General features: G+C 48.0%; 51 protein-coding genes (2 of these 51 cut by a window edge). 3 read left to right on the forward strand and 48 right to left on the reverse strand.

What is annotated here, in order from left to right; translation table 11 throughout:
• The 14 genes from A3GW_RS0100285 to A3GW_RS11165 form a co-directional block, all read right to left on the reverse strand.
• Window positions 1-7, reverse strand: the 5' portion of a protein-coding gene (locus A3GW_RS0100285) for an NAD(P)/FAD-dependent oxidoreductase (protein ID WP_018367316.1). The gene continues 1100 nt to the left of window position 1, outside the view; only the first 7 of its 1107 coding nucleotides appear in the window; the start codon lies at window positions 5-7; the stop codon falls past the left edge of the window.
• Window positions 8-209: 202 nt separating this feature from the next.
• Window positions 210-1004 (reverse strand): Nif3-like dinuclear metal center hexameric protein, encoded by a 795-nt coding sequence (locus A3GW_RS0100290; RefSeq protein WP_018367317.1) that lies wholly within the window; start codon window positions 1002-1004, stop codon window positions 210-212.
• Window positions 994-1677, reverse strand: coding sequence for a tRNA (adenine(22)-N(1))-methyltransferase (locus tag A3GW_RS0100295; RefSeq protein WP_018367318.1), 684 nt, complete (start codon window positions 1675-1677; stop codon window positions 994-996). The genes A3GW_RS0100290 and A3GW_RS0100295 overlap by 11 nt, the downstream gene beginning before the upstream one ends.
• A 69-nt stretch (window positions 1678-1746) precedes the next feature.
• On the reverse strand, window positions 1747-2442 hold the full coding sequence (locus A3GW_RS0100300; protein ID WP_018367319.1) for a DnaD domain-containing protein: 696 nt from the start codon (window positions 2440-2442) through the stop codon (window positions 1747-1749).
• 9 nt (window positions 2443-2451) lie between these two features.
• On the reverse strand, window positions 2452-3396 hold the full coding sequence (gene metA, locus A3GW_RS0100305) for a homoserine O-acetyltransferase MetA (RefSeq protein ID WP_018367320.1): 945 nt from the start codon (window positions 3394-3396) through the stop codon (window positions 2452-2454).
• A gap of 115 nt (window positions 3397-3511) precedes the next feature.
• Window positions 3512-4030, reverse strand: a complete 519-nt coding sequence (locus A3GW_RS0100310) for an adenine phosphoribosyltransferase (RefSeq protein ID WP_018367321.1) — start codon at window positions 4028-4030, stop codon at window positions 3512-3514.
• A 137-nt stretch (window positions 4031-4167) separates the two neighbouring features.
• On the reverse strand, window positions 4168-4782 hold the full coding sequence (locus A3GW_RS0100315; protein WP_018367322.1) for an HD domain-containing protein: 615 nt from the start codon (window positions 4780-4782) through the stop codon (window positions 4168-4170).
• Complete coding sequence (locus A3GW_RS0100320) at window positions 4775-5629, reverse strand: metallophosphoesterase family protein (protein ID WP_018367323.1); 855 nt, start codon at window positions 5627-5629, stop codon at window positions 4775-4777. Before A3GW_RS0100320 ends, A3GW_RS0100315 begins: the two co-directional genes overlap by 8 nt.
• Window positions 5630-7837, reverse strand: coding sequence for a single-stranded-DNA-specific exonuclease RecJ (gene recJ / locus A3GW_RS0100325; RefSeq protein WP_018367324.1), 2208 nt, complete (start codon window positions 7835-7837; stop codon window positions 5630-5632). It lies immediately after the preceding gene.
• 247 nt (window positions 7838-8084) lie between these two features.
• A complete protein-coding gene (locus A3GW_RS0100330; RefSeq protein ID WP_018367325.1) occupies window positions 8085-8849 on the reverse strand; it encodes an SDR family NAD(P)-dependent oxidoreductase in 765 nt (254 codons plus the stop codon).
• Complete coding sequence (rnz, locus tag A3GW_RS0100335) at window positions 8846-9778, reverse strand: ribonuclease Z (protein ID WP_018367326.1); 933 nt, start codon at window positions 9776-9778, stop codon at window positions 8846-8848. Before rnz ends, A3GW_RS0100330 begins: the two co-directional genes overlap by 4 nt.
• Window positions 9779-9780: 2 nt before the next feature.
• Window positions 9781-10422 carry a hypothetical protein gene (locus A3GW_RS0100340; RefSeq protein ID WP_018367327.1) on the reverse strand — a complete coding sequence of 214 codons (642 nt, stop codon included), beginning with the start codon at window positions 10420-10422 and terminating at the stop codon, window positions 9781-9783.
• Window positions 10412-11653 (reverse strand): GTPase HflX, encoded by a 1242-nt coding sequence (gene hflX, locus A3GW_RS0100345; RefSeq protein WP_018367328.1) that lies wholly within the window; start codon window positions 11651-11653, stop codon window positions 10412-10414. Before hflX ends, A3GW_RS0100340 begins: the two co-directional genes overlap by 11 nt.
• Before the next feature lie 229 nt (window positions 11654-11882).
• Window positions 11883-17318 (reverse strand): pneumococcal-type histidine triad protein, encoded by a 5436-nt coding sequence (locus A3GW_RS11165; protein WP_018367329.1) that lies wholly within the window; start codon window positions 17316-17318, stop codon window positions 11883-11885.
• A 138-nt stretch (window positions 17319-17456) separates the two neighbouring features.
• On the opposite strand from A3GW_RS11165, the gene A3GW_RS0100355 reads away from it, so the two are divergent.
• Genes A3GW_RS0100355 through A3GW_RS0100365 form a run of 3 tightly spaced genes read left to right on the forward strand, consistent with a single transcriptional unit; the run spans window position 17457 to window position 19249 of the window.
• Window positions 17457-18143: a phosphopantothenate--cysteine ligase gene (locus A3GW_RS0100355; RefSeq protein ID WP_018367330.1), complete on the forward strand. Its 687-nt coding sequence runs from the start codon at window positions 17457-17459 to the stop codon at window positions 18141-18143.
• Entirely contained in the window at window positions 18136-18696 is a 561-nt protein-coding gene (coaC, locus tag A3GW_RS0100360) for a phosphopantothenoylcysteine decarboxylase (RefSeq protein WP_018367331.1), read from the forward strand. The genes A3GW_RS0100355 and coaC overlap by 8 nt, the downstream gene beginning before the upstream one ends.
• Complete coding sequence (locus tag A3GW_RS0100365) at window positions 18674-19249, forward strand: ECF transporter S component (protein ID WP_018367332.1); 576 nt, start codon at window positions 18674-18676, stop codon at window positions 19247-19249. Before coaC ends, A3GW_RS0100365 begins: the two co-directional genes overlap by 23 nt.
• Before the next feature lie 44 nt (window positions 19250-19293).
• Here A3GW_RS0100365 and A3GW_RS0100370 read toward each other — a convergent pair whose 3' ends face one another.
• The 34 genes from A3GW_RS0100370 to nt5e form a co-directional block, all read right to left on the reverse strand.
• A complete protein-coding gene (locus A3GW_RS0100370) occupies window positions 19294-19701 on the reverse strand; it encodes a GNAT family N-acetyltransferase (RefSeq protein ID WP_026216519.1) in 408 nt (135 codons plus the stop codon).
• Between the two features lie 6 nt (window positions 19702-19707).
• The gene (locus A3GW_RS0100375) at window positions 19708-20727 is read right to left on the reverse strand and encodes a lipoate--protein ligase (protein WP_018367334.1); all 1020 of its coding nucleotides are present in this window, start codon (window positions 20725-20727) and stop codon (window positions 19708-19710) included.
• A gap of 42 nt (window positions 20728-20769) precedes the next feature.
• Window positions 20770-21645: an SIR2 family NAD-dependent protein deacylase gene (locus A3GW_RS0100380; protein WP_018367335.1), complete on the reverse strand. Its 876-nt coding sequence runs from the start codon at window positions 21643-21645 to the stop codon at window positions 20770-20772.
• A gap of 98 nt (window positions 21646-21743) precedes the next feature.
• On the reverse strand, window positions 21744-22523 hold the full coding sequence (locus A3GW_RS0100385; protein WP_026216520.1) for a protein-ADP-ribose hydrolase: 780 nt from the start codon (window positions 22521-22523) through the stop codon (window positions 21744-21746).
• A gap of 1 nt (window position 22524) precedes the next feature.
• A complete protein-coding gene (locus tag A3GW_RS0100390; protein ID WP_018367337.1) occupies window positions 22525-22857 on the reverse strand; it encodes a glycine cleavage system H family protein in 333 nt (110 codons plus the stop codon).
• A 15-nt stretch (window positions 22858-22872) separates the two neighbouring features.
• On the reverse strand, window positions 22873-23850 hold the full coding sequence (locus tag A3GW_RS0100395; RefSeq protein ID WP_018367338.1) for an MsnO8 family LLM class oxidoreductase: 978 nt from the start codon (window positions 23848-23850) through the stop codon (window positions 22873-22875).
• Window positions 23851-23852: 2 nt separating this feature from the next.
• The gene (locus tag A3GW_RS0100400; RefSeq protein WP_018367339.1) at window positions 23853-25046 is read right to left on the reverse strand and encodes an NADH-dependent flavin oxidoreductase; all 1194 of its coding nucleotides are present in this window, start codon (window positions 25044-25046) and stop codon (window positions 23853-23855) included.
• Window positions 25043-25864, reverse strand: coding sequence for a lipoate--protein ligase family protein (locus A3GW_RS0100405; protein ID WP_018367340.1), 822 nt, complete (start codon window positions 25862-25864; stop codon window positions 25043-25045). The genes A3GW_RS0100400 and A3GW_RS0100405 overlap by 4 nt, the downstream gene beginning before the upstream one ends.
• Before the next feature lie 199 nt (window positions 25865-26063).
• Window positions 26064-26759, reverse strand: coding sequence for a phosphoglycerate mutase (locus A3GW_RS0100410; RefSeq protein ID WP_018367341.1), 696 nt, complete (start codon window positions 26757-26759; stop codon window positions 26064-26066).
• A gap of 219 nt (window positions 26760-26978) precedes the next feature.
• Window positions 26979-27209, reverse strand: coding sequence for a YkuJ family protein (locus tag A3GW_RS0100415; protein ID WP_018367342.1), 231 nt, complete (start codon window positions 27207-27209; stop codon window positions 26979-26981).
• A gap of 238 nt (window positions 27210-27447) precedes the next feature.
• The gene (locus A3GW_RS0100420; protein ID WP_018367343.1) at window positions 27448-27840 is read right to left on the reverse strand and encodes a VOC family protein; all 393 of its coding nucleotides are present in this window, start codon (window positions 27838-27840) and stop codon (window positions 27448-27450) included.
• A 9-nt stretch (window positions 27841-27849) separates the two neighbouring features.
• Window positions 27850-28290, reverse strand: coding sequence for a VOC family protein (locus A3GW_RS0100425; RefSeq protein WP_018367344.1), 441 nt, complete (start codon window positions 28288-28290; stop codon window positions 27850-27852).
• Between the two features lie 431 nt (window positions 28291-28721).
• Window positions 28722-29318 carry a ribosome biogenesis GTP-binding protein YihA/YsxC gene (gene yihA, locus A3GW_RS0100435; protein ID WP_018367346.1) on the reverse strand — a complete coding sequence of 199 codons (597 nt, stop codon included), beginning with the start codon at window positions 29316-29318 and terminating at the stop codon, window positions 28722-28724.
• Between the two features lie 10 nt (window positions 29319-29328).
• Window positions 29329-30555, reverse strand: a complete 1227-nt coding sequence (clpX, locus tag A3GW_RS0100440; protein ID WP_018367347.1) for an ATP-dependent Clp protease ATP-binding subunit ClpX — start codon at window positions 30553-30555, stop codon at window positions 29329-29331.
• Window positions 30556-30570: 15 nt separating this feature from the next.
• Entirely contained in the window at window positions 30571-30744 is a 174-nt protein-coding gene (locus A3GW_RS11615; protein WP_018367348.1) for a hypothetical protein, read from the reverse strand.
• A gap of 3 nt (window positions 30745-30747) precedes the next feature.
• Window positions 30748-31257 (reverse strand): dihydrofolate reductase, encoded by a 510-nt coding sequence (locus A3GW_RS0100450; RefSeq protein ID WP_018367349.1) that lies wholly within the window; start codon window positions 31255-31257, stop codon window positions 30748-30750.
• 349 nt (window positions 31258-31606) lie between these two features.
• The gene (locus A3GW_RS0100460; RefSeq protein WP_018367351.1) at window positions 31607-32446 is read right to left on the reverse strand and encodes a thymidylate synthase; all 840 of its coding nucleotides are present in this window, start codon (window positions 32444-32446) and stop codon (window positions 31607-31609) included.
• Between the two features lie 3 nt (window positions 32447-32449).
• Window positions 32450-33010, reverse strand: coding sequence for a DapH/DapD/GlmU-related protein (locus A3GW_RS0100465; RefSeq protein WP_018367352.1), 561 nt, complete (start codon window positions 33008-33010; stop codon window positions 32450-32452).
• Between the two features lie 9 nt (window positions 33011-33019).
• Entirely contained in the window at window positions 33020-36559 is a 3540-nt protein-coding gene (gene smc, locus A3GW_RS0100470) for a chromosome segregation protein SMC (protein ID WP_026216522.1), read from the reverse strand.
• Window position 36560: 1 nt separating this feature from the next.
• Window positions 36561-37253, reverse strand: coding sequence for a ribonuclease III (rnc, locus tag A3GW_RS0100475; protein ID WP_018367354.1), 693 nt, complete (start codon window positions 37251-37253; stop codon window positions 36561-36563).
• A gap of 177 nt (window positions 37254-37430) precedes the next feature.
• Window positions 37431-38138: a DUF6261 family protein gene (locus tag A3GW_RS0100480; RefSeq protein ID WP_018367355.1), complete on the reverse strand. Its 708-nt coding sequence runs from the start codon at window positions 38136-38138 to the stop codon at window positions 37431-37433.
• Window positions 38139-38382: 244 nt separating this feature from the next.
• A complete protein-coding gene (locus A3GW_RS0100485; protein WP_018367356.1) occupies window positions 38383-39396 on the reverse strand; it encodes an LPXTG cell wall anchor domain-containing protein in 1014 nt (337 codons plus the stop codon).
• Between the two features lie 300 nt (window positions 39397-39696).
• Entirely contained in the window at window positions 39697-40497 is an 801-nt protein-coding gene (locus tag A3GW_RS0100490) for an MBL fold metallo-hydrolase (protein WP_040798247.1), read from the reverse strand.
• 5 nt (window positions 40498-40502) lie between these two features.
• Entirely contained in the window at window positions 40503-41852 is a 1350-nt protein-coding gene (gene vicK, locus A3GW_RS0100495; RefSeq protein WP_018367358.1) for a cell wall metabolism sensor histidine kinase VicK, read from the reverse strand.
• Window positions 41845-42555: a response regulator YycF gene (gene yycF / locus A3GW_RS0100500; protein ID WP_018367359.1), complete on the reverse strand. Its 711-nt coding sequence runs from the start codon at window positions 42553-42555 to the stop codon at window positions 41845-41847. The genes vicK and yycF overlap by 8 nt, the downstream gene beginning before the upstream one ends.
• Before the next feature lie 240 nt (window positions 42556-42795).
• On the reverse strand, window positions 42796-45207 hold the full coding sequence (locus A3GW_RS0100505) for a glycogen/starch/alpha-glucan phosphorylase (protein WP_018367360.1): 2412 nt from the start codon (window positions 45205-45207) through the stop codon (window positions 42796-42798).
• Between the two features lie 48 nt (window positions 45208-45255).
• On the reverse strand, window positions 45256-46683 hold the full coding sequence (gene glgA / locus A3GW_RS0100510) for a glycogen synthase GlgA (RefSeq protein ID WP_018367361.1): 1428 nt from the start codon (window positions 46681-46683) through the stop codon (window positions 45256-45258).
• Complete coding sequence (gene glgD / locus A3GW_RS0100515; protein WP_018367362.1) at window positions 46680-47813, reverse strand: glucose-1-phosphate adenylyltransferase subunit GlgD; 1134 nt, start codon at window positions 47811-47813, stop codon at window positions 46680-46682. The genes glgA and glgD overlap by 4 nt, the downstream gene beginning before the upstream one ends.
• Entirely contained in the window at window positions 47803-48942 is a 1140-nt protein-coding gene (locus A3GW_RS0100520) for a glucose-1-phosphate adenylyltransferase (RefSeq protein WP_018367363.1), read from the reverse strand. The genes glgD and A3GW_RS0100520 overlap by 11 nt, the downstream gene beginning before the upstream one ends.
• Window positions 48943-48970: 28 nt before the next feature.
• On the reverse strand, window positions 48971-50842 hold the full coding sequence (glgB, locus tag A3GW_RS0100525) for a 1,4-alpha-glucan branching protein GlgB (RefSeq protein ID WP_018367364.1): 1872 nt from the start codon (window positions 50840-50842) through the stop codon (window positions 48971-48973).
• A gap of 73 nt (window positions 50843-50915) precedes the next feature.
• Window positions 50916-53234 carry a type I pullulanase gene (gene pulA, locus A3GW_RS0100530; protein ID WP_018367365.1) on the reverse strand — a complete coding sequence of 773 codons (2319 nt, stop codon included), beginning with the start codon at window positions 53232-53234 and terminating at the stop codon, window positions 50916-50918.
• Window positions 53235-53255: 21 nt separating this feature from the next.
• On the reverse strand, window positions 53256-54278 hold the full coding sequence (locus A3GW_RS0100535; RefSeq protein ID WP_018367366.1) for a diacylglycerol kinase family lipid kinase: 1023 nt from the start codon (window positions 54276-54278) through the stop codon (window positions 53256-53258).
• An 11-nt stretch (window positions 54279-54289) separates the two neighbouring features.
• Window positions 54290-56248, reverse strand: coding sequence for an NAD-dependent DNA ligase LigA (gene ligA / locus A3GW_RS0100540; protein WP_018367367.1), 1959 nt, complete (start codon window positions 56246-56248; stop codon window positions 54290-54292).
• Between the two features lie 80 nt (window positions 56249-56328).
• Window positions 56329-57671 carry the 3' portion of a cell surface ecto-5'-nucleotidase Nt5e gene (gene nt5e / locus A3GW_RS0100545; protein ID WP_018367368.1) on the reverse strand. The gene runs 628 nt beyond the window's last position, so only the last 1343 of its 1971 coding nucleotides appear in the window; its start codon lies off the right edge, out of view; the stop codon is at window positions 56329-56331.

The following is a 57671-nucleotide window of genomic DNA, read 5'->3' on the forward strand; positions in this document are numbered from 1 at the left end:
CTTTCATCGTTTTCTCCTTTTCATGCGATTTCTATTTTATTATACCACAAGGGAGTGCGTTCGAACTCGACAAATAATAAAGAGTTCGTTGCCCATCTCAGAAAGACCTCGTCGGATCGTCCAAGCTGTGTCAATCGGAAGAAGTTACCACATCTTGGGCATCTACCGAACATTGCTAAAAAGACTAGGACCTCCGTCCCAGCCTCAGCTTATAAATGTCTAAATGGATTGGTAGAGACTGTTGATGGATAGACCTCCACCGACCAATCCAGCTCTGCTTTCCAGATCTCCAGTAGCGCTGTGACTTTCTGAACAAAGAGAACCTCGATATGGTGCCCTGGATCAATGGCCAAGAGCCCTTCTGTCAGCATCTCCTGAGCAGTATGGTAATAGATGTCTCCTGTAATATAGACATCCGCCTCCTTGGCAAGAGCCTCCTTGTAAAAGCTGCCGCCACTGCCGCCACAAATCGCTACTCGCTCGATGTAACGCTGCTTGTCGTGTGCATAGGTCACCAGTCGAACACTATCTAATGAAAAGACAGATTTGACCTTGAGTGCCAACTCCTCTAAGGTCACAGGTTCGATAACACCTACACGACCAATCCCCTGACCATCAGCTGTCTCATGCAGAACATCTGCCACTTGAATGCCCAGCATCTCACAAAACCAGTCATTGAGTCCACCATCTACAACATCAATATCGGTGTGGCTGACATAAACTGCTATGTCATGCTTGATTAACTTCAAATAAATTTGAGTCTGCAAATCATCTGCCACTAAGTGTTTCAAGGGCTTAAAAATCGGCGCATGCTTGACGATAATCAAGTCAATCTTCTTTTCAATCGCTTCAAGCACCGTCGTCTCTCGAATATCCAAAGCCACCATGACCCGCTGGATATCCTTGTCCAAAGTTCCTATTTGAAGACCTGAAACATCGCCCTCCATAGACAGACTAGGCGGACAAAAGATTTGGTAGCGAGCAATCACCTCACTAGCTTTCATGCAGTACCTCCTTGATCGCTTGGATTTTTTGGGAAATAGCAGAGCGGGTCTCCTCATGTTGGATGGGAATAGCTGCAAGTGCGTCTTCCAGTTTGGCACACTCTTGCTGCCACTTCTGCAGGAAAATAGGAGATTGGTCCTGCCGTAAAAAAGGACCAAACCGAATATCCAACTCAGACAACTCTTGCTGACCTGCCTCTGCTACGATGATTTCATAGCGTTTGCCATTTTCTTCCAGGATGTCTTCTGCGACGATAGCATAGCCATGTGCCGTCAACCAACGGCGGAGATCATCTTCACGATTATTTGGCTGGAGCACCAAGCGGCGGACAGCCGACAGCTCAGCCCTGCCCTTGTCTAAAATATCCGCAATCAAGCGCCCTCCCATCCCACAAATAGTGATGGTGTCAATCCTATCGCTGGGTTGCATAGCAGCCAAACCATCCGCTAGACGGACGATTATCCCATCCTCCAGTCCAGCTGAGCCAACCGTATCTACAGCAGACTGATATGGACCTGCAACCACTTCACCTGCGACTGCTGCCTCAATCTGCCCTGCAACAATCAAGGCGACAGGCAGGTAAGCATGGTCGCTGCCGACATCTAAAAGCCTTGCACCTTGCGGCACAAAGCTAGCAACTTGCTGCAAACGTTTTGAAAGTAATATCGTCATAGCTATCTTTCTAAACTGTTCTCTAATCAAGACTATTAAAGCATAACATGCCAATCAGTCTGTGACGAACTAATCCACCCAGAGGTTAGAGGCCAAACGGAAATCCTCATCAATCGCCACTTCTTCCACCTTGTGACGGTCACGCTCACGGCGGCGCTCCTCAATTTGCCTAACGGTCAAGATACCTTCTTTGCGCCAATTACGTAAAATGGCTTGGATATAATTCCAATTGGTCTTACCATTAAAGACCGCTTCTTTTAGTGCTTCTCTAATCAAAGCTGGATCGGTTTGAACTTCCTTAAGCAACTTGTCTAACTCTTCCAGTTCAAAAGGACTGAGCAAACGCCCCAGTTCTCGTTGAAAGTCCTCCACAAGTAACTTCAACTCCGACCCATCAAACAAAGGCAAGGCATCTACGGATTCAGAACCCTGTTGCTTTCCTTGATGTAATAGGGTATCTAATTTTTCAAAAGCTGGGCTGGTGTCAAAAATAGTCTCAATCTCCCCAGCAATATCAATGATTTTAATGACTAAAAGACCTGCCTCAGTCAAACGCTCAAAGGACCGATTAACATCTGCAACTGTCTTACCAATGGCCTGAGCAATCTGGCTAGGTAATAAATCTTGTAAATTGGTCGTGTTTTGCAAGTAACAAAATTGCCAAACCAGAAAATCCTCACTGTTATTAAACAAGTGATGGTAGTTAAACAGCAACTGGCTAGGTAGCACCACATGCCCTGACTGATAATAAGTGACAGCTGTCATCTCGCCCTCCTAAAGTTGTGCAGACTCCAAGAACTCTTCTTGCAACTGCTCCAAATGATAAGGCGTCTCCTGATAGACCCCATAGTTAATCCAATTACTGAAAAAAGTCGCCGCAGGCAGGTTCCAGCGCATGATCGGCGGCTGACTAGCATCATCATTCTGGTAGTAGTTTTTAGGCATAGCAGAGCTTTTACCAGATAAGATATCTCGGCGGTATTCCTTATCTAGGGTCTCACGATCATACTCCAAGTGCCCAAAGCTATAAACCTCTCTCAAGTCCGAACTCGCTAGGATGGATAAGCCGACATCAACCCCTTTAGCAAGAATCTGTAGAGGGGTCTGCTTGAGAACCTGCACCTCATCAACTTCGGTGTAGCGTGAGTGGGGCGCAAAAAACTCATCATCAAATCCACGCAGAAGCGGGCAACGCTTATCAGACACCACCTGCGAGAAAACGCCCGTCAACTTCTCAGCCATTTGCGATTTTTCAACACCATAACGGTAATAGAGCGCTGCCTGAGCCCCCCAACACAGATGTAGGGTCGAATAAACATGCGACTTTTGCCATTCAAAAATTTGGCATAATTCTTCCCAGTAGTCAACCTCCTCAAACGGCAAGGTCTCCACAGGAGCCCCAGTGATAATCATGCCATCATAAAACTTATTTTTAATATCTGTAAAGGTTTTATAAAAGGTTGACAAGTGGTCAAAACCAGTGTTTTTCGACTCATGACTAGCCATATAGAGAAAGTCAATCTCTAGCTGTAAAGGTGTGTTAGATAGAAGCCTTAATAATTGCGTTTCTGTAGCCTCTTTGGTTGGCATCAGGTTTACAATCAAGACTTTCAAAGGACGAATATCCTGACTAACAGCACGGTTGTCGTCCATGACAAAGATATTCTCCGCCCGAAGAATATCAACTGCTGGTAACTTTTTATCGAGTGTAATTGGCATAAGCCCCTCACTTTCTTTAGAAGATACTACTTCTAGTATACGGTGGGGAGCTCAATCTTTCAAATATCTATTTTTTAGAACGGGCTATAGTTTTTAGCTATACCCATAACCGAGCTTATCCCGGAAAATTCATCAAAATTTTCGTGTCGTAATTGCCGATGGCTTCACGACCACCAAGTCCGTCTAGCTCAATCAGAAAGGCACAGCCAGCAACCACTCCACCTAGTTTTTCAATCATTTCAATGGTCGCTTTCACCGTACCACCTGTCGCCAAGAGGTCATCAACGATCAACACGCGCTGACCTGGCTTGATGGCATCAGCGTGCATGGTCAGTGTGTCAAGACCATACTCTTTCTCATAATCCGCTGAGATGACCTCGCGCGGTAATTTACCAGGCTTGCGGACAGGTGCAAAACCGATACCCAACTCAAAAGCTACAGGACAGCCCACGATAAAGCCACGCGCTTCAGGACCAACAATCATGTCAATATTTTTGCTCACCGCATACTGAACGATCTCGCGAATAGCGTAACTGTAGGCATTGCCATCAGCCATCAAAGGACTAATGTCTCGGAAAGTAATCCCCTCTTTAGGGTAGTTTTCAATGCTAGCGATATAGTTTTCTAATTTCATCTTCTGACTTTCTAAAAAATGGTTTTACAAATAATTATAACACATTCTTTTCACTTTTTGGGAAATAAACTAACTTACTCCAATTCAATGCCCTTTTCACGCAGGTTATCCAGACAGTCAAAGAGATAGGCCTCTTTCTAACGCAAACCTGACCACTCAGCGTGAAACTGCTCCAGATAGGTCAGCATAAAGGTGTGGCGCTGCTCTGCCATTTTCCGACCGTAAGCCGTGGTCATCAGAGCCTTTAAGTGTAGTAATTTATCAGCAAAATGCTGGATAGCCGTCTCCTTATCGCCGTCTGGCTGATAAATCAGCCGACCCGTATGCCCCGAATACGCCATCGTTCTAGCGATACCGATAGCCCCTATGGCATCAAGGCGGTCTGCATCCTGCACCACCCGCCCTTCTAGGCTAGGGACTTGTTTGCCTTGTCTCTGACTGGTGAAAGACATGGTCTCAATGATGGCTAAAAGATGCCGCTGGTCACGCTCATCAACCTGCTGACGCTCCAGCCAGTCCGAAACTTTTGCCAAGCCAATCGCTAGACTGGCATTAAACTTGTGATCTGCGACATCATGAAGGAGCGCTGCCATCTGACAGATAAAGAGGTCAGCGCCTTCTTCCTGAGCGATGGTCACTGCCGTTCTTCTAACACGATCAATGTGCCACCAATCATGGCCGCTGCCTTCCGTCTCCGTCAGTCTTCTCACATGCTCTGCTGTCTCTTGGATAATGCGTTCCTTGTCAATCATCTTGTCGGCTAAAATAAGCACGAACCTCCTCTTCATAACCATAGCGGTCGTTGTACTGAGCTAGAAGCTCATTGTCATGGGTGTGCAGGACACCTGTCTCGAGCAGTTCTTGGTAAAGTTCTAAGTAGGGCAGACCTCGCTCCTTGGCGATGGCGTACTCTCTTTTGACATCATAGGCTACTTTGCGGAAATCCACACCAGCCAAACCTTGCCCATCAAAGGTCAGGAGCGCATACTGGGCACGCTGGTCTTGTCGCAAGGCTTCCCAGGTCCAGAAAGGCTGTCCTATGGAGCCTGGATTTAGGATGAGCTGACCGCTGGTTGCATAGCGCATGGTCTGGACATGAACATGCCCATAGATGGCAATAGCCACTGCCTGATCTGCACAAAGCCTATCAAACTCTTCCTGAGGCGATTGCCAATACAGCCCTCCACCATGATTTTTATCGGGAAAATTATGCGAGAGTTGAATGTTTAGACCTGACTTGGTCACCTGAGCCGTTGCGGTTTGCCCTTTGAGGTAGTCAAGACCTGCTGGCGATAGGGTCTCTAGCAGGTACTGGCCTTGTCTGTACAGCGCCAGATGCTCTGCTTGTTTAGCATAAACAATCCCAGAGGCTTTCCTCTCCTGCAAGGCTAGGATCACATCGTCCCAGTTGCCACGAATGGACACCGTCACAGGCACATCTTGTAAAAGCTCCAACAGTTCACCTCCTGCTGGTCCTGGCAAAAAGATATCACCCAAAAGCCAGTACTCCGTCGCCCCTTGAGCTTTGGCGTCTGCCAAGACAGCAGCCAAGGCTGTGCCATTGCCATGAATGTCTGATAAAACAGCAATCTTTTCCATTTAATCCTCTTTCCTCGTCAAGGTTTGGTAAATCTCCTCAGGCGTCCCTAGTGCCATCAACTCCTGATACTTGACGGTTGCTACCAACTCCTGATAGATTTGGCTGTCGGCAATCGGTCGTTTGTCAGCCGCCTTATTGACCGTCATCACACCGTCAGAGATGCTGACAAAGCCCAGTTCCTCGAAGATTTGAATCATCTTGACCAAAAGAATCTGGTCAATTTTAAGGAAATGGCTGAGCTCCTTGAGCTTGTAGCGGACATCAAACTCTGGATACTGGTAGATGGTCTTGTAGAGCTTGGCATACTGGTCACGTGTCCCATAACCAGACAGGTAATAAGGGATGTTGATGGTGTTTTTGAAATAAATGGCTTCAAAGATTTTCCCTTCAAACAGCCCTTGTAAGTCTGCCAAGGTATTTGGCAAATCAGCCACCACCACGACTGGGCCACTTGTCTCAGCCGTCAACAAAGGCACACCAGTTGGCAAGGGAGCTGTTTTAGCCCGCAGGTCAAAGAGCTGAACCCCGTCAACACGAGCATCTTCCAGCATGAGCTGGAGGATTGTCGCTCCGTTCCATCGGTTGACGGCTAGGGTAACCAAGAGCTCCAAGCCCTTGGCTTGTTGAAACTCCTGAGTCAGCTGCCCTTGGTTAAAAGCAACGACATCATAAGCCGTCTCACCCTCCTGCACCTTGATCTTGAGGTGGGCGCCCCCCTGTCCCATGGTTCTGGCTTGAGTCACCTTAACATCCTTGAGGAGAAAGACGGGCTTGCGGTTATCCATGCCAAAAGGCGCTAGTTTGCTTAGGCTTTTGATGGTATCAAGCGATAGCTCAGACAGAGTGAGCTGACCAGCCACAGGCAGGGTTGGTTTCTGATTAAGGTCAATAGCCTGCTCTGCCAGAACCTCAGACAAGACCGCCTTGAGTGCTGGCAACTGCTCCACCAGAAGGGTCATGCCAGCCGCTCCGCTATGTCCCCCAAAAGCCACAAAAAGCTCTGGATGAGGACTGAGGGCCGTAAAGAGGTCAAAGGCTTCTGGACTGCGTGCCGACCCCTTGGCTTGACCGTCCGTGATGCCGAGGACGATGACAGGCTGCCCCAGCGTTTCCAGCAGGCGCCCGGCCACAATGCCCAAAACGCCATGGTGCCAGCCCTCTTTGGCCAGCACCTGAACAGGACTCGTGGGGTCAACCATCTGGCTAGCCTCCTCATAAATCCGAGCGACTAGATTCTTTCGTTCCTCGTTTTTGGCCTCAACCATAAGGGCAAGCTGCTGGGCTTCCTCATCATCAAAACCTGTCAAGAGTTCAATAGCAGGGTTGGGGTCGTCCAGCCGCCCCAAGGCGTTAAGCTGGGGAGCAATAGTAAAACCAACGGTATCCTCAGTCAGACTTGCCGAATCAACATCAGCCAACCTGAGCAGCTCCTGTAACCCCAGTCGCTCAGTTTCCTTGAGTACCTGCAAACCAGCCCTGACCATGATGCGGTTTTCATCCGTCAAGCTAACCATATCAGCAATGGTTCCAATAGCTACCAAATCTAACATCTCTACAGGAACCGTCTCAAGCAGGGCTGTCGCTAATTTAAAGGCCACCCCACAACCAGCCAAATGCTTGAAGGGATAATCAGCGTCAGGGTGCTCAGGGTGGACAAGGGCGTAAGCCTCTGGCAGCTCTGCTGGTAAACTGTGGTGATCCGTCACCACCACATCAACGCCCTCCCCTTGCGCATAGGCAATGACCTCGTGCCCTGCAACGCCATTATCGACTGTCACAATCAGGGAAACCCCCTCCTGCTCAATAAAATACTTATAGACGCTAAGATTGGGGCCATAACCATCAGTAAAGCGGTTGGGCAGGTAAACCACCACCTCTGCCCCCAGCATCTCCAGCGCCTCCTTGACGATGGATGCTGAGGTCATACCGTCTGCATCGTAGTCGCCGTAAACGAGGATTTTTTCATTTTGTTCAATGGCAGAGCGGATACGCTCGACTGCCCTGTCCATATCGTGTAAGAGGTAGGGATCGTGCAAGTGGCTCAAATCCGCCTGCAAAAATGCTGTCAGATCTTCTACCGTCTCTACTCCCCTATTAAACAAGATCGTCGCCGCCAGCTTGTCTAGTCCCTCTTTTTTAGCAGCTTTCAAAAAGTCATCATCAGGCAATCGTTCATCAAGTTGCCAAGTGTATTTAGAAGAAATCATATCAGTCACTTTCTGGATCGTTATTCCTTTATTTTATCAAAAAACAAGCGAAAAACAAACTGCCTGACCTAGAGAAAGGCTCGTATGCATTGTCACGCTAATGACATAAAAACTACTGTTTACCAGATAAAAACGAACACGACAGCATCAGTAACTATTATAAAAACCTGCCAAGGCAGGTTTTCAATGATTTTCGCGAATTGTCATATCTTATCCAATCAGTTCCACTGGTATAGGTGAGAATGGCTTATTTATAGTTAAACACTTTTCGTGTTAACCAGTCGGACAGGGTGGGGAAGAGGGTATACCATTTATGAGCCAGGGCTAAAAGCCAAGGCAGGTTGAGTTCACGCTTATTTTTACCCAGTATGGCTACGATACGACTAGCCACTGCATCGGCAGACAGCGTGAAGCGGTCAACACTCTTGAGGTAGTCGCCCGATGGGTCTGCGGTCTCAAAAAATTTGGTGGCAATCGGTCCTGGGTTGACCGTGGTCACATAAACGCCCTTATCTGCCACTTCTAGCCGCAGAGCGTTCGAGTAGCCGATGACTGCAAACTTGGTCGCTGAATAAATACTGGTCTTGGCTGTCGCAATTAGCCCAGCCATGCTGGCGATATTGACGACATGCCCTGAACCCTGCTCTGCCATTTTCCCAGCAATCAGCCGCGAAAAATGAATAGTCGCCAAGGTATTGACCTCAAACATCTCCTCGATCTGCGCCACCTCGTAGGCGTCAAAAGCCTGAAACTCACCGAAACCAGCGTTGTTGATGAGGATGTCCACGCGCCCAAACTGAGCATAAATGCTATCGATGGTTTGGGCAATAGCCGAGCTGTCACGAATATCTAGTCCCAGACAGAGGGTTTTGGGGCGATCCCCATAGAGGGTCATGAGCCGCTCCCGACTACGTCCCAAGAGAACCAGTTGGTCAGCAGCTGGTAGCTGAGCCACCAAGGCCTGAGCCAAGCCACCACTAGCCCCTGTCATGACAATCACACGTCCTGTCATAAAACCTCTACCTCCTCTAAATCACGCACCACATGGGTCTCTGGAAAGAGCGACTGAGCGTCTTTTTCCAACTGCCGAACATCGCGAGCCAAAAAGCGAGCGGACACATGGTTGAGCAAGAGCCGTTTGGCAAAGGCTTGCTTGGCAACACTAGCAGCTTGCATATTGGTCGAGTGTCCATGTTTTTTGGCGATAGCCTCGTCTCCCTTGCCGTAGGTGGACTCGTGAACGAGAACATCCGCTCCCAACCCTAGACGAATGCTGGCGTCCGTCAAGCGTGTATCCCCTAAGATAGTCACTACCTTGCCCTTTCTAGGCTCGGAAATGTAGTTTTTAGCGATGATTTGCCTGCCATCAGGCAGAAGGATATCCTGACCATTTTTGACCTGACCAAAGAGCGGTCCAAAAGGCACACCAGCCGCCAAGAGACCTTCCGCATCCAGTGTTCCTTCTAAGTCCTTCTGGGTCACGCGATAACCGACACAGAACACTGTATGGTCAAGAGCTTCCGCATGGACAGTAAACTTGTCTGTCTCCAAAATCAAGCCCAAGGTGTTCTCGTCAAACTCATGAAAATGAATCCGATAAGGCAGACGAGTACCTGTCACACGCAGGCTAGTCAGGACCAGCTGCTTAATCCCCACAGGCCCATAGAGGTCAATATCCGTCTGCTCCTCGCTGGCCTGAAAGGCACGGCTGGATAGGAAACCTGGCAAGCCCAAGACATGATCCCCATGCAGATGGGTGATAAAGATCTTTTTTATTTTACGAGGACGAATGGTCGTCTCTAAAATCTGCTGCTGGGTGCCTTCCCCACAGTCAAACATCCAGACCTCATTGATTTCATCGAGGAGTTTGAGGACAAGACTGGACACATTGCGTCCCTTGGACGGCTGACCGGCACCCGTCCCTAAAAATTGAATTTCCATACTTAACTTTCTAACACATAGATAAGGGATTGCCTTTGGGTATAGCCAAAGACCTGTTTTCCTGACAATTGGCTGGCGACGTCCAGCAATTCTTGCCTGTTGTAACTAGACAGCTTGACGGTGCCATCTGTTAGTCGGTGACCCGTCGTCAGGAATGCGCCGTCGCAGGTGAGGGGCTCTGCCCCTTCTTCCTCCCATGACAAGGTATCGAGATAAATCCTATCACCCTCTCGGTAAACCACCAAATGGGGAAAGAGCTCTGCCAGCTCTAGTAGGGTCAGGTCTACCACCTCCCCCTCGTCCTCTGCAAAAACAGTCGCTAGCCCTTGGGCATTGACAAAGGCAAAACCAAAGGCACGTCCAGATAGGTTGAGACGGACAAAGGGCTTATCCTCTGCCGCAAAGCTGGGGTAAGGTTCAAAGAGGTCGAGCGCCGTACTCAGCTCCAACAGGTAATCGCAGGCAGCTTTGGGCGAGGTCTTCTGATAATGCTCAGCAAAATAAGCGTTGACCACACTAGGCGGTGGGGTGATGATTTTGAGTTGCTCAACTCTGCTCAGCCCCTGCAACTGGCGGGTCAGGTAGACCCTGTCCAAACTGGTGTAGCCACCGTAGGTCAAGGCTAGGTCAATCTCATTGGTCATAAAAAGCCTCCAATCGCCATCTGTTTTGAGGGCTGATGTAGCCCGTCACTGGCTGGTCACTGTCCCAGTCGTAGCTGTCTAGTAAGGCAACCTTACTCAGTTCATAGAGTTTGTAGCTTTCTTCTGGCTTAACCTGCACTGCAAAAGGCTCAAAAATCTGGTCAGTGATCGCCTCGATCATCAGCTGGCGCAGGTCACTGGCTGCGGTCTCCGACTGAGCTGACACGGTCACGTGCGGAAAAAGACTGGGGGCAAACTCAGTGACCTTGTCAATCTTGTTATAAACTGCTAGCCGAGGGATATCTGCCATATCCAGATCAGCCAAGATGTCCAAAACCACCTGCTCCTGCTCGGCGTGGTTGGGGTCACTGGCATCGATGACATGCAAGAGCAGGTCCACCTGTCGGCTCTCCTCCAAGGTCGACTTGAATGCCGCAACCAACTCCGTCGGCAGGTCTTGGATAAAACCAACCGTATCGGTCAAGGTCGCCTCAAAGCGGTCTTGGAGGTAAATTTTCTTGGTCGTCGCATCCAGCGTCGCAAAAAGCTCATCTGCTTCATACTGGCTCTTGTCCGTTAGAACATTCATAATGGTAGACTTGCCAGCATTGGTATAGCCAATAAGCCCAATTTTGAGAGCCTGAGAAGCGATACGCTTGTCCCGTACCGTGGAACGGTTCTTGGTGACCTGCTTGAGCTGACGCTCAATATCTGAAATCTGATGACGAATGGAACGACGATTGAGTTCCAGCTGGCTCTCCCCAGGACCACGACTACCGATGCCACCTGCTTGACGGCTAAGCATGATCCCTTGACCAACCAGGCGTGGCAGCATGTACTTGAGCTGGGCTAGATGCACCTGCAACTTGCCCTCGTGGCTCCGTGCCCGCATGGCAAAAATATCTAAAATCAGCTGCATACGATCGATGACCTTAACCCCCAGTTCCGTCTCCAGATTCGTATTCTGACGAGGGGTTAGGCGGTTATTAACAATAACACTGTCAATCTCCTCTGACTCGATGACTGCTTTTAGTTCTTCTAACTTACCAGAGCCGACAAAAGTCTTGCTGTTGTAGCGCTCCAGTTTCTGGGTGTAGCTCGCCACCACCTCCGCACCTGCTGTTTTGGCTAAGCTGGCCAGCTCTTCCATAGACATGGCAAAATGCTCACTAGTCTGTAACTCTACGCCAACCAAAATAGCTCGCTCAATCTTTTCTTGCGTCTCAATCATCTGCCCACCTCCTTGCATCATTTCCATTATACCATATTTTTGGGCTCTGCTATTTTCAAAGAATTCGTTAAAGATTGAACGGAGAGACAGAAATAGACAAAAACTACCTCTTATTCAGATGATAGCAATTTTACGTTACAAGGTGCTTTTAATGGCGAAAAAGACAAACACCAACCTGATGTTTGTCTCTAAGCGATGATGACCTTACATTCATCTTTTTGTTATTAGGCTAAGGTTCAAAATGAATCGATTCACGCTGTTTCTTTAGGGCTTCCCAACCAGCTAGAAATTCATCTAATTCGTCTTCGTCCCATTCGCTGTCGTCTTCATCATCGTCATCGTTGTCAACAACGTCAGATGTTCTCTCTTCAGACGGCTCAGCTGGGGAGTCTGTGGTTTGTGTCTCCTCAGCTTTATTTTCTTCAGGCTGAGGAGTTGATGGAGTTGTCGGCGTAGTAGGAGCAGCAGGTGTTTCATCTGAATTAGCTGGATTGCCTTCTCCAAAGGCGTCACGTTCTGCTTTCAGGCGGTTTAATTCTGCTAGCAGTTGTTCAAGCTCCTCAGCAGAAGCGCCATCAAAGATGTCCTCTTCGTCCTCCTCCTCATCGTCATCGTTGTCAACGACGTCTGCTGTGTTCTCCTCAGACGGTTCAGCTGGAGAGTCTGGGGTTGACGTTGGGTCAGCTTTATGTTCTTCGGGCTGAGTAGTTGGTGGGGCTGTCGGCGTAGTAGGAGCAGCAGGTGTTTCATCTGAATTAGCTGGACTCTTTTCTCCAAAGGCGTCGCGTTCTGCTTTCAGGCGGTTTAGTTCTGCTAGCAGTTGTTCAAGCTCCTCAGCAGAAGCACCATCAAAGATGTCCTCTTCGTCTTCCTCGTCATCGACATCATTGTCAACGGCGTCAGCTGTGTTCTCCTCAGACGCATCAGCTGGAGAGTCTGGGGTTGATGTCTCGTCAGCTTTATGCTCTTCAGGCTGAGTAGTTGATGGCGTAGGATTGTCTTTTTTCTCATCCTTAGGTGAATCAGGAGTTGGAGATGATGGTGAGGCTTCAGTTGAGTCAGCCGGTTTGTTAGTGCCGTCTTCAAGATGTTTAGCAGGCTGATCAAGGAATAACGGCAAGGCCTCAGTAAAGCCTTCTGACAATTCCTCGTCCGTCATAACTTTTGTTCGAATAAGGAAATCACGCAGATTATTGACATATGATGCCATGTCTTTACGGTTGAACACTGAGCCACTCGGAACATCCGCATCAGCTGTGTGAACTGGGGCTTTCTCTGCCGACAGAGCCGCTTTCAATTCTTCTTTCAAGGCAGAGGTTTCTCCCAGATTAGATTTGAACACGCGGGGAACATCATAGAGTTCTTTTACTTTCTCCTGAAGGCGTTGACGCAATTGTGGCGAAACCTTTTCATCGTCCATATGTCTCAAGAAAAAGTCCATATAAGCTAGTCGCGGACCTTGGTCACTAGGCGCCTTATCAACGCGTGCAATAGCTGACAAGTGATCTGCGACACGCTCTAAACCTGCCTTGTCTTTTGCGACAACTAGGGCTTTTAGTTTTTCAACTTCTTCCTCTTGACGTAAGCCAAAGCTACGTAAGGTTCTTGAACCTAATGTCTTGTACTGCTCAACCAGCTGTTCATAACGTGCGGTCAGCTCATCTTCAACCACTGGTGCTGCTTCTTTTGGTTTGTCTCCCTTGATATAACGGCTATCAAAATCCTGTAAAGCTGCCATATAAGCTTGCGTAGATGTTGTTGGCACTGCTAGGTCAACCTTGAAGTCATCCAAGGCTCGTGCAATACGTCGATAGTCTGCACTTGTTTCACCAAACTTGGACTTGGCATCTTCCAGCACACGGGCAATCTCGTCCGTCACCGGTGTTGCTGAAAACTCACCTGCTGAAAAGCTTGCCTTAATTTCAGGTAATTTATTGGCCATATAAGCCTCATAACCAGCCATTGGCGTTAAGATATTGAGGTAGTGGTCGTGATCTTTCCCTGGTAGAACAAAATATTTTTTATCCTTGATTTTCACTTGGCTGACTGGTACGCCCAAACGTTCAGCTGCAGCTTGTAACTCATTTTCAAAATCAAGTTCCAAATTATCCGTTTTAGCTGGAATGGTTAACAAATCCAGTGGTACAGAGTAGGGGTGAACGTGACCCGCATCATAAAGTGGGTCTAGCACGTCAGTATAGTAATCACGCTTCACATCGTAGTCTTGATGAGGATGAGGAATGGCAAAGACAACAAAGGAATCATGGAAATGAACAGGCGTCCCTTGGAGCAATCCATAAGCCTTACGGATATAAGCCGTTAATTCCCGCTTTTCCTCGTCCGTCAGAGGGGCTTTAGTTGGCGCTTCTTCTGTCACATGGACAATATGAGCATGGTCTTCATGAGGGTATTCAAAACCAACAACTTTGCCATCAGCGGTCACAGGGCGAATGCTCTCCACAGGTAGACCCAGTTGTTGGGCTAACTCTGCTCTTTGTTTTGCTTGCTTCTCAGACAAAACAGGAGACTCCGCTTGCACGTCAGGGGTTTCCTTAGGCAATAAGTGTGCCCATTTTGAACGAGCAATAGCCTCTTTCGGTAAAATATGAGTATGCCCCTTATGGTCCACCATCAAGCCCGCATCAGTCCAGCCTTCTATACCAGTGCCATCAAAGAGGAAACCGTCGCTAGTTGGATAATCAATACCAGCCACACCTTCTTTAGTTGGTGCTTCGGTTGTTGACACAGGTGTTTCTTTCTCTTCAGGAATAGGGGTTGGAGCAGGCGATGGTTTTGGACGACTTGGTTTAGGAGCAACAGCTGGTTTTTCTGGACGACTTGGCTTAGGAGCAACAGCTGGTTTTTCTTGCTCAGTTGGCTTATCTTGTTCAACCGATTTTTCCGAATCTGCTGGCTGATCATGGTCGCTGTGCCCGTCATCATAAGGCCTAGTGATGTCTAAATTACGCAATAAAACGAAGTGAATATGGTCATCGTGAGGATACATGAAGCCTGGACCATTCTTGGTCTCCAAAACGGTAATCTTATCCTCGCTGAGACCTGTTTCACGTGCTAGGTAGGCTCTTTTAGCAGCTACTTCGTCAGCTGGCTCTGTTAGCTCGTTAGGCGTGTTGTTTGATGTATTGCCACCTTCTGCTGCTGGGAAATACTGGGCAATGCCTTGTGGGATATTTTGGCTGTTTGGCGTCAATTCTTCAGCAGGAATATGATTATCATTAACTTCGATAAAGGTAATGGTTTTATTTGGTTGGCTGACCACTAATGTATTCAGATGATTATGACCAGCATTCAAACTTGTCAATGCGCTAAAGTTCTGGATACCTTCCAAAGTCGTCAGCAAGTTATTGCTAATGTTAAGGTTATCTAGGCTAGCTTGACTAGCAGGTAAATGCAAGCTGGTCACTTGGTTATCCGACACATTTAACGTGCGGAGTTGGGTTGCTTTTTCAAGTCCTGATAAATCAGAAATCGCATTATTTCCTACAGACAAGCTAACCAGCGATGGCAATCCTGAAACAAAGTTCAGATTAGTCAACTCGTTGTGCTCTGCTGTTAATTCTTCCAGATTTGGCGCCTGAAGCGTAGACAAATCAAGACCTTTGTTGTGGGATACAAAGACACGTTGCAATTCAGACTTGTTAGACAAAACAGACAAATCTTTCAACTGATTGTGTTCCACACTCAGCACTTTAAGATGGTTAGCTTGGGATAAGGCAGACAAATCAGTTAATCGATTGTAGTCCAGATTCACAAACTCAAGGTTGGGCAAATCAGCTAGCGCACTGATGTCTGTGAGATCGTTCCCTGCAAGTGCCAGTGTTTTTAACTGTGGGTAATCTTTGAGAAAAGCTAATGAGGTTAAGCCATTTTGTGACGCATCAAGTCCCTCTAATTGAGGCAACTCTTTTAAGAAGCTATAGTCTGTAATCCCTGTCTTAGTTAAGAAAAGATTTTTTAACTTCTTGAACTGTAAAATTGGTCTCACATCATCAATCGGTGTAAACCCAACACCCAAGGTCTCAAGGTTGGGCATCAAGTCCAGACCAAAGCGTTTGAGAGGGTCTTGGCGTTGCCCGATGTTCAAACTAGTTACAGTTGCCAACCAGGCCTTCATCTTCTCAGGATCTGTTTCATCTGCTGGGAAAGGTGTTGGGGCATCAGCATGCAAGATATCTGCAATAATTTCCTCGTCAAAACCGATTGCCTTGAGGGTCTCACGACCGACAGCTTGGTGAGCATGAGGATCTGCATGAGGATCTTCAATCGGCTCCCCGATCACAACCTTATCAACAGCAATGGCATGATGATGGTTGTCGTGGGGATAGATAAACAATCGTCCTGTTGGACCATCTGTCACCTGAATCGCTTCTGGACGAAGACCAAGTTTCTCAGCCAGATACTGACGTTTGGCCTCCAACTCATCACGTTCAGATGGTTTTGGTTCAGACGGTTGTGATGGTGTTTCTGGTGTGCTTGGTTGTGATGGAAGAGATGGAGACGTTGGCACTTGAGGGTTCTCTGGCGCTGCTGGCTTCACCTGATTGCCATGACCGTCATCATAAGGTTTCGTGATGTCCAATTTAGACAAGAGGACAAAGTGAGTATGGTCATCATGAGGGTACATGAACCCTGGACCATCTGGCGTATTTAGTAGAACAATCTGATTTTCACTTAGCCCTGTTGCTTGAGCCAAATAGGCACGTTTTACCGCAACCTCATCCTGATGATGCTCATTCGGTTTTTGAGGAGACACTCTCGGTACTGTTGGTTGTTCAGATGGTCTAGGGGAACTTGGTTGACTTGGCTTATCTGATACAGATGGCATTGATGGGGCAATCGATGAGTTCCCCAAAAGGTAGGCCCATTTTGATCGAGCCAAATCTGATGTCAATAAAACATGCAGGTGCCCATCATGATTAACCAACAACCCTGCCTCTGTCCAGCCGTGAATGCCAGTTCCATCAAATAAGAACCCATCACTGGTTGGAAAGTCAATGCCTGCAATACCGCCTTGTTGGGATGGATTTGCCTGGTCAGACCTTCCTCCAGTAGACGGTGCTAGCGGGGTAGTCTGAACATGAGTCGTCGCTGCAGCCTGCTGTTGATTTGACAAGCTGGATTTCAAAATATAGTGGTAATGGTCTCCATGGCGAACAGTGTAGCCCAGAGCATCTTCTGCGACGATATCAGCTGGATTAAACTCATAATGATGATCTGCTGTAGTCTGCTGCTTATCTCCTTGCGGTTTTTGCTGAGTTGGAGCTGCTGTCACAACCGTACCTGCTGGAATCAGGTGGGCAAATTTGGTGCCTTGCAAATCAGCATAAAAGATAAAATGAGAATGCCCATTATGGTCAACGACGATACCATCTCTCGTATGCGACAGAATTTTCGATTGATCTGTCAGGATAAAGCCGTCACTGGTCGGCACTGTTACACCCGGGATATCTTTTTCTTTTTTGGTGTTTTTCTTATCGGATGATTTGTCTTGTTTATCTTTTTTGCTCTCTTTTTGTTTTGTTGAAGAGCTGGTCTGGGTTGTTGAAGATGTTGTTTTAGCTTCCTGCTTGGTTTGACAGGCCGATAAAACAAGATGGCTTGCTAGGACAAGCCCAGTTAGTTTTAGCCATTTATGCTTAGCCATATAGCCTCCTTGATGATACACCGGTTAAAAACCAGTTAATTTTATACTTAACCAGTTTATTTTATCGTATAACGACAATTTTTGCAAGCTTTTTACAAAACATTTTGCCTAGGAAAGGACTTATGCTATAATACAGATATGAAATGTTTAATCACATCCGGCGGCACGACAGAGCCGATTGATCAGGTGAGAGGGATTACCAATCATGCCAGTGGTTGGCTTGGAAAAATCATGGCAGAAACCTGCTTAGCAGCTGGTCATGAGGTGACACTTGTGACAACCAAGCAAGCCGTTAAGCCTGATGCTCACCCCAAATTATCTGTGACAATCATCTCTGACGTGGCAAGCCTAATCACTGTGCTCAAGCCACTGGTTCAATCACATGATGTCTGCATTCATAGCATGGCCGTCTCTGATTACACTCCTGTCTATATGACTGACTTGGAAGAGGTCGAAAAAACGTCAAATCTGCGCCAGCTATTGACCCAAAAAAATAATGAGACGAAAATCTCATCTCATAGTGATTATCAAGTTCTTCTTCTGAAAAAAACGCCTAAGGTTATCGGCCACATTAAGGACTGGAATCCGAACATTAAGTTAGTGGGGTTCAAGCTCTTGGTTGATGTTAGTCGTGACGAGCTTTTCGCGGTAGCGAGGGCTAGCTTGATGAAAAATCGTGCTGATTTTATTCTGGCTAATGATTTAATGGAGATTAGCCAAGACAAGCATCGCGGCTATTTGCTGACAACTGACGAGGTGTTTGAAGCAGAGACAAAAGAACAAATCGCTCAGCTGATTTTAGAAAAGGTGACTACTCATGCCTAAACGACTCTTGTTAGCCATATCAGGCTCCATTTCTGCCTATAAGGCAGCGGATTTAACCAGCCAATTAACCAAGCTAGGCTACGAGGTCCATGTCCTGATGACAGAGGCTGCCACTCAATTTATCACGCCCTTGACCTTACAGGTTCTCTCCAAACAACCTGTGCATGTAGACGTGATGACTGAAAAATTAGCAGACCGAATCAACCATATCGACTTAGCCAAGGAAGCTGACTTATTTGTGCTAGCCCCTGCTTCTGCCAATACTATCGCGCATTTGGCACACGGTCTGGCGAGCAATATGGTGACAGCCACTGCGCTTGCCTTGCCAGCCGAAACACCAAAGCTCTTTGCGCCAGCCATGAACACAAAAATGTACGACAACCCCATCACGCAACAGAACATGGCCGTCCTGACCCAACAAGGGTACAGGGAAATTCCACCTCGCTCTGCCCTTTTAGCCTGCGGTGATGTGGGGCACGGTGCCCTAGCTGACCTACCAGATATTATTAAAACAATTGAGGAGATTTTACATGAACAGACGTCAAGAAACTAAACAAATCGCTGCTATTGCTATTTTTATGGCTGTCATGCTGGTCATTGAAATTGTCAGCCAGTCCATCTTTGCAGCCATTCCCGCCCTCCCTCTAAAACCGACACTGACCCATATCCCTGTCATTATCGCCAGCATCTACTATGGTCCCAAAGTCGGCGCAGGGCTCGGAACCTTTATGGGCATCATGAGCGTGGTTCGCAACACCATCTTGGTTACGCCCGCCAGTTACATTTTCTCACCGTTTGTTGATGGTGGAAACTTTTACTCTCTTCTGATTGCGATTGTTCCACGGGTTCTTATCGGTGTCACTCCCTATCTGATTTACAAAGCCCTTCACAACACTATCGGCTTGGGCATGGCTGGCGCTGTTGGCAGCATGACCAACACCCTCTTTGTGCTAGGCGGTATCTTCTTCCTCTTCCCAGACCGCTTTGGGGGCAATGTGCAGAGCTTCTTAGCGGCTGTACTAGCAACCAACTCATTGGTCGAAGTCGCCATCGCCACTGTCCTAACCATGATTTTAGTGCCGAGATTGCGGTCACTAAAGCACTAATTGACTAAAGCATATCAATAAGCCCCACCAATTGGTGGGGTTTTCTAGTTGACAAAAGTATAGGCCGCACAAGCCTGCTCACTCACTTCTTTGAAGCCAAGACTAGTGTAGAAAGCACGCGTTTTCTCCGTTTGATCGGTCAAAAGATGACACTGATAAACACCCGAAAACCGTTCCAGAGTTATGGTCATCAAGGTTCGCCCAATGCCCTGTCGTTGGTAGTCTGGTAGAACCAAAATATCTTGAATAAAGACAATCGTTACCCCATCACCAACCGCCCGCAATAGCCCAACTAGCTGTTCGCCATCATAGGCAGCAAGGAGATAGAGACTCTGTTGTAACCCTTTTGCTAAGGTGTCAGGATTTTTGGTATAGTTGGTCCAGCCAACAGCAGTATAGAGAGGAAGAGCTTCCTCTATGGTCAACTGGTTAATCTCTCTATAGTCCATCATCACACCTCAGCTAAAGATCAATCCTGTCAGTTCAGTCGCGGTGACCTGACCAAAATAGGTTGGCAAGTCCAGCTTGTTCAAGACCGCTTCAACTTCTTCTGCAATCATCCGAGTTCCCAGAAGAGCGGCTTCCACTTCAGCAATATCTCCCTTGCCAAAAAAATCACCGTAAATCTTGCAGCTGGCAATCCGACTTTTCTCTATTTCCAAATGAATCTCAATGGTTCCACAGGCAAAGCGACCGTCACGTTGGTAGCTGTATTGAGGGGAATTGCCAAAGGTCCACTCCCAGTTCTGGTATTTTTCGGCGACCAAGCGGTCAATGGCTGCCCAGTCCTCGTCCATCAGCACATAGCGTTTGGCTTGGCTGACCTCGTCAATCCCCATCAGGCGACAAATCATCAAGTCCTTAAACTCATCAGCAGTGACCCTCTGGTATTCCTCCGCCAAATACTCCCGAATCGTCCCTACGCGACTGCGTACAGAAGCGATGCCTTTCGACGCCATCTTCTTACGGTTGGGGTTTAGCACCTGCGCCATAGCCTCATGGTCTGCGTCTAAAAGGAGAGAGTAGCCGCCATAGATGCGGTTATTAGTGATGGTCATGGCAGAGCCCGACACCTTTTTCCCCTCGATGACCAGATCATTTCTACCGCGCTGCTCTACTAAGGACACACCAAGACTCTTGAGCGCTGTAATGGCAGGCTCATAAGCGCGCTTAAAGTCACCAAATAAACTCATATCGCTAGTCAGATAGCAAAAATTCACTGCACCACGGTCAATATAGATGGCACCACCCCCCGTATCTCGCCGCACGATAGGCAACTGATAGTGGTCGATATAGTCCTGATTGACCTCTGCCGCAGCATTCTGGTACTTGCCAATCTGAACATGAGGGTCACAGAAATAAGGAAAAAGAATATCTTCATCTAGGAAGATATGCTGCTGGACATAGACCTGCATGGCCATGGCATAGGCGCCATGGGTCACATACTGGCCGTCACGAATCATTTCAATAAGGTACATGCAAACCTCCTCTTTAGCTGCTTTTTAGTCTGGTTAGTTGCCTCATCCCACTAACTCTCGAGCTGTCGCCGACAGAAGCTGAGCGATGTCCTCCGTCAGAGTCAAAGTTTGAGGTCTAAGGTCTACCGGAATACGGTAACTTTTCTGATTTAGTGAGACAAAGAGGGCATCTGGATTAGCCATTGTCCGCTCTTGAAAGGGCTGTTTGATAAATTGGGGCGTTGTATAGCCGACACCAATTTCCAGATAAATTACCTTGCCTGTCTCATGCTCTTTCAAGAAGCTTTTGTAGCGTTCTTCTTGGGCATCAAAGTCAGCATCCTCCACCATCCCCTTGTCAGCATTGCGCTTGTTGATTTCCATCGGTGCATCGCAGACAGGGCAGTAGGGAATCAGCTCACGTGGAATCTTCATCTGGCTCTGCTGCTCTGCCATTTGCCGAATCCTTTCATCATCACGATAGGTTTGGGCATGGCAATGGCGACTACACTGCCACAGGGCATACTCCCCTTGGATATGAAAAACGGTATCAGGGTCATAGTCAGCTGCTGCAAAGGCATTATCGGCATTGGTTGTGATAATGTGGTGGGGTTTGAGAGCTAGGATATCTTTGAGGTTAAGGTAGGATTGCCCAACTGGTTGATCCAAGTAGTTCAACACCACAAAACGGCTCTGAAAAGCCCAGTACTCCTCCAAGCTCTCAAAGTGAAAGAGGCTGGCTTGGAGCATGTCCAAGAGACTATACTTAGTGATGAAATCAGGAAAGGCGTCCTCAAAACGCTTGCCAATGTAGGTAAAGCCATCAGCTGCTGACATGCCCGCACCGATACCAACGACAATGGCATCAGCTTCTGCAATTAAGCCAGCCAGTTGCTGAGCCTGAGTGAGATTGGTTTGGGACAAGGTCGTCCAGGTCATAGGGTCTCCTTTATAATTTTTTAGGGCATACTAAAAGTATCATGGGCAAGCATATCTCACGATATGATATCATATTAGCCTCGCAGCTCAGTGCGTCTCTATTCGCCTGTTAGCAACTCTTGGTAAATCTGCTTATCCTCCTCTGTATAAAGGGTAAAAACGATCGTCATCTGACTGCCTGTCTCTACCAGCCAGTTTCGCACTGTCTCAAGCGCAATCTGCGCCGCCTCTCGTCTCGGAAAGCCAAATTGACCTGTCGAGATACAAGGAAAGGCAATACTTTCCAGTCCCTCCTGCTTGGCTAGGCTTAAACAAGCCAGATAGGACTGCCTGAGCAGACTGGCCCTGATGGACGACACTGCCTGCCCAGCTGGAATAAATGGTCCTACCGTATGAATAACATGGTCTGCTGGCAGATGAAAGGCTGGAGTCAGTTTAGCCTGCCCCACGGCTTCCTTTCTGCCCTGCTCTGCCATTAACCGCGCACAGGTCAGGCGCAATCGAACCCCTGCAAAGGTATGAATGGCGTTGTCCAGACAGAGGTGATTGGCATGGAAACACCCCAGAAGCTCGCTATTGGCAGGATTAACAATAGCTGATACCGCCAATTGCGTCACATCACCCTCATAGAGGTAAACCTGGTCAGCCACTTGCTGGCAGTCTACCAAGGTCTTGATCGAACGGCTGTTCCACCACCTCAAAAAACGGTCTTCTAAAGCCAAATAAGTCGCTGACACAGGCTGGGCAGGACGGGTATTGACCAGACCTCGCCAGACGGATAGGAGATCAGCATCAGCTGGACTGGACGAAGGAGCTGAGGATCTTTCTGTCACCAAGAGCTCAATCATCTCCCGCAAGAGCGCTAATTGGTCCGTCAGATTAAGCATCTTCCAAGCCATCAAAGGCCGCTGGGTCAACATCCGTTAGTTTAATCAACCAATAGTCCTCGGGCTTGGCTGAATTAAGCAAGGTTGGTTGGTCAACCGCTGCCAGATTGCGGGCAACTACACGACCAGCCAAGGGCGATAGAACACCCATAACTGTCTTCGAAGCCTCTAAGTTAAGGATAACCTCGTCTTTAGCAACAGTTTCCCCATCGGTGAACTCCACATAGCCCACTGTTCCTAAATCGTCCTGTAATTCAGGGGTCATGCTGATGGTGTAAATGTCATCGGTCTTATCTACCCAGAGGTAGTTGGCAAATTTTCTCATTGGTTTGTCTCCTTTTTAAAACAATTCTTTTAATAATTCTAGGGTTCGGCTTCGATTAGCAAAGCCTGATACCACAGGTACTAAAACGACCTCGTCCACCTGCCCTGCTTGAGCAAGGTCCTGCACTCGTGCCGCCACCATATCAGGCGTTCCAACGATGAGTCGCTCTCGCTGCTTGGCTATTTTTTCCTTGTCTTCTGGGGCAATAGCATAGCGGTCAGCTGTTTCTGGGCTAGGAAAGAAGCGAAACTCGCTAAAATTTTCCTTCCCTAACAACCAGACACTAGTGGCATGAGCTAGTCGCTCTGCCATTGCTTCCGTATCAGCCACCACCACAAAGAGGGCCAAAGCGGTATAAGGCTGATTCATAAAAACTGACGGGCTAAAGCTTTCTCGGTATCGGGCAAAAGCCTCTTTAATCAGTCCATAAGGCTCCTGAAAGAGGTAAGGAAAGAGCCCCAGCACATAGCCCAGCCCTTGGCGACCCGCCACCTCTGCTGATCCCCCGCCCATCCCTAAGGTAAAGGCTTGGGGCAAGCTGTCCAAGCGTGGATTGGCAAAGGGGGCTTGTTCAGTCGTCAGATATCCTGCCACATCAGCCAGCACCTGCTCAAACTCCTCAGAGCGATAACGGCTCTGAAGCGCCTCAGACACTAGACTAGTGCTAAGTGAGTTCCCCCAACCGATAGCTAGACGATGAGGTGCCAAGGTGGTCAATGTCGCCACCGTCTCCGCCAGCTTAAAAGCATTATAATGCAAGGCCATAATGCCGCCGGTCGAAAGCCCTATAGTCTGAGTCTTGGTTGCCAAATGAGCCAAAAGTAACTCTGGACTTGAGATGGCAAAAGCTGGCACATTGTGGTGCTCAGCTACCCAAAACCGATGATATCCCAACTTCTCCGCTTGTTGGGCTAGCAAAACGGTCTCTTGCAGGGCTTGTTCTGGTGTTCTTCCCTCATCAATAATGCCATAATCAATCACACTAATCTTCATGGTCATTTCTCCTTGTAGTTGCTTTCAAGCGTCCTAAACAAATCTCGTGAGGCTGCAGGAATGGCTGCACCATAGTCCATCAAGGGCACAATGTCCTTGAAAGCTGCTGGTGGAATGGCAAGTTCCGCTAAATCCTCTGGTTTAATCAACATCTGAATCGCATCTTTTTGCCCTGTTTCTATCTTTAGAGCGAACTCTGGGTCAACCAAAAAAGGTGTTGATAAGCCAACCAAATCTGCATGAGCTAAGGCTTCCTCGGCCTTTTCAGCCGTATTGATGCCACCAGTCGCCATAATGGGCAAACGATCCCCGAATCGCTCATGAATCACCTCCGTGACCAAGCGCCCCTGATTTTGACCAGGACTGCGGACTCGGTTTTTATAAACCTCACGCCCCCACGAAGCAATAGCTAAATAGTCCAGCTCTGCCATATCCAAAAGCCAGTCCAACAACTGGCAAAATTCCTCAATGCTGTAGCCAATACTAGCACCACGAGTCTCCTCAGGTGTTGCTCGGAAGCCCAAGATAAAGCCGTCAGGTGCCTCGGTGTCAATCACTGCCTGCACCCGCCTGAAAATCTCCAGAGTCAAGTGCGCTCTTGTCTCCAAGGTCTGGCAGCCATAAACATCTCTGCGTTGATTGCTAAAGGTTGAGAAAAAGGTCTGAATCAGCAAGCGTTGAGCAGACGAAATCTCCACGCCAGCAAACCCTGCCTGAATGGTTCGACGCGTCGCTGCTACATAACTTTCAATAATCTCTTCAATTTGGTCTTCTGTCAGCTCACGCACTTCATGAGGAAAGGGCGTTTTGAGGCTCATAGGACTGGGCCCATAGACAAATCCAAAACGAGTCAGAGCGTGGCTGGCAAAGCGACCTGCATGGGTCAGCTGTAAAACAGCCTTGCTCCCGTCTGCCTGCATGGCTTGAGCGAGCTGGGACAGCCCTTCAACCATTTCATCCTCAGCGACACTAAAACCGTACTCAAATAACTGCCCATAGGGGTCGACATAGGCTGCTCCTGAAATTTGCAAGGGCGCCGAATTGGCTCTCCTGCTGGCATAAGCCAAGTCTTCTGAACTAACTGCTCCGCTCCTCAGGGAAGAGTTCGTCACCATAGGCGACAGAACGAAACGATTGGTTAACTGGACCCCATTTGGCAATGCCAGAGGAGTAAAAAGCGTGCGGTCTGTGCTCATAACTTGCCCCCTGTGACAGCCTGTTTTTCTCTGTCTAAGGTCTCAAAATGATCAAAATCGCTGTAATTAGCTGGTGTCGGTTGGTAAATAGACACCGACTGCCCTAGCTGTCGCAAAACCCTCATCAGACGATCTATCATATCAGCCACCGTAAAGGCTACACCACAGAGGTCAGACAGGTTAGCCATTGCAGCAGGATTAACCTCAGGGTAGCTGATAGCGGTTTCCTCTCCAGCAAGACCAGCTCGGTAAAAATCTGCCACTAACTGCCCACGCTTGGTTTGATCACCACAAACGCTCAGGTAAATAGACACCACAATCCCATCTTTGATTCGCCGCTGAGCTAGCCCTGCAAATTTCTTGCCGTTGATACTGAGATCAAAATTCCCAGGACAGTAAGAATCAGTCACTTCATAAGCCTCAATCGTTACCTGCTGGTCAACTAACATGGCCTCTATCAGCTCCTTCATCAACTGATAGGCGGACTTAATATCCAGCTTGTCATCAGCCGACTGGGGGAGAAATAGGGAAAAATTCAACACCCCTTCATCCGCGACAACAGCTAGCCCGCCCAGATTTCGAATGACAGGCTGATAACCCGCCAAGCGGATGTCTTCAAGACCAGCAGTTAAGTAGGGTACTTGCCGATCCAGCATCCCCAGAATAACCGTTTTCTCCAAAGGCCAGAGATGGACAAGCACTTGGTCAGGATGGCGGTTGATTTCCCTTAACAGAACCTCCGTCCAGACAAACGGGCTGGCCTGCTCATCAAACACTTCTATCGGATAAAGGCCCAAGCGGCTGAGTTGATTTGTCATTCTTATCTTGCCTCCTTAGATATTATAGCATATTTTCTAACGCATCACGGAAGAAAAAACATTAAAATCGGTCGACTGCACCGTGATCATCTCATAACAAACCATCAAAAAATCCTGCTGAACCAAACGGTCAACAGGATTGATAGGCTGACAGGATGAGGATGCAATCCTCTACTCTCAATAAGAGTCACCTTAAGCCTTATTCACCACCAAGGTAGTATTCTTTAACAAGGTTCAACTTGTCGTCCAATTCAAAGACCAGTGGTGGGAAGTTTGGAATTTCCACATCCATAATCTCGTCATCAGACAGTTGCTTGATGTGTTTTACGAGGGCACGGATAGAGTTACCATGAGCACCCACGAAGACGTTCTTGCCATCTTTAAGAGCTGGCGCAATCTTGTCTTCCCAGAAAGGAAGGGCACGCTCAAGAGTGACTTTCAAGTTTTCAGCATCTGGAATGACAGAACCATCAAGGTGAGCGTAACGACGGTCAGTGTGTGCTGAGTGCTCATCGTCTTTTGCCATATCTGGTGGCAAAACATCGTATGAACGGCGCCAGATGTGGACTTGCTCATCACCAAATTGCTCAGCCGCTTCTGCCTTGTTTTTACCAGTGAGGCCACCGTAGTGACGCTCGTTGAGACGCCAAGATTTTTCAACTGGCACCCAGAGCTGGTCAGCGGCTTCAAGCGCCAAGTTTGTGGTCTTAATCGCACGTTTCAAAACTGACGTAAAAGCTAAGTCAAACTCGATACCAGCTGCTTTAATCAGTTTACCAGCATCAATCGCTTGTTGTGTTCCTTTTTCAGACAAATCGACATCAGCCCAGCCTGTGAAAAGGTTAGCCTTGTTCCATTCAGACTCACCGTGGCGAGCAAAAACCAATTTTACCATTGTGTTTCTCCTTTTTTCTAATGGGTCTAAGCCCAATTACTCTTATTATTTTACAGGATTTTTGTGAAAAATGCTACTAAAATTTGCAATTTTTTTGGAAAATAGCCGAGCAAGCAGTCCGCTCTGCCATGTTCCTAGAAAAATGCTCAAAAAGCCAATGCTCCCAACTAGGGGCAAATCAGCAAAAAACGACCAGTTACCCAGTCGTCGCGTTTTTGCTTAATACAGCAAGTCGTAGATTTCCATCGCAATGAGGTCGATGCTGTCGAAGGTATAGGTTTCGCGAGCCGCCACATCACGCAAGGTGAAGGTTGGTCCATTTTCAGGGTCGTTGCTGAAAGCCACTTCTGCCACCACAACACCGTCGCGTTCAAAATTACGTTTTAAGTTACCACCATCAGTCGCCATAAGCTCCAAGCGATTAATGATTCTTACCAAATGTGATTCCATCAGAGTATTCTCCTCATTCTTATAATTACTTTCCTATTTTACCACAGAATGCCTAGAATAAAAAGTAAAATCGCTAAAATGAACCATTTTTACTCATGGACGAGCCTTTTGGGTACAATAAGGAGCTCCAAAAGGACTAATACATGGTTTGACCTTACAACTTCCGAACAGACTATCGTGGAAAAACCAGCGACTAGGATAACAAGCTGTCGTTATCGAAACGCTCTTTAAATTTTCCCTAGTTGGTGGTTGCCCCATCTGATGAGCGCCCTTTAACCGCAAAATACTGCCCACTTGGGCTGGCAAAGTTAAAGGTCAAAAAGGGTTCCGTTTGGACAGGGCTTGCGGTGTCGGTCTGCTCTGCTATTTTTGCCTGCAAGGCATAAATGTCGTCGCTCTCAAAGAGAATGCTAGGCACATGGTCCGCTACCTCAGGCGAGACCTGTTGGATAAAGGCCTTGTCGTATACCGTAATGGTTGTGCTACTTTTGGCATGTGAGCGCATGTCAAAGCTCTGGTAGCCCATCTGCTCACTTGTTGCTAAAATCTCAAAACCAACCGCCTCCCAAAAGGCTTGTTCGGCAGCCACATCAGCAACATAGAGCATCAGCGAGAACTGTTCTGTAAACATGACCCCTCCTTAAAATTGGACAGTTTGTGACACAAAGCCTGCGATGTCAGTATTGATCTGCCAGGTCATCCCAAACTGATCGACCACAATGCCATAGGCTGGGCTCCAAGGTGTCTCTTGAAGTTCCAGCTGAATTTCCTTGGCGTCTTGGCTAAGTTTTTTGTAAAGCGCAGCCGCTGTTTCAGCACTATCTAGCTGAATGCAGGCGGTCATATTAGTCCCTTGGATATAAGGGTAGTCAGGATTGTTATCTGAAATCTGCAAACGAATGCCATTGATATTAAGGTTGGCATTGAGGACTAAATGACGTTTTTCTTCTGGTGTATCGGGAATGGCTTGACCAAAGGTCGTCACTGCTACCACCTCAGCATCAAAAACATCTTTGTAAAAGTCAACAGCTTCCAAGCCATTTCCATCAGTCACCAGGTAAAGTTCAATAGATTTAATCAAAAGTAATGTTCTCCTTAAATTGTTTAGAGCTCATTATAACACATTTAAAGATAAACTTTCTCGCAAAAGATTTGAAATGATGATACCGATGTCCCATCAGTCGTTGATGAACTTTAGAAATAAAAGAAAAATCGCTAACATCAGCGATTTTTTCCTTATGGCCACGTCAGAGCATTCGCGATAAATTCGAAAACATGTTTAGCCAGTTTAGGTTTGACCTGATGAAGGCTAAACAAGGCATAGGCTACCGAGAACAAAAACAGAGTGAACAACAGCGGTCCAGTGATAACTGACTGGGGAAAGACCAGTATAGCTAAGAGCAAGCTAACGAAACCGATTATCAAAGAGCAAAGAACTTTTTTCATTGGACAACCCTCCTTAGCCTTATTTTACCAAAAATGAAAACGTTTAGCAATGAAAACTGTTACCAACTATAGACGCCCTAGAATGGCATCCCAAGCCTCATCGTAGCCCTGTCTAGTCTCGGAGGAGAAGATGATAAAGGTATCTGTCGGCTCAAACGCTAATTTTTTCTTGATGGCTGCTTCGTGCTTGTTCCACTTGCCGCGTGGAATTTTGTCTGCCTTGGTCGCCACGACAATGACAGGAATCTCATAGTACTTGAGAAACTGGTACATCTGGACATCATCCGCCGACGGGTCATGCCGCAGGTCAACCAGACTGACCACTGCATAGAGGTTTTCCCGACTGGTCAGGTACTCCTCAATCATCCTTCCCCATCTGGCTCGCTCAGTCTTTGAGACCTTAGCGTAGCCATAGCCTGGCACATCGACAAAGCGGATTTTATCATCAATGTTGTAAAAGTTAAGCAGCTGGGTTTTGCCGGGTTTACTGGAAGTACGAGCCAGATTTTTACGCCCCAGCAGGGTGTTGATAAAACTGGACTTGCCCACGTTTGACCGCCCAGCTAGGGCAATCTCTGGCAGGTCGTCAGGTGGGTAGTGGCTCTTATTGGCCGCTGACAGAAGCAGGCTGGCCTTGTGCGTGTTTAAGGTTTCTTGGGACATGGCAGAGCTCCTAAGCGGTTTCTAGGATGGGTTTGTCTGTTCCTTCCACCGCTTCTTTGGTGATGCGAACCAGACTGACCTCTTCCTGACTTGGGACTTCAAACATAACGTCCAGCATGGTCTCTTCGATGATCGAGCGTAAGCCACGAGCTCCTGTTTTCCGCTCGATGGCCTTGTTGGCAATGGCTTGCAGGGCATCCTCGTCAAACTCCAAATCCACCCCATCGTAGGACAAGAGAGCCTGATATTGTTTAACCAAGGCATTTCTCGGTTCCGTCAGAATCCGTACCAAGTCATCCACCGTCAGCTGCTCAAGGGCTGCAGTCACTGGTAAGCGACCGATAAACTCTGGAATCAACCCAAATTTTTGGATATCATCGGCGATGATTTCCTGCATGTAGGAAGCATCCTCATCAATCTTGCGGCTGTTTTGACCAAAACCGATGACTTTCTCACCCAGACGTTGCTTGACGATTTCTTCGATACCATCAAAGGCACCGCCAACGATGAAGAGGATGTTCTTGGTGTTGATCTGAATCATCTCTTGGTTAGGGTGTTTACGACCGCCCTGCGGGGGCACGCTGGCAACCGTCCCCTCGATGATTTTCAAGAGCGCTTGCTGGACACCTTCACCAGACACGTCACGGGTGATGGAGACATTCTCTGATTTTTTGGCAATTTTGTCAATCTCATCGACATAGATGATGCCACGCTCGGCTCGCTCGACGTTGTAGTCAGCAGCTTGGATGAGCTTGAGCAGGATATTCTCCACATCCTCACCCACATAGCCTGCCTCAGTCAATGCCGTCGCATCTGCAATGGCAAATGGCACGTTGAGGCTCTTGGCTAAGGTCTGCGCCAAGAAAGTCTTGCCTGACCCTGTTGGGCCGATCATGAGAATGTTTGATTTTTGCAAGTCCACATCGTCATCATCACGACTTTCCGTAAAGCTAATGCGCTTATAGTGATTATAAACCGCCACAGCCAGCGCCCGCTTGGCGCGGTCCTGTCCGATAACATAGGTATTGAGAATGTCAAGCAATTCCTTTGGCTTAGGAACATCGGTCAACTCTGCTAAAATCTCCTCAGACAATTCCTCTCGAATAATCTCTTGAGAGAGTGCCACACATTCATTACAGATAAAGACGCCGTTTCCGGCGATGATTTTTCGGACTTCTTCCTGATTTTTACCACAGAAAGAACAGTGAACTAAGATATCACTTTTACGATTTGCCATAATATCCTCGAGTTTCTATTTGAATAAGGTGCCGTAAAAGGCATGAATGGTCACCACAATATTGGTGAAGGCGTTGAGCAGGAAAAAAATACCCAAGCCATAGCGTTTTTTCTGTAGGGCTGGAATGGCTGCTAAAATGCAAATCCCACAGAGAAAGGCAGTAAAGACGCCAAAAATGCTACGTTGCACGCGCTAATCCTCCTTAATCCGTTCATAAGTGGTGACGGTAAAGGCATGACTGTTCTGTTCATCAGCCGCAAAGGTCTGCTCTGCTATTGGCCGATAGGCCGACCAATCAAACGGTGGAAAATGAGTGTCACCCGCAAACTCTCCAGCAACCCGCGTCACCACCAGTTGGTCGTAATAAGGCGCAAAAGCCTGATAGATGCTAGCGCCACCGACCACATAGAGGTTCTTGTCCTGTTGCTTGAACCAGTCAAGAACGGCCTCAGGGCTTGATAAGATGGTCACGCCAGTAGTGTCGATTTGATCGGGCTGACGGCTGAGAATCAGGGTCTCACGACCAGGTAGAAGACGCCGGTTCATGCCATCAAAAGTCACGCGCCCCATCACCAGCGCTTGGTGCATGGTCGTTTCCTTAAAATGCTGCCACTCTTTAGGCAAATGCCAGGGCAAACGGTTGTCACGTCCGATAAGGCCTGCTTCATCCTGTGCCCAAATGGCGATGATTTTCTTAGTCATACCTCTCCTTTCCACAGTCTTAGTTCTACTATTTTATCAAATTTAGCAAAAAAATGCTCGAAAAAAACTTTTCGAGCACCCCGCTTCTATCACAAAGACTGATGTTCAGTCAGCCTCATTCCAGATGAGACACTGACCGACCGACTTAATCAGCTAGTTATCATGGTCAGCCTTGCTGTTTTGCTGTAAGACCTGACAACTGCATGTTTAGCTGTCGCCAAAGCCAGGGCAAAGCAGCCATCTTTGCTTGAGCAATGAAACCGTCATAAGTCCTAAATGACAATAGCTTTGCCATTTTCATGGAAACCGTCTAGATAGTTCTAGAACTTATCACTTGTTTTTATCTGGCTTAAATCGCTAAATCAAATTTTAATTGAGGCAGGGCAGGGTCGTAGTCTACCAATTCAAAGTCTTCTGGCTTGATGGCAAAGAAATCTGTGCCGTCAGGGACATTGAGTACCAGCCGTGGCTGACAGTCGGTCGGCTCACGGCGGAGCAATTCCTCAGCCTGTTCAAACTGGTTGTCGTAAATGTGGAGATTGTTGATGAAGTAAAAGAATTTCCCAACCTTCCAGCCAAAATGCTTAGCAATCATCATCTGAAGAGCCACATACTGCATGGCATTGATGTGGTGAGCCACCAGCATATCATTAGAGCGCTGGGTCAGGGTCGCATCGAGGTAAATATCATCGCCCACCTGACGCACATCAAACATGGTCTGGAAAGCACAGGGCAAGAGCCCCTCGCTGCGCTCGAAGGCCTCATAATCCCAGAGAGAAATGACATTGCGACGGTTCCAAGGGTTGTCAGCTAACTGCTTGAGCAATTTTCTGATGATGTCATGTTTTTTCACGATAGCCCCATAGCGCTCGCCGATAGTGCCTGTTTCCCCAATCTCCCAGTCGTTCCAGTAGGTCACTCCGTACTTGTTTCTCAGAACATCGAGGTCGCTGGTCTGGTCTTGGTAAATCCAGAAAATCTCCTTGATCGCCGACTTAATAGCAATAGGGCGCAGGGTTGTGATGGGAAACTCACCCTTACTCAAATCGTACTCGGCAAAGGAACCTGTGATGTACTTGGAGTTCGCTGTTGTGCCGTCCTTGTACTTGGGTCTAGCCTGCTGACTAAAGACCCCTTCGTTCATGATTTTATTGATATTGTCTTTGAAAATGTGGTCTGCTTTGGTCATGTGTTAGTCTATCTCTTCAATCTCTTTTATCACGCGAGCCGGAACACCTGCAACGATGACATTGTCTGGAACGTCTTTGGTCACCACAGCCCCAGCGCTGACAATCGCATTTTTACCAACTGTCACTCCTGGTAAAATGGTTGCCCCTGATCCAATCCAAGCATTTTCCTTGAGATGAACAGGTTGCAAGATTAGTCCCCGTCTTTCCTTAGGGTTAGTCGGGTGGTTGACAGATAGCAGTTTGGCAAAAGGCGCAATCAGAACATGGTCATCAATCTGAATCCCCCCTAAATCGGTCAACATCACGCCAGTATTGATAAAAACAGACTTCCCAAGGCGAATATTGGCGCCGTAATCTGTGTAGAGGGGCAAATTGATGCTCACACTCTCGTCTAGTGCTTGTCCTGTCATGGCGGCAAAAGCCTCTTCCACCTCTTGTCTACTACTGCTCGCATCTTGAAAGACAGCAAAGTAAGGCTGGTTGGCTGCAACGCGGTCATGAATAGCCTTGAAGGCTGGGGCATTAACGCCAATAACTGTTGATGGTTTGATGTCTTCTCCCATATCGTTCTCCTATTTTACCATTTCCTGAGCTTCCTTGAGCTTGACAGACACGATTTTGGACACTCCTGACTCCTGCATGGTCACACCGTAGATGCTGTCCGCCGCTGCCATAGTCCCCTTGCGGTGGGTGACGACGATAAACTGGCTGGACTTATCAAAGCGGTTGAGGTAGTCGCCAAAGCGCTTGACATTAGCCTCATCAAGCGCCGCCTCCACCTCGTCCAAGATGACAAAGGGGATGGTTTTGACACGGATGATGGCAAATAGCAGAGCGAGCGCCGAGAGGGCTTTCTCCCCACCTGACATGAGGTTGAGTGACTGGATTTTCTTACCAGGAGGTTGGACGGAAATCTCCACACCTGCCGTCAAAATATCAGGCTCAGTTAAGATCAAGTCTGCTGAACCGCCACCAAACATCTGGGTAAAGGTTGTCTTGAAGCTCTCTCTGATGGCTTCAAAGGTTGTCTTAAAGCGCGCCTTGACCTCACCGTCCATATCATCAATGGTCGCCTGAAGCATGTTTTTCGCACCTAAGAGGTCATCGCGTTGACCTGATAAGAAAGTCAACCGCTCATTGACCTCGTCAAATTGGGTAATGGCCTCGAGGTTAATGGGACCTAGGTCTTTAATCTGCTTGTTCAGGTCTTTCAACTGCTTCTTAGACTGTTCCAGCTGCTCTAGAGGTCTAGCTTTTTCAAGCGCCTCCGTAAAGGACAGACGGTAGTCTTCTGATAAGCGTCTCGCAAAAGACTGCAATCGCTCTTGAACCTGTTCGAACTGAACCTCCAAGGTCGCTTGTTGACGAATCAAGCCATCGTTTCTCTGACTGACCTTGCCTAGGTGCTCCGCCAAATCCTCCAAACTCGCTTCGCAGTCCTCCAACTCAAAATTCAGGCGAATCAACTTGCTTTCCTCTTCTTTTTGGCGGTCTTGTACCGCTTGGCTTTGCTGGGTTAAGTGCTCAATCGTCTCAGGAGTCAACTGCAGTTGCTCGCTGTTGAGGAACGTTTCCAGACGCTCTTGCTCTGCTGTTAATTCAGCTAATTCCTTGGTCAGACGATCTATCGTACTCTCTTCAAATCGGCATTCCGACTGGAGTTCGCGCTGACGAATCTGGCTCTGAGCTAATTGGTGACGTTGCTTGTCCAGCTGTTGATTGAGGCTGTCCTTATCTTGCCGCAGTTGCTCAATATCAGCCGTCAAATTGGCTTTCTTCGTCTGAAGATTAGCCAACTGGTCTTGCAAGTGCTGACGGTTGGTCAACAAGTCAGGATTTAGTTCCCCGCTTGAACGAGCGAGCAAGGTGTCCTGGATCCTATTGAGGTCAGCTAGGCGCTCAGATAATTGGTCATAGGCCAATCTGTCCCTTTGCTCTGTCAGACGGGCGAGCTCGCCTTCTTCTTTGAGCAAGCTCTGCTCCTCTTCTAGCTGGTCGATGGTTTGTCGAATGCTGCCGACCAGTTGTTCCTGCTCTAGCATGGCTGTTTTCAGCTCTGCTATTTCACTTAAGAGCGTATCAAGTTCTGGCTGAATAAAGGTCGTGGACTGCTGGCGATTGGCACCCCCTGAAAAGGAACCACCTGGTCGCAACTCTGTCCCGTCCAAAGTGACCAAGCGCACCTGATAATGGAGCTGACGAGCTGCCAATGTAGCCTGCTCAGTGGTCTCAAAGATAGCAGTCACCCCCAGCAGGTTGTGAAAGATATGGCTGTGGGCTGCATCAAAACGCACCAAATCGCTAGCAAGACCTAGATAACCTGAGCTAGCCTCGAGCTTATCCAGTTGGTGTTGAGCAAGCTGGCGAGGTTTGATGGTGGTTAAGGGCAGAAAGGTTGCCCGACCTTGGCGGTGTTGTTTGAGGTAGGCAATGCCTTGCTTGGCTGCCGCTTCATCGCGAACGATGATGTGCTGGCTGGCACCTCCCAAAGCAATCTCCATGGCTAACTGGTAACGGCTATCAAAGGTCAAGGACTGACTGACCGCACCGATAATACCATCAAGGCGGTCAGCTGCTTGCAAGACTGCCCGTACCCCAGCGTAGAAATTGCTATGATTTTTCTGAATAGCTTCTAAACTAGACCTTTTAGCTTCTCTGGTTTTTATGGCATCTAGCAGATCAAACAATTTAGTCTGCTCCCTGCTGTAGCGGTCTTGTTGGCTGGTGAGTTGCTCGGTCAGCTCTTGGTAGGCCGTCAGGAGTTCTGCCACTTTTTCTTGACTGGCTTGATAGCTAACTAGGGCAGCTTGGGCGCTAGCTTTGACCTCTGCCAAATCCTTGGTCACCTGCTCGTTTTCAGCACGCTGGCTCTCCAACATCTGGCTCTCTTGCTCCAACTCCGCCTCCAGCAGCGTCAGTTTATTGGACAGGTCAGCTTCTGTTTGCATCAACTGAACATAGTCCTCACGCAAACTCTCCAGAACCTGATCGGGAGTCTGGGCAAACTTTTCAAGCCCCTGCTCCAAATCCACAAGTTCCTGATTGATTTGTGTTAATTGGTGGGTCAGTTGCCCAAAGTGCTCCTGACTGGTCAGCAGCTGATGGTCTGTCTCTTGGATTTTCAACTTGAGCTGAACCAGTTGTTGACTGGTTTCTTCTTTTGTTCGATTGGACTGGTCACGCTCCAGTTGGTGGCGTTCGAGTTGCCCCTTAAGATCAGCAGCTAATCGTGTCAAGTCCAAAATCGTGGCCTGGGTCTCGGACACTTCCTGAGCCAGAGCTTGCCGTTTGGTTTTTAGGGCTTGGTTATCAATTTCAAACTGTCGGCGTTGCTCATGATAGTCTGCCAAAGCTGATTTGGCTTCTTCGATTTGCTGGCTAAGACGGGCTTCCCTATCTTTTTCTAGTCCGATATCAGCCACCAAAATATCCAGTTGCAAGCCAGATCGTTCTTGCTCCAAGCCTTGGAAGAGCTTAGCTGTCTTGGCTTGCTTTTCCAAGGGCTTTATCTGACTGTTCAGCTCGTAGATGATGTCTTCCAAACGGTCCAAATTGTCCTGAGTTTGATTGAGCTTGGTCTGGGTTTCTTTTTTTCTGGTCTTGTACTTGAGGACACCTGCCGCTTCTTCAAAGATGGCGCGGCGCTCCTCTGGTTTGCTGTTGAAAATAGCCTCAACCCGCCCTTGCGAGATGATGGAAAAGGAATCCCGCCCCAGACCTGTGTCCATAAAGAGGTCATGAATGTCCTTGAGCCGAACCTTTTTCCCATCAATCAGGTAATCACTATCGCCGTTACGGTAAATGTGGCGCTCCACCTGAATACTTTTACCCGCTGAGGCGATAAAGCCGTCACTATTATCCAGAGTAACCTTGACAGCCGCATAATTTTGCGCCTTACGATCCTGCGTCCCTGCAAAGATGACATCCGGCATCTTGCCACCACGTAAGCTCTTGGCAGAGGATTCCCCCAGTGCCCAGCGCAGGCTCTCTGTGATATTTGATTTTCCAGAGCCATTTGGCCCCACGACCGCTGTAACCCCTTGGTCAAAGGTTACCTTGGTCTTGTCTGCGAAGGACTTGAAGCCCTGCATTTCTATCTCTTTTAAAAACATCCTAACCTCGCTGTAACTGGTCGAGGGCAATCTTGGCAGCTGCCTGCTCTGCTATTTTCTTAGACTTGCCCTCACCCATGCCGATACAGGTGCCGTCCACAAAAACGGCGACCCCAAAGACCTTAGCGTGAGCAGGTCCTGTCTCATTGACCACCTGATAACTGATGGTCACATCGCCATCGCTCTGGAGAAACTCCTGAAGGGCGGTCTTGTAATCTGACACTTGCGCGTAATTCCCCTGCTCCACCTGCGTGATGACCACTTCTTGTAAAAAGTCTTCGACACAGTTGATGCCTTTGTCCAATAGCAGAGCGCCCAAAAAAGCTTCAAAAAGGTCGGCTAAAATAGCTGCCCTCTGGCGACCTCCGGTCTTTTCCTCACCCTTACCCAGCTTGATAAAGCGGTCAAACCCGCAACGTCTAGAAAAATCAGCCAGACTTTCCTCACGGACAATGGCTGAACGCAACTTAGACAAATCCCCTTCTGGCTTTTTAGGGTATTTCTGATAAAGGTACTGAGAGATGATGAGTTGCAGAACCGCGTCTCCTAAAAATTCCAAGCGCTCATTGTGTGGAACTTTTAGGAGGCGGTGTTCGTTCGCATAACTCGTATGGGTAAAGGCCGTGTCAAGCAAACTCTGATCGGAAAAGGCAATACCAAAAACAGCTTGCAAGTGATCAACTAATGTGGTCATAAGATTCCTTTCTCTTCAAACGGTTTCTCTTATTATAGCACAAAACTCGCTCAAATGAGCGAGTTAAGCTAATCTGATTAACAGGTTGGACAAGAGCTGGTCAAGACCTGCACCCTAAGCCATGGAACTTGGAACAGAACCTTGTATCTCAACTGTCATCTCATTGACCAAGACAGGTTATCGTCTGGCTAGGAGGTCGGCGTAGTAGGCACGGCTGTTGTTGAGGACAGCCAGCACAGCCAGATAGAACTGGTCTCCCTTGACCCGTGCTAGGACGGCTGAGTAGTCTGCCAAGTCTTGGTAAGGCGCAAAGGCCCTTTTCCGCAGTTGTTTAACATCGCTGGTGGTCTTGTTCAAACCTTCCTGAGAACGGGCGGAAAAGACAGCTTCAAAAGCCGTCTGGCTGGCACTCAGCTTGGTCACAAATCGGTCAATGCCAAGGACTGTCAGCTGGTCTTGGTAGGGCGCGCCAGCCAATTTCGCCAAGAGGGTAGTCAACAGGGCAGTCTGGGCTTCGTAGTTGGTCTTAGCGGTCAGCTTGTACTGGTCAAGCAGTTGTCTGAGGCTAGTGTAGGCAGCTTTCTCCGCCTCGTCACGACTGTTGCGGTAGGGGCGCAGGCTGTCCTTGAGGGCTTGAAAATCACGGTCACGCTGTTCATCAGCCTTGGCGATGTCGGCGGACTTACTACTGGATCGCACCTGCTCCAGAGAGCTGGTAAAGGGGCGGAGCTGGATCCGCAGGTCAGCCACCAAGCGAGTGACCAGCTCATCTGTCGACAGGTCAATGCCTGACTTGTCCAAATCATCGAGAAAACGGGTCAGAAACTGACTGGCTTCGGCATGGCGGAGGTTGGCGTGATTGAGGGAAACGAGTTTTTTCGTCATAACAGTCCTTTCTGTACGGTCAGAAGTTCTGACAGGCTCAAGTGCTTGAGCGACCAGCCGTCAGAACTTCTGAGCAGCTGGCGCCAGAGGGATTTGCCTCGTCAGAACATCTGACGGATTCAATCGTTCGTTATTAGCAATATCAGAATTTCTGATAGAGAGTAGCGTTCGGATTTCTCACTTTCAGAGCTTCTGACAGAGGAGAAACAAACCCGACAACGGTCGGTCGTCGGGTTCAGAGAGCTTACTTGGTCTTGCGAGCCTTAGCCAAGCCAAGGCTAAAGAGCACTAGAGACAGTCCCATAGCGGTCAGGGCTTCTGTAGTCAGCTCACCTGTGGTTGGCAGGGTTTTGGCTGCTGTTGGTGCAGGGTTGTCAGCCATAGTTGGTTTATCTGCTGACGCAGGGGCTGATTGATTAGCTGTCAAGCTGGTCAGCTCTGACTTGAGCTTGTCCAGTTCTTCGGCTGTTTCTGCAAAGGCGATGTTAGCAGCCAACTCACCTTTTTGCTCATCGGTCAGGCGAGACTGGTCCACCTGAGCCAAGAGTTGGTTGCGGGTGGCGGACAGGTCTTCTTTGTCTGCTTGCGTGGCTGGTGAGGTCACGGAAGTGTTATCCTCATCGTCAGATGGAGGGGTTTGGGATTCTGACCCACTACCTTGGTCGCTATTTTCGGCTGGTGGGGTCTGGGTATCTGTGCCTGTACCACCAGTACTGCTGTCAGTTGGCGGGGTTGTAGTTTCTGCACCTGTACCGCCACCAGTGTTGTTGTCAGCTGGTGGGGTCTGGTCTTGAACATCAGCACCACCACTATTATCGGTCGGTGGGGTGGCTGGGGTAGTCGGTTTTGGATCAACCGGAGCTGGGTTTAAAGGCTCTTTGCTATAAAAAGCAAAAATTCCATGAACACCACCCTCAGGGATAAACTCTGCAAACTGGGTACTTCCTCCACCGTTAGAGGCCGTATCTAGCTCACTTGCTGGAACCCAACGATCAAAAGTGTAACCCGGAAAGTCAGGAAAATCCACTCGGTATAGTTGCCCATTAGGAACATCAAAATACCTCTCGCGCCCCAACTCTGCAAAAAAAGTGTAATCCTGTGGATCAAAGCCCGTATAACTTACGGAAATAATACTTGTGTTCGCCTCGTCAGCCTTAACAATAGTTGAGCCAATAAAAGGCACATCCGTCGCCGTGGCGACCACACCCAGGGTGGCCAGCGACAAGCTCGCAACCCCATATTTGAGAAGTTTTTTCATAAACTCCCTCCTTTTCCTTAAAAAGTATTACTTTTAGAAGGGCTTGGCCTGAAAGGTCAAGCCCTATATACTAGTATATAGGCATTTTGTCAAGGTTTTTGCTCATTTGTTAAGAAATTGTAACATAAAAACCTGCCTTGGTCAGGCTGTTCAGCAGTATGGTCTTTGTCATCAGGCACTGTTTTTGATAAAAATAGCCGCCGAAGGTGGCGACTAATCTGATTGTTGTGAGGTGCTCAGGTGATATTCCTCTCCCTGCTCGGCGATTGCCCTCAAAAAACAGCCCGAAGGCTGTTTTGATTAGAGTTTCATCAGGGGGCTAGCGCTGTCTGGCGAGGTATCATAAATCTTGACCCCTGTGCCTGCGGCGATGTCCGCCTGCTGGAGGCTGGTCGTCATGGTTAGGTTGGCCAGTTCCTTGATGTTATTTTCCTTGCTCAGGTGCCCGAGGTGGATACGCTTGGTGCGGTTGCCCAGCGTCCGAATCATGGCGGCAGCCCCATCTTCGTTGGAGAGATGTCCCTTATCCGAGAGGATGCGCTGCTTGGTGCTCCAAGGATAAGAGCCCGCACGCAAGATATTGATGTCGTGGTTAGACTCGATGAGGTAGGCATCTGCGTTTTCGATAATGCCTGCCATGCGGTCAGACACATAGCCCGTGTCCGTCAGCATGACAAAGCTTTTGTCGTCTTTCATGAAGCGGTAAAACTGTGGTGAGATGGCATCATGACTGACACCAAAACTTTCGATGTCCAAATCTCCAAAGGTCATCACCGTATTTTCTGCAAAAATATGCTTGTGCTCTAAATCAATCTTGCCAAGGGCTCCTTCCATCGCTGACCAGGTCTTGGCATTGGCATAGACATCCAACCCGTATTTCCTAGCCAGTACACCGACCCCGTGGATATGATCCTTGTGCTCATGAGTGACAAAAATGGCATCTAAGTCTTCTGGTCTGCGGTCAATTTCCGCCAAAAGGCTCACAATCTTTTTCCCTGACAAGCCTGCATCAACCAAGAAACGCTTCTTTGGCGTCTCCAAGTAGAAAGAGTTCCCTGTCGACCCCGACGCTAAAATACTATACTTAAATCCTTGTTCCAAAAAGGTCAATCCTCCTCCCAATCATCCAGATCCAAAACAGTCGGATCCTTTTCATACGGCAAGACAATGGTAAATGTCGACCCTTTCCCATAATCACTTTTCGCCCAGATAAAGCCATCATGGAGCTTGATGATTTCCTTGGCAATGGACAAGCCCAGACCTGTACCACCTTGCTCACGGCTTCTGGCGCGGTCAACACGGTAAAACCGGTCAAAAATTAAGGGCAAATCTTTCTTGGGAATCCCTAACCCTTCATCAGAAATCGAGACAATCAATTGACTGTCTGTTGTCTTCATCGACACCGTGATTTTACCACCATCAGGCGAGTACTTGATGGCGTTGTTCAAGATGTTTTCGATCACCTGTGTCATCTTGTCTGTATCAATCTCTATCCAAATTGAATTGATGGGATAATCCCGCACCAGTTCATAAAATTTACCGCTGTTGGTCTGCTGATTTTTTATCAAATCAAATCGGTTCAAAATAGAGGTCATAAAGGCTGTAAAGTTAATCATCTCGACATCCAGCGCCGTGGCCTGGTTGTCAATACGTGACAAGGCGAGCAAATCAGAAATCATCCGCATCATGCGATTGGTTTCATTTAATGATACCTTGATAAAGTCTGGTGCCACCTCCTCGCGAAGAGCGCCTTCATCGAGGGCCTCCAGATAGGACTTGACCGAAGTCAAAGGGGTTCTCAACTCATGGCTAACATTAGACACAAAGAGACGGCGTTCACGCTCCTCTCGGTCTTGGTCAGTCGTGTCATGAATCACCACAACAAGCCCTGAGATAAAGCCTGACTCTCTACGGTTGAGGGCAAAACGCAGCCGCAGAGCGATAAATTCGCCAAATTCGTTACGACGGCGAATGGTCACTGTTGGGGTCTTTGACACCAAATCATGGTAGGTATAGCGCTGATCATGGTCAAACAGGTCAACAATATTCATCTTCAGCGCTGCTTCTTTACTCAGATTGAGGTGACGTTGAGCCATCTGGTTAATCATGATGATTTGTCCGGAACGATTGGTCGCCAAAACCCCATCTGTCATGTAGGACAAAATAGAGGATAGGCGGTTCTTTTCCTGCGACAAATTTTCATGGTTGGCATGCAGAACATCTGACAGGTCGTTGAGCTGCGTAGCCAACTCCCCTAGACCTGACTTACTCTTGACATCAAGCACGTCTGCGTAATTTCCCTTGATCAGGGAATCAACTTTTTTATTTATTTTTTTGATGAGCTGCGCTTCATGGTACTCTCGCATGGCCAAATAAAAGAAATAAAGCGCAACCAGCCCCAACAAGGCAAGTAGGGTAAATTCAAATAAATTCAGGTTTTCAATCACATCAGTCATAAGATTTCATGTAGTATCCAACACCACGTCTGGTTAAAATATATTCTGGTCGGCTTGGCTGATCTTCAATCTTTTCGCGCAAGCGACGAATGGTCACATCAACTGTACGCACATCGCCAAAATAATCATAGCCCCAGACCGTTTCAAGCAAATGCTCACGAGTCATGACTTGACCAGCATGGTTAGCCAAGTGATGCAGGAGTTCAAATTCCCGGTGGGTTAAATCCAACTCTTGACCATGTTTTTTCGCCACAAAGGCATCTGGAATGATTTCCAAGTCACCAACAACAATTGTTTTACGACCACCAACAACCGTTTCTTCAGTCACCGCAGCTCCGATGGTTTCGGAACGGCGTAAATGGGCCTTGACCCTAGCTAACAACTCCCGATTGGAAAAGGGCTTGGTCACATAATCATCTGCTCCGATTTCCAAACCGATGACCTTATCAAACTCGCTATCTTTCGCTGAGAGCATGATAATCGGGAGATGGCTGGTTTTCCGAATGGCCTTGGCCACTTCGAGACCATCAAGTTCTGGCAACATCAGGTCTAAAATGACTAAATCAGGTTTCTCCTCTTCAAACAAGGTCACAGCTGTCCGTCCGTCGTAAGCAGTGACTGTCTCATATCCTTCCTTGGTCAAGTTAAATTTGATAATATCTGAAATCGGGCGTTCATCATCTACAATCAGTATTTTTTTCATGCGGTATCCTCGTTTCTCTCATTAACAGTTTAACGCTGTTTTGATTATATCAAAAATTCCAACAGATGGGAAACGTTAAGTTGTACCTAGTATAGTCCCTCAACCTTAAATAAAAAATAAAGTCCAAACGTTTAACTTTTTAGAGAGGCACGCCTCACTGTTGCTATTCTAAAGCAACGTCTGTCGTCCATGACTTGGTTCTACAATACATCAAAAGCCAGCACTAGGCTGACTTTTAGACTATTTCTCCAAGTTCCAAATCTCCTCAGCATACTGGGTGATGGTGTCATCGGAGGTAAATTTATCAGAAGTCGCAATGTTCATCAGGCTCATGCGTGACCAGGTCTTCTTGTCACGATAGAGGGCATCAATGCGCTCCTGCGCTGCCACGTAGGACGCAAAATCTTCCAGCAAGAAATACTCATCGTTATGGGTAATCAGAGCATCGTAAATCTCGCCACCTTCTCGCTGACTGTTTGGAATCGTCCCATTGACAAAGGTATCGACCACACGGCGTAGGACAGGATTATTCTCATAAACCCCACGGGCGTAGTAGTCATGAGCCGCGTAGTGCGCGTAAACTTCGTCCTTGGTCATACCAAAGATGACAATGTTGTCATCGCCACACTCGTCCTTGATTTCGATATTAGCGCCATCAAGGGTCGCCAGGGTCACCGCACCTGTCATCATGAATTTCATGTTTGAGGTTCCAGAAGCTTCCTTAGAGGCTAAGGAAATCTGCTCTGACACATCCGCTGCTGGGATAATCAGTTCAGCCAAGCTGACGTTGTAGTTTTCAAGGAAAACCACCTTAAGTTTGCCATTAAGGCTGGTATCATTGTTGATGAGGTTAGCCAATTCATTGATGAGCTTGATAACAGACTTAGCAAAGTGATAGCCAGGCGCTGCTTTGGCACCGAAAATGAAGACACGAGGCACCATGTCCTTGTCTGGGTTGTCTTTCAAGTCATGATAGAGTTTGATGATATGAAGGACATTGAGCAACTGGCGCTTGTAGGCATGGAGACGCTTGACCTGCACATCAAAGATGGCATCTGTCGACACCTCAACACCTGTTGTCTCTTTGATATAAGCTGCTAGACGAGCCTTGGCCTGCTGCTTGACCTGATAGAAGGTGTCAAGCACAGCCTCATCATCAGCAAAGGCAGTTAATTTTCTGAGCTCGTGAATGTCCGTGCGCCAGCCATGACCAATGGTTTCATCAATGGCAGCAGACAACTCAGGTGCCGCAATTTGCGTCCAGCGGCGCTGCACGATACCGTTGGTCTTGTTGTTAAACTTCTCAGGATACAGCAAATAGAAATCGCGCAAGGTATCCTCAGTTAGCAGGTCTGAATGGAGCTTGGCTACACCGTTAACCGAATGCCCACCAATGATAGCCAAATGCGCCATGTGGACCTGACCGTCACGAATGATGCGTGTGCGGTTGATTAAGTCCGTATCGCGACCCAGACCAGCTTGTTCTGCGACAAAACGGTTATCAATCTCGTGGATAATCTGGGTAATCCGTGGAAGAACCTCTGCAAAGAGACCGGCATCCCATTTTTCCAAGGCTTCAGCCAGGATGGTGTGGTTGGTATAGCTCATGGTTTTGACGGTCGTTGCCCAAGCCAAATCCCACTCCAAGCCATACTCATCAATCAAAAGACGCATGAACTCAGCTGGTGCAACCGCAGGGTGGGTGTCGTTGATGTGGACAGAAACTTTTTCATGGATAGCTTCCAGTGGCAAGCCCTGCTTGAGATAGGACTTGATGATGGTTTGAAGACCAGCTGATGTCATGAAATACTCTTGCGTTAAACGGAGCTTCTTGCCCTCGATGCTGCTGTCCTCAGGATAGAGCACTGCAGTGATGTCCTTAACCCGACGACGGCTCTCGATGGTTGGGTAGTGGAGTTCCTCTTCCTCAGGGATTTCGACATCCCAGAGGCGCAAGTTGTTGACCACGCCGTTTTGGAAGCCAATCTGAGGTACATCGTAAGGCACAGCACGCAGGGTCTGGGCATTTTCATAAACAGGCTTAAACTTGCCCTTGTCGTCCATTTGCAGGTAGACATTGCCGTAGATTTTGACATCAACAATGTCGTGATCCTGACGGACTTCCCAGACGTTACCAATTGACCCAAACCAAGTATCTGGCAACTCTACCTGATAACCATCAACAATTCGTTGCTTAAAGAGACCATAGCGATAGCGGAGACCATTACCAAAACCTGGATAGCCTGTGGTCGCTAGGGAATCCATGAAGGCCGCTGCCAGACGCCCAAGACCACCGTTACCGATCGCCATGTCGTGCTCAGCATTTTTCACCGCATCAAAATCAATCCCTAGCTCGTTAAAACCTGCCTTAACTGTGTCTAAAATCCCCAAGTTTAGCAAGTTTGTCTCCAGCATCCGTCCTGGCAAGAATTCAATGGAGAAATAGTAAGCAATTTTTTGTTGCTTATCAACCAATTCCTGTTTGCGATTAAGCCATGGACGCGTCGCATATTTGCGCACCACTCGCGCTAAGGCGACAAAAAGTTCTGATGGCGTCGCCGTTGCCACCTTGATGGCATTTTCCTGATGGAGTTTATCCTTGAAATCACGGACAAACTGGTCCACCGTCAGATCGTTTTCAAAAAAAGTCATGTGTTTTAAGTATCCTTTTTATTTTTTTGGCAATAGCAGAGCAGACGTTTACAATTGCTCATATAAGTTGATGTAGGCTAGGCTAGCTGTCTCCCATGAAAAGTCCTGAGACATGGCTGACTGCTGTAATGTCGCCCAGTCATCTTGACGATTATAATATACCTCTAGGGCATTTTCAAGTGTTTTGGTCAGCAAATACCCTGAAAGCCCTTTAAAGGCGAACCCTGTCCCTGACTTGTCAAATTGGTTGTAAGGGATAACCGTGTCACGTAGACCGCCAACCTCATGCACCAAGGGCAGACTGCCGTAGCGCATGGCCATCATCTGAGAGAGACCACATGGTTCAAAGGCAGACGGCATGAGGAAGAGGTCGCTGGCCGCATAAATCTGCTGAGCCAATCCCAAATCAAAAGTAATATTAGCAGAGAGTTTATCTGGGTATTGCCCAGCAAACCAAGCGAAGGCCTGCTCAAAATCGGCATAACCTGTTCCCAAAAGGGCAATCTGCACATCAAATTGCAGGATATGGTGCAGCTCGCTGACCACCACATCAAAGCCTTTTTGATCGGTCAAACGAGATACAACCCCAATCAGAGGAACATCTGCCCGCACAGGCAGACCTAGTTTTTCCTGTAAGAGCGCCTTGTTTGTCGCCTTACCAGATAGGTCTCCTGCGGAGAAGTGTGCAGGCAGGTGCGGGTCTGTCTCAGGGTTAATCAGATCAGTATCAATCCCATTGACAATGCCCGTCAACTTACCAGCTTCCATCCGCATGACCACATCCAAGCCCTTGCCGAACTCAGGAGTCATGATTTCCTCCGCATAGGATGGAGAAACAGTCGTCACACGGTCAGCATAGAGCACCCCAGCCTTCATCCAGTTAAGGCAATCATTCCAGCGCAAGGTGCCATCCTCATAACGCTCAGCACCAACCCCAAACAAGTCTCCCAGCATGGCAGGGTCAAACTGCCCTTGGAACTCGATATTGTGAATGGTGAACACCGTCTTAATCCCACGGTAAGCGTCAATCCAGTGGTATTTTTCCTTGAGCAAATAAGGCAACATAGCAGTGTGATAGTCGTGGGCGTGGAGCACATCTGGGATGAAGCCGACCTGCTCCATGGCTTCCAAGGCTGCCAGTTGGAAGAAGGCAAAACGCTCACCATCGTCCCAGTCCCCATAAACCTTACCTCTAAAAAAATAATGTTGGTTATCAATAAAGTAGAAGGTCACCCCATCACGCACCAAACGCTTGATGCCAACATACTGACGACGCCAGCCAACTTGGGTGTAAAAATAGCAAACCTCCTCGACCTGATCGCCAAATTTACCTGCCACCACGTCGTAGTAAGGTAACATCACCGCCACCTCGTGCCCATGCTGAACAAGAGATTTAGGCAATGCCCCAATGACATCGCCTAAGCCTCCTGTCTTGGCAAAAGGTGCTCCTTCTGCCGCGACAAATAATAATTTCATCCGATAATGTCTCCTGTGATTTCTTGACCCTTACCGATAACAATCGGATTATCCTTGGTACCACGAATAGTCACGCCAGCCGGAATAGTGACAGACTTATCAATAATGGCATACTCAACCCTTGCCCCAGCTTCGATGGTGACCTTTGGAAAAACCACTGAGTGAGCGATACGAGCACCTTTTTCCACACGGCAAGACCGAGACACGATGGAATGGTCAACCTCACCAGCAATAATGCTACCAGAGGCAAATTGGGAATTGGTCACCTTAGAGCCGTCTGCAAAATAAGTCGCCTCTTCGTTTTTCACTTTGGTATACACTTTTTGATTAGTGTAGAGGAGTGAGTGGAATTTCTGCGGATCCAGCATGTCCATGTTAGCCTTATAATAAGACTGGACGGAGCTAATATTGGACAGGTAGCCAGTGTATTCAAAAGCCAGAGCTTTTTCAGACACAATCAGCTCGCGCAAGAGGAAGCGGAGCTTCTTCGGATTGTCCTTTTTAGCTTCCTCTTCCATCTTTTCAATCAACCAAGGCGTGTTAACGACATAAATGTCAGCTGACATATTTTGCGTTTCAACCGTGGCATCATTGGTTTCGATACCAACAACGTTGTCCCCCTCATCGATGGTCAAGATGGCATTGGCATCCGAACGAGCCTCTTTTGGCAATTTTTTGTAAACGACCGTGATATTGCGCTTATTGACATTGTGGAGGTGAAGCACACCTTCAAGATTGATGTTGCTGAGGATATCACAGGACATGTAGACCGTCTGGTCAGAGCCTGACCGCTTGAGGTAGGTCAAAATCTGCTCATAGTAGTCCTTGTCCGTCGTCTCGCTGGCCACATCTGTCTGGTAGAAGCCTAGGAAGTAATGGCTGAGCAGGGTATTTAATCCCCACTCCCGACCAGAGCGGATATGGTCAAAGACTGAGCGAATGTTTTGCCCACGGAAAATGCCGTACACACTGCGAATACCTGCGTTAGCCAGTGTTGAGAGCTGGAAGTCAATCAGGCGGTATTTGCCGTCAAATGGCAGAGCAGCCAGAGGACGGTTGTCTGTCAAACTGCCCATGTCTGGGTAGCCAACCGCATTGCCTAAAATCGCTGAATACTTATCAATCTTCATTTGGAATACCTACTTTCTCATCGTAACCCACTACTTGCACCTCGTCTGTCCCATCAATCACAACACCGTCACTGATAATTGCTCCTTCTCCGATGATGGCACGAGTAATTTTTGCCCCTTTACCAATCTTAGCCCCGCTCATGATGAAGCTGTCCTTAATCTCAGCCCCTTCCTTGACCTGAACATTGGTTGACAAAATGGAGTGCTCGACGCTTCCTGCCACAAAGCAACCATCGACAACCAAAGAATCCTTGACACTGGCTGTCTCGGTGATAAAGTTTGGCGGTGCGATATGGTTTTTGGAGTAAATTTTCCATGAACGGTCACGGCTATCCAGTTCGTTGTCAACCGAAATGTACTCCATGTTAGCCTCCCAGAGGGATTCGATGGTGCCGACATCTTTCCAATAACCTGAGAAGTTATAGGTGTAAACCCGCTCACCAGACTCCAGATAGGCTGGGATGACATGCTGACCAAAGTCAGACATGTCGATATTGTTCTTTTCAGCAGAGACCAAAAGTTCACGCAGACGGGCCCAGTTGAAGATATAAATCCCCATGGAAGCCTTGGTTGATTTTGGCTGAGCTGGTTTTTCCTCGAACTCAACGATACGGTCGTTGGAATCCGTGTTCATGATACCAAAACGGCTAGCTTCCTTAAGTGGTACATCGATAACCGCCACTGTCAGGCTGGCTTGATTGTCCTTGTGGGTCTGGAGCATGTCATCATAGTCCATCTTGTAGATGTGGTCACCTGACAGGATTAGGACATACTCTGGATTGATGCTGTCAATGTAGTCGATGTTTTGGTAAATCGCGTGGCTGGTACCTAGGAACCAACGGTTGCCCTCTGTAGCGGAGTAAGGTTGTAAGATGGTCGCTCCGCTATTGATGCCATCAAGTCCCCAAGAAGAACCGTTCCCAATATGGCTGTTGAGCGCCAAGGGCTGGTACTGGGTGATGACACCGACGTTGTTGATGCCAGAGTTGGCACAGTTAGACAGGGCGAAGTCGATAATGCGGTAGCGACCGCCAAATTGAACAGCAGGCTTGGCGATGCTTTGGGTCAACTTGCCGAGGCGCGTGCCTTGACCGCCTGCTAGAATAAGGGCTAACATCTCATTTTTCATAGGTTTTTCCTCTTTTTTATTGTTTTTCTTATTGCTTTCTGTCCCTGCGCTTAACCTTCCAGATGGAAGCACCGAGGGCTGGGAGAGTGAAGCTAAGGGTATGGTGGTAATCTTTCCAGAGACCTTGTTGCGTTTTGGTTAGCGGATTATGCTCTTTCCATACACCACCATAGATTTCAAGTTCTGTATTGAAGACCTCTTCGTAAAGTCCTGCCACAGGGACACCAATGGTAAAGCCTGAACGTTCAACAGGTGCCATGTTAAAGACGCAAATCAAAAGCTCTCCTTTGGCATTTTTCCGAATAAAGGACAGGACAGACTCCGCACGGTTATCTGCATCGATAATCTCAAGTCCCTCATAACGGTCGTCAATCTGCCAGAGCACCTTGTTATCCTTGTAGAACTGATTGAGGGTACGTGTGAAGGCTTGCATCTTGGCATTCATCTCGTCCTCCAGATTGCTCCACTCCAGCTGGTAGTCGTGTTTCCACTCGAGAAACTGACCGAACTCGCTACCCATGAAGAGCAGTTTTTTCCCAGGGTGGCAAATTTGGTAGGTGTAGAGATTGCGCAGACCAGCGAACTGGTTGTACCGATCACCGAACATCTTGTGCATAAGGCTCTTCTTGCCATGGACAACTTCATCGTGGGAAAAAGGCAGGACAAAGTTCTCATTGAAGCAATACATGAAGCTGAAGGTCACTAGATTGAACTCATGTTGTCGGTAAATGGGGTCCATCTCGTAAAAGCGGAGAATATCATTCATCCAGCCCATGTTCCACTTGTAGTCAAAACCAAGACCACCCTGCTCAATCGGCTGGGTAATCGGTGTCGCAGCGGTTGACTCCTCGGCAATCATCATGACATCAGGATGGCGTTCCTTTATAATCCGATTGAGTTTCTGCAAGAAAGCAATGCCTTCCAAATTATGGTTCCCACCGTCTTTGTTAGGCAGCCAAGGGCCATCATCGTAGTCTCGGTAGAGCATATTGCTAACCGCATCGACACGAATGCCATCAATGTGATAATGCTCAATCCAGTAAAGGGCTGAGGAAATCAGGAAGGACTGAACTTGATGTTTCCCAAGGTCAAAGTTAAGCGCCCCCCAGCGGTAGTTGTTGGCCTCATGCTCCCCCTGATACTCAAAGGTCGGTGTCCCATCATAGTAGGCTAGGGCATCATCATTTCTGGTAAAATGCCCAGGCACCCAGTCAACCAAAACCCCAATATTGTGCTGGTGACAGGTGTCCACAAAGGCTTGAAAATCCTCAGGCGTCCCATAACTATGCTCAAAGGCAAAATAGCTCATGAGCTGGTAGCCCCAAGACGCGCCAAGCGGATGCGCCATCAGGGGCATAAACTCCACATGGGTGTAGTTCATCTCGGCCAGATAAGGGATTAACTCCGCCGTTAACTCCTTAAAAGTATAAGGCTTGCCCGTCTCGTCTTGTTTCCAAGACCCAGCATGCACCTCATAAATATTGACCGGCCGCTCCTTAAAGCCCCAGCGCTTACGCCGCCCCATCCAGAGCCCATCACGCCACTTGTAGGTCCAATCGGTTTTGATAACCGCTGCCGTTCCTGGGCGTGCTTCCAGATAGCGGGCAAAAGGGTCGATTTTCTCCACCTGCGAGCCATCGCTACGCGTCACCAGATACTTGTAGAGTTGCCCCTCCTGCGCCTGCGTGCTCACAACCTCCCAGATACCTGCTTCATCTTTTGTCATGGGCAATGGCTGAGCTGTCCAGTCGGTAAAATCACCAATAACAGCAACGGACTGCGCATTTGGTGCCCAAACTCGAAAGGCATAACCATCCCCCTCACGGTGAACCCCTAGAAAGTTCTGGGCATAGTACTGCTCACCTTGTCCAAAGAGCCATGTTATTTCTTGTTTACCCAAATAAACCCCTCCTTCTAATCTGTCAAACGTTTGACATTATTCTAAAAAACAAAAACCAACCCTTAAAAAAGGATTAGTTTTGATTGTCAAGGACCAGATAAGTCAACGGTTCCAATTCTAAATGAGTCAAACGGAAACGTTTACTATTTGTCCCTATTATAGCACAGTTCTCGATACTTGTCATCTGTATTTCGAGATTTTTTCCACTATTATTGAAAAATATTTTGTAATTTTTTTCTCCGCTTACTGAAAATTCTATAATTCCCGAACCTTTATCAGCAAAATTAACAAAAGTCTTCTGGCGAATCTCTTCAAAGGTCTGAGATGAAAAAGCACTGTCCGTCGTTTTCAGAACAATCAGGGTTTTTAACCGTTCAACCATCTCTTTGTTAGTCGTCACCAAATCCCAATCCACCCGATTGACTTCATCAGGAGCATTGTAAGAATTCATGGCTCGTTCACGGTCATCGTGGGTCAGTTGACCATCTTCCCCTGTCGGATAGAGCTTAGTTCGTCCAAATTCCTGACCCAGCTGAACAAAGCACATGCCCTGCAGGAGCAGATTGAGGGCATTGGCAACTTCAATGCGCCTGAGATGAGTTTCCTCGTCATCATCTGGGTGCAAGTGCCAAAAAAGGTCATTAAGGTTGTAGTTGTCATGGGCTTCAATGTAGTTGAGAACCTGATGTGGTGTGAGATAGCCATTTAGCTCATCACTGCCGAGAATGCTTCTAGCCACAACATCTTCTGTCGCAGCCCCTGAAACCAGCCCACGTTTGAAATCACCGTAGATTTCTGCCCCTTTGATGGCATCACGTTGGTCGTCATTGAAAAATCCGATCCCAGGCATCAGGTGAGCATTGGCCTTTTTAGCCTTGGCCTCAGGCATCAAGCCTGTCCCCATGTCCCAGCCCTCACCATAGAGGAGAATCCGAGGGTCAACTTCATCAACAGCTTGGCGAATGGCATTCATGGTCTCCACATCGTGCAGTCCCATGAGATCAAATCGAAAACCGTCTACCCCATATTCCTTTATCCAGTAGAGGATGGAGTCAATCATGTACTTACGGAACATTTCCTTGTCACTCGCTGTCTCGTTCCCACAGCCTGATCCATTGTGGAAAGACCCATTTGCCGTCATGCGGTAATAATAATCAGGCACTGTCAGCTGAAAGGCTGAATCACGGTTGGAGTAGGTATGGTTGTAAACCACATCTAAAATCACCCCAATTCCTGCCTCATGGTAGGCTTGGATAACTTGCTTGAGCTCTAAAATTCGAGTAGCTGGATTGTGCGGGTTGCTGGCAAAAGAAGCCTCTGGGACATTATAATTTTCAGGGTCGTAGCCCCAGTTATAGGCATAGTTCCCCTCGTCATCAAAAGTCTGGTGGTGATCAAAGACTGGTTGAAGCTGGATATAGTTTACCCCCAGAGATGTCACATAATCAAAGCCTGTCTTATCCCCATACTGGTTAATCGTTCCTTTTTCGATAGCCCCTAAGTACTTCCCTCGATGTTCTGGAGAAATACCAGAGGTAGGAGACTTCGAAAAATCACGGATATGCATTTCCATGATGACGGCCTGATTAGGATTGTCCAGTCGCCAAGAAGCTGCTGAGCCATGTTTGACCTCAAATCCTGTCGGCACTAACTCCTCAGATGCAATCAAGACTGACCGTTTCCCATCAGCTGTTGTCGCTGTGGCATAAGGATCCCTACTGTGCTTAAAGGTTCGCTTGCGGTAGCAAATCCGGTAGCGATAAGCCTGATAGTTATGGTCACCAGGTATAGTCGCAAACCAGACACCGCAGGTGTTTTGCTGATGGTCATCCGGACTGCTGACCTGACCTCGCTCCATCTCGAACACCTCACGGACACTAGCTCTATCCTCAGTAGACTGATAAAAAATTAGCTCAACGCGTTCAGCGGTCGGTGCCCAGAGGCGAAACTCAGCTGCATCCGGACTATACCTAGCCCCTAACCAACCTGAGAAACCCCACTTGTGGTCAAAAGCTCTGCTATTGACCGCCATATCATAGGCATGAGGCTGACGACGCCCATAATGAGGGCTAGCTACTGCTGCCTGACGGGAATAATAGACCATCTCGTCACCATCCACCAACCAAATCTCGGTCTTTTTCATACCAAACTCACGGTGAATGGCGTAGTCACTCGTTTTTTCCCCCCAGTTTTTCGTCTTTATCATCACATAGACCTTGGGAAGAAAATATGGGGCGGGGTAGGTGATATTGGCAACTGCACCAAAACTGTCAAAACGTTGAAAATGCGCTTCTTTTCCCTCTTGAAAATCCCGCCATTGCCACAAATTGAGGTCAAAATAATTTTTATACCGACTATGAAAATGAACCGTTACACGGTTTTCTAGTACCATTTTGCTTGTTTTTATCCCCTTCTATTCTTGTTTTGGAGCCCTTTTCTCCCAATCATCTACCTCATGACTAAACTTTTGAGCCATAGCAAGGCATTCGAGTTCGGCAGGGCTAGCCGCCATCGCCTCATCAGCAATGTCATCTGTATTGACAAAAAAGGTAATATGCTTATTTAGATTTTCCAACTTAATTGGGGCATCACCGCCATATTCGCCATCCAGGTTAATCATCATGCGTTGATCACTTGTTGGGTGAATGGTGATGGTTCTGGTTTTGATGTAAACCACACGCTTGTCCTCGATATGTTTGCCACCGTTTAAGACCAAGCGAATCAAATCTAAAATTTCCAGCAAATTAGCTGTCTTGATTAAAATCAAGGTGAAAAACCCATCATCCAGCTGAGCATCTGGTGCTAACTGTTCAAACCCTCCAACCGAGTTCGTTAAGGCTGCAAAGATGAGAGAGACTTCCCCTTCAAAAACACCCTCATCGTGCTCAATCCGAAGAGGAATCATGGTCAATTGAGGCAATAACTCCACTCCCTTAACCAAATAGGCGAGGTAACCAAACATGGTTTTGAGTTGGCTAGGCACAGCATACGTCACCTCTGTCAAGCTACCCGCTGCAGCGATATTGATAAAATACCGCTCCCCGTAAGCTCGCCCAATATCCATCTGCAAGACCTGATTTTTACCAATCAGTTTTGCTGCTGCAACAGGATTCCCACGCGGAATTTTCAAAGCCCTAGCATAGTCATTGGTGGTGCCGGCTGGAATAATAGCAAGAGCTGGACGTTTATCTAACGGTGCAATGCCGTTGACCACTTCGTTTATCGTGCCGTCCCCTCCACCAACAACAATCAAATCAAAACCTGCCAAAGCGGCTCGCTTGGCTTCTTCAAGCGCTGAATTCGCCTCTGGTTTGGTCTGAAAGGCAGACGTCTCATAGCCAAAACCTTCCAGAATCTCCAAAATTTCCGGCACTGCCTTGAGCATCAGCTCCTGACCAGAGGTCGGATTATAAATCAATCGTGCACGTTTTTGCATTTCGCTACCTCCTATAGGTTCTCGAGCCAAGCTTCATCGTGGACCGGAATGCCCAGTTCTTGCGCTTTGGTTAGTTTACTCCCCGCATCTGCACCTGCAACGACAAGGCTAGTTTTCTTAGAAACAGCGCCTGAGACTTTGGCGCCCAAGGCTTCTAGCTTTTCCTTAGCCTCGCTTCGGGTCAGGCGCTCCAACTTGCCCGTCAAAACTACGGTTAGTCCCGACAGCTGAGCATCTGCCGCCACCCGTTGACCGAGATAAGTGAGATTAACCCCCCTTGCCTCGAACTCCGCAAGGACCTGTTTAGCGCCTTCCGTGGCAAAATAGCTGAGCAGGCTGGTGGCAATCACCCCACCTAAACCATCTATTCCAGCGATGTCATCTTCCTCAGCCGTCGCCAGCGCTTGTATACTCCCAAACTTTTCTAGGAGGAGCTTGCTGGCTTTACTGCCCACATGCCGAATGCCCAAGCCAAAAAGCAGTTTCTCTGCTGAATTATCTTTACTAGCTTGGATGGCTTCGTAGAGCTTGGTAGCTGATTTTTCCTTGACATTTGGTAAGGTCAGCAACTGGTCGATGGTCAACTGATAGAGGTCAGCCACATCATGCACCAGCCCTTTGGCAAATAATTTCTCAACCACAGATGGACCTAGGCCTGCGATGTTCATAGCATCACGACTGGCAAAATGTTCCAGACGGGCCTTCATCTGGCTAGGACAGAGCGGGTTGATGCATCGCAGAGCTACTTCGTCAGCGTAATGAGCCAGTTCTGCCTGACAAGATGGGCAGGTGGTTGGAATAGCCATCGGCTCTTGTTGGTCACGTTTGCTTTCTACCACACGCAGGACGGCTGGAATGATGTCACCCGCCTTATAGACGATAACCGTATCTCCAATCCGAATATCCTTGTCCGCAATGTAGTCAACATTGTGCAAGGTCGCACGGCTGACAGTCGTTCCTGCCAACTGGACTGGGGTCAGATTGGCGGTCGGTGTCACCACACCTGTCCGACCAACTGTCCAATCCACCGACTGGATAACGGCTTCTTTTTCCTCAGCCGGAAACTTGTAGGCGACAGCCCACTTGGGCGCCTTAACCGTAACCCCCAATTCCTCCTGCATGGCTAGACTGTTAACTTTGATCACAATCCCATCTATATCGTAGGGAAGACTGTTTCTCTGCTCGGCTATTTCTCCAATAAATCGCCAAATTTCCGCCATATCACTAGATATGAGCGAACGATTGTTGACCGAAAAGCCCAGATGGCGCAGGTTGGCTAACACCGCCTCCTGACTGTCTAGGCTGATTGCCCCTGCCATCTGATAGAGGAAGGTCGCCAGCTGACGCTTGGCAACCACAGCCGTATCCAACTGACGCAAGGTCCCCGCCGCCGCATTTCGTGGATTGGCAAAGACAGGCTCGCCTGCTTCCTGCCGCTCTGTGTTGATGCGGTCAAAGGCAGCCCGTGGCAAATAAGCCTCTCCCCGAACAGTCAGGTCGACAGGCTCAGGCAGAGTCAGGGGAACATCCTTAATCCGCTTGAGGTTTTCGGTGATATTCTCACCGACTGTCCCATCACCACGTGTCGCACCCACAACGAGTTTCCCTGCCTCGTAAGTCAGCGAAATTGACAGCCCATCAATTTTTAGCTCTGCCAGATAGGTCGCTTGTGGGAACTCCGCCTTTACTCGACGGTCAAATGCTTCTAACTCCTCTAAAGAAAAGGCATCTTGTAAGGAAAAGAGGGGGTAGGCGTGCTGGTGTTTGTCAAAACCTGCCAAAACCACACCACCCACACGATGGGTTGGGCTATCAGATAAGACAAACTCAGGATAAGCAGTCTCTAACTCAATCAGCTGACGATAGAGCTGGTCATACTCGCTGTCGGACACACTGGGATTGTCCAAGGTATAGTATTCATAAGCATAGCGGTTGAGTTGCTCAACCAAGGTTTTCATCTGTTCTTGCATAGGACTATTATACCATACAAAGTGCATCAGTGAACATGACAAAACACTAGACTGGCATCACCAATCTAGTGTTTATTAGCTTATTTAGAGCGTCTTCTTAAACCAGCCAATCCTAGAGCTGCAACAAGGGCTGCACTTCCGAGAAGAGCAACGCCTGAGCCTTGCTCACCTGTATTTGGCAAACTTGGTTTGCTAGAGTTTATTGGAGTTTGCGCTGGCGCTGATGATGCTGTCGGCTGGTTTGTCTGGATTTCAGCTGTTGGGGTAGACCTTATTGGTTGGCTAGTTACTGGCGGAGTTGTTTTACCTGGATAATCGTTCTTGTCTTCGAGATTAGTCTCAGCTAGAAGCTCTACATAATCTACAAAACCATCGCCATCGGTATCTAGGTCTTTTTTAACAGAAACGAGACGAGTTTCTGGATTGATTTGGCCATAACGCTCTTCTGAAATTTCAGTTTTTCTGAGGAAATCGGAAAGCACGCTATCCATGCTTGGTCCTTCTTCGCGTTTACCACCGAGCATGTTGTAGCCATCACCACCTGCTGCTAGGAAATCGTTGGTTGCTAGGTAGTAGGTCTTGGTTAAATCCAAGTCTTTGTAGGTTTCAGTTTCTTTATCATAAATTTGAATACCTAAAATCCGTTCCTCCGCAGGTAGATTGGTGTCATAGACGACGTATGCCCCAGACACATGGAGGAAGCCACCGCTAGCTTCAAGTAAGGGATTGCCATTGCTATCAAGAACCGGCTGACCTTCTTTTTGTTGGGTTGTAGAGCCCAGTGATTTGGTAAACATTTCTTTAATCTGCTGACCAGTCACTTCAATCTGGGAAATAATGTTACCAAATGGCAAAACAGCAATAATATCACCCTTGGTCACTGGTTTATCCTTAGCGATGGTCGCACGAAGACCACCACCATTTGTCACTGCTAAATGAGTCGGATGACTGAACCCTGTTTGACCGTAGTCCCAAAGGGCATCAGCAACCAAATTCCCCAAATTGGTTTCACGAACGCGAACATTTTCGCGGTCGCCATTAAGCTCAACAGGGCTATTGTCCAGAACAACAACAGCGTTCTCTGCATCGTATTTTGCTTTGATGGCAGCTACCTTTTCAGCAATAGCTGGGTTAGCTGTTAAAGCTTTGCCGTCTTTCGTTGTAATAAGACCAGCTTCTACACCTGCTTGAGAAAGCGTAATTTTACCAATATTATTAAGGTAGCTTCCTGTCTGCGTGTAGGTCACATTAGTGCCATATTTGGCTTGAGAAACAGTGTGTGAGTGCCCGTCAATGACAATCACCCGTTTATTTTTCAAGAGTTCGTTAGCTGCCAAGGCTTCTGCTAGGGTACTGCCCTGCCATGCCACAGGAGTTGTGCTATCAATCCCCAAGTGGGCTAGGATAACGTAGTTGTTGTAGG

Origin of the sequence: Streptococcus entericus DSM 14446, assembly GCF_000380025.1 — a bacterium.
Classification (GTDB): Bacteria; Bacillota; Bacilli; order Lactobacillales; family Streptococcaceae; genus Streptococcus; species Streptococcus entericus.

Coding starts and splice junctions, on each gene's coding strand:
- A3GW_RS0100290 (WP_018367317.1), bottom strand. CDS start 1,004: ATGAAAGCTAGTGAGGTGATTGCTCGCTACCAAATCTTTTGTCCGCCT.
- A3GW_RS0100295 (WP_018367318.1), bottom strand. CDS start 1,677: ATGACGATATTACTTTCAAAACGTTTGCAGCAAGTTGCTAGCTTTGTG.
- A3GW_RS0100300 (WP_018367319.1), bottom strand. CDS start 2,442: ATGACAGCTGTCACTTATTATCAGTCAGGGCATGTGGTGCTACCTAGC.
- metA (WP_018367320.1), bottom strand. CDS start 3,396: ATGCCAATTACACTCGATAAAAAGTTACCAGCAGTTGATATTCTTCGG.
- A3GW_RS0100310 (WP_018367321.1), bottom strand. CDS start 4,030: ATGAAATTAGAAAACTATATCGCTAGCATTGAAAACTACCCTAAAGAG.
- A3GW_RS0100315 (WP_018367322.1), bottom strand. CDS start 4,782: ATGATTGACAAGGAACGCATTATCCAAGAGACAGCAGAGCATGTGAGA.
- A3GW_RS0100320 (WP_018367323.1), bottom strand. CDS start 5,629: ATGGAAAAGATTGCTGTTTTATCAGACATTCATGGCAATGGCACAGCC.
- recJ (WP_018367324.1), bottom strand. CDS start 7,837: ATGATTTCTTCTAAATACACTTGGCAACTTGATGAACGATTGCCTGAT.
- A3GW_RS0100330 (WP_018367325.1), bottom strand. CDS start 8,849: ATGACAGGACGTGTGATTGTCATGACAGGGGCTAGTGGTGGCTTGGCT.
- rnz (WP_018367326.1), bottom strand. CDS start 9,778: ATGGAAATTCAATTTTTAGGGACGGGTGCCGGTCAGCCGTCCAAGGGA.
- A3GW_RS0100340 (WP_018367327.1), bottom strand. CDS start 10,422: ATGACCAATGAGATTGACCTAGCCTTGACCTACGGTGGCTACACCAGT.
- hflX (WP_018367328.1), bottom strand. CDS start 11,653: ATGATTGAGACGCAAGAAAAGATTGAGCGAGCTATTTTGGTTGGCGTA.
- A3GW_RS11165 (WP_018367329.1), bottom strand. CDS start 17,318: ATGGCTAAGCATAAATGGCTAAAACTAACTGGGCTTGTCCTAGCAAGC.
- A3GW_RS0100355 (WP_018367330.1), top strand. CDS start 17,457: ATGAAATGTTTAATCACATCCGGCGGCACGACAGAGCCGATTGATCAG.
- coaC (WP_018367331.1), top strand. CDS start 18,136: ATGCCTAAACGACTCTTGTTAGCCATATCAGGCTCCATTTCTGCCTAT.
- A3GW_RS0100365 (WP_018367332.1), top strand. CDS start 18,674: ATGAACAGACGTCAAGAAACTAAACAAATCGCTGCTATTGCTATTTTT.
- A3GW_RS0100370 (WP_026216519.1), bottom strand. CDS start 19,701: ATGATGGACTATAGAGAGATTAACCAGTTGACCATAGAGGAAGCTCTT.
- A3GW_RS0100375 (WP_018367334.1), bottom strand. CDS start 20,727: ATGTACCTTATTGAAATGATTCGTGACGGCCAGTATGTGACCCATGGC.
- A3GW_RS0100380 (WP_018367335.1), bottom strand. CDS start 21,645: ATGACCTGGACGACCTTGTCCCAAACCAATCTCACTCAGGCTCAGCAA.
- A3GW_RS0100390 (WP_018367337.1), bottom strand. CDS start 22,857: ATGAGAAAATTTGCCAACTACCTCTGGGTAGATAAGACCGATGACATT.
- A3GW_RS0100395 (WP_018367338.1), bottom strand. CDS start 23,850: ATGAAGATTAGTGTGATTGATTATGGCATTATTGATGAGGGAAGAACA.
- A3GW_RS0100400 (WP_018367339.1), bottom strand. CDS start 25,046: ATGAGCACAGACCGCACGCTTTTTACTCCTCTGGCATTGCCAAATGGG.
- A3GW_RS0100405 (WP_018367340.1), bottom strand. CDS start 25,864: ATGACAAATCAACTCAGCCGCTTGGGCCTTTATCCGATAGAAGTGTTT.
- A3GW_RS0100410 (WP_018367341.1), bottom strand. CDS start 26,759: ATGGTAAAATTGGTTTTTGCTCGCCACGGTGAGTCTGAATGGAACAAG.
- A3GW_RS0100415 (WP_018367342.1), bottom strand. CDS start 27,209: ATGGAATCACATTTGGTAAGAATCATTAATCGCTTGGAGCTTATGGCG.
- A3GW_RS0100420 (WP_018367343.1), bottom strand. CDS start 27,840: ATGTTTACAGAACAGTTCTCGCTGATGCTCTATGTTGCTGATGTGGCT.
- yihA (WP_018367346.1), bottom strand. CDS start 29,318: ATGTCCCAAGAAACCTTAAACACGCACAAGGCCAGCCTGCTTCTGTCA.
- clpX (WP_018367347.1), bottom strand. CDS start 30,555: ATGGCAAATCGTAAAAGTGATATCTTAGTTCACTGTTCTTTCTGTGGT.
- A3GW_RS0100450 (WP_018367349.1), bottom strand. CDS start 31,257: ATGACTAAGAAAATCATCGCCATTTGGGCACAGGATGAAGCAGGCCTT.
- A3GW_RS0100460 (WP_018367351.1), bottom strand. CDS start 32,446: ATGACCAAAGCAGACCACATTTTCAAAGACAATATCAATAAAATCATG.
- A3GW_RS0100465 (WP_018367352.1), bottom strand. CDS start 33,010: ATGGGAGAAGACATCAAACCATCAACAGTTATTGGCGTTAATGCCCCA.
- smc (WP_026216522.1), bottom strand. CDS start 36,559: ATGTTTTTAAAAGAGATAGAAATGCAGGGCTTCAAGTCCTTCGCAGAC.
- rnc (WP_018367354.1), bottom strand. CDS start 37,253: ATGACCACATTAGTTGATCACTTGCAAGCTGTTTTTGGTATTGCCTTT.
- A3GW_RS0100480 (WP_018367355.1), bottom strand. CDS start 38,138: ATGACGAAAAAACTCGTTTCCCTCAATCACGCCAACCTCCGCCATGCC.
- A3GW_RS0100485 (WP_018367356.1), bottom strand. CDS start 39,396: ATGAAAAAACTTCTCAAATATGGGGTTGCGAGCTTGTCGCTGGCCACC.
- vicK (WP_018367358.1), bottom strand. CDS start 41,852: ATGACTGATGTGATTGAAAACCTGAATTTATTTGAATTTACCCTACTT.
- yycF (WP_018367359.1), bottom strand. CDS start 42,555: ATGAAAAAAATACTGATTGTAGATGATGAACGCCCGATTTCAGATATT.
- A3GW_RS0100505 (WP_018367360.1), bottom strand. CDS start 45,207: ATGACTTTTTTTGAAAACGATCTGACGGTGGACCAGTTTGTCCGTGAT.
- glgA (WP_018367361.1), bottom strand. CDS start 46,683: ATGAAATTATTATTTGTCGCGGCAGAAGGAGCACCTTTTGCCAAGACA.
- glgD (WP_018367362.1), bottom strand. CDS start 47,813: ATGAAGATTGATAAGTATTCAGCGATTTTAGGCAATGCGGTTGGCTAC.
- A3GW_RS0100520 (WP_018367363.1), bottom strand. CDS start 48,942: ATGAAAAATGAGATGTTAGCCCTTATTCTAGCAGGCGGTCAAGGCACG.
- pulA (WP_018367365.1), bottom strand. CDS start 53,234: ATGGTACTAGAAAACCGTGTAACGGTTCATTTTCATAGTCGGTATAAA.
- A3GW_RS0100535 (WP_018367366.1), bottom strand. CDS start 54,278: ATGCAAAAACGTGCACGATTGATTTATAATCCGACCTCTGGTCAGGAG.
- ligA (WP_018367367.1), bottom strand. CDS start 56,248: ATGCAAGAACAGATGAAAACCTTGGTTGAGCAACTCAACCGCTATGCT.